Source organism: Acidovorax sp. (assembly GCF_034519795.1).
Classification (GTDB): domain Bacteria; phylum Pseudomonadota; class Gammaproteobacteria; order Burkholderiales; family Burkholderiaceae_C; genus Acidovorax.
This window is the reverse complement of the sequence record NZ_JAXHOB010000030.1, coordinates 167,836-223,083: the sequence shown is the minus strand read 5'-3', so window position 1 is coordinate 223,083 and position 55,248 is coordinate 167,836. Positions and strand designations below refer to the sequence as shown.

Here is a 55,248-nt window from a genome sequence, read left to right as displayed (position 1 = left end):
CGGGCGGCGTCAGCGCGCTGATGCTGGCCGTGCAGACCCTGGTGGATGCGGGCGACGAGGTGGTGGTGGTCACGCCCGTGTGGCCCAACCTGGTGGCGCAGCCGGTGATTTTGGGCGCGCGTGTGCGCACCTTGCCACTCACGGCGGTGGACGGGCAGTGGACGCTCGACATCGAGGCCCTGTGCCGCGCCGTGACCGCAGACACCCGTCTGCTCATCGTCAACGCCCCCAACAACCCCACGGGCTGGACGCTCACGCGCGCCGAGCAGCAGCGCATACTGGACCATTGCCGCAGCACGGGCACCTGGATCCTGGCCGACGAGGTCTACGAGCGCCTGTACTACGAACCCACCGAGAACCGCTGTGCACCGAGCTTTCTGGACATTGCCAGCGCCGACGACCGCCTGGTGGTGGCGCACAGCTTTTCCAAGAGTTTTCTCATGACCGGCTGGCGCCTGGGCTGGCTGGTGCTGCCGCCCGCGCTGGTGGATGGCATCGCCAAGGTCATCGAGTTCAACACCTCGTGCGCCAGCGTGTTCACCCAACGCGCGGCCCTGGCGGCGCTGGAGCACAGCGAGGAGATCACGCCGCGCGTGGTGGCGCACCTGAAGGCCTGCCGCGACACGCTGGTGCCCTTGTTGGCCGACGTGCCCGGCGTTAAGGTGACGGCGGCGCGTGGCGGCATGTACGCCTTCTTCCAGATCGAAGGCTTCAACGATTCGCTCACGCTGGCCAAGCGCCTGGTGACCGAGGCCGGCCTGGGCCTGGCACCGGGCAATGCCTTTGGCGCCGAGGCGCAGGGCTGGCTGCGCTGGTGCTTTGCCTCCAAGGACCCGGCGCGCCTGGTCGAAGGCGTGCGGCGCCTGCGGGCCTGGCTGGAGGCCAACGCGCCGCGCTGAACCCTTTATTGCGCGTCGGCCTGTGCAGAGGGGTGCGCCTGCTGGAACGCCGGCAGCGCAGCGCAGCGCTCGTCGATGGCCACCAGCGTGGGGTAGGGCGACAGGTCCACCTCGAAGCGCCGCGCGTTGAAGATCTGCGGCACCAGGCAGCAGTCGGCCAGGGTGGGCGTGTTACCAAAGCAGAAGCCGCCGGTGTTGCCGGTGGCGGTGATCTCGGCCTCCAGCGCTTCGAAGCCCTGGGCGATCCAGTGCTTGATCCAGTCGCTCTTGGCCGCGTCGGCCACGCCCAGGGTGCCCGTCAGGTACTTGAGCACGCGCAGGTTGTTGATAGGGTGGATCTCGCAGGCGATCACCAGCGCCAGTTGCCGCACGTAGGCGCGGTCGGCCAGGGCGCTGGGCAGCAGCGGCGTGCCGGGGTACTTTTCTTCCAGGTACTCAAGAATGGCCAGTGACTGGCTCACGCGCATGCCATCCTCGCCGAACACGGGCACCAGGCCCTGCGGGTTGATGGCCTTGTATTCGGGTTTGAGGTGCTCGCCGCCATCGCGCACCAGGTGCACGGGGATCTGGGTGGCCGTGAGGCCCTTGAGATTGAGCGCGATGCGCACCCGGTAGGCGGCCGAGCTGCGGAAGTAGGTGTAGAGAATGCGGTCCATGGGGGAATGATAGTAGGCGCCAGCTCAGCCCAGTGCGAGATACACACGGCCACCCTCGATGCGCACCGGGTAGCTGCGCACCGCATTGGTCACGGGCTGGCAGGTGGGCGCGCCGCTGCGCACGTCGAACCGGCCCTGGTGCAGCGGGCACTCGATCTCGTGGCCTTCCAGAAACCCGTCGCACAGCCGGGCGTGGCCGTGGGTGCACAGGTTGTCGGTGGCGTAGACGGTGCCATCCACGCCGTAGAGCGCGATGTCGCGGCCTGCCACGGCCAGGCCGATCACGTCGTCCTGCGGCACATCGTCGAACGCGGCCGCATCGGTCCATTGCGGGGTGGTGGTGTCGTTCATGGCTTGGACTTTCTAGATCGGGTAGATGATCGAGTTGGGGATCATTTCGCTGTCGTAGACGACGAGCTTCTTCGCGAACTTGAGGCCATCGGGCGTGCGCACCACCTCGTCGATGTAGCGGCCCGCGTTGAACACCGTGGACATCTGCGACAGCTTGGTGCGCAGCACGGCGTAGTTGGCCTCGCAGTGGATGCGCTCGCCGTCGAGCTGGCGCACCACCGGCGCACCGATGATGTGGCGCTGGTAGTAGGGGTCGTGGAACAGGGTCTCCTTGATGCCGTAGACCCTGTCCCGCAGCATGCCCTTGCTCTCGAACGACAGCGTGGCCAGCGGAAACCCGCGCTCGTGGTTCTCGCGCGGCTGCAGGCGGTAGCTGCAGTCGTCGGTGAAGAAGCCGGGCCACAGGTCCCAGTCGCCTGAATCCACGGCGCTGGCGTAGTCGGCGTAAAGCTGGGTCAGGGCGTAGTAGGTGGCGAAGTCCATCTCAGCCACCTGCCTTGTCCTGGGGTGCGTCGTCGTCCTCCATGACCTCACGCCAGTATTGGTACATGCCGCGGATCAAGGTCTCGGTCACCATGTGGTCGGTGTTGCCCACCTCGCGCCCGCCCAGTTCGGCCAGCGCGCGGTGAAAAGGCTTTTGCGCAAAGCCCTGCTGCGAGAACTCGATCACCTCGCCATCGTCGGCCGAGACAAAGCCCGCCGGCCCGAACAGATTGGCCTGGCGCAGCCGGCGCTGCGTCATCTCCTCGGTATCGTCCGCGAAGCCGAAATGCGTCCACACGAAGTCGAAGGCGCCATGGCCTGCGGGCTGGATGTGGCGCGTGGAGACGCTGTTGACCTGCTGCTGCAGGATCACGCTCGGGAACAAGGTCATCATCACCGCGGTGGGCCCGCCCCACCAGGGCTCGGGCACGATGTCCAGAAAGCGCGGGTCTTCGAGCTGCATGCTTTCCTTGAAGCTCGACACCTGCGTGACTTGGCCGGCCTTGCCCGCCTGGCCGCGCGTGGACACCATGGCCGCATGGCGGTGGCGGGAGTCCATGGTGAGTTCGCTCTTGTTGTCCGCGCGCCAGAGCCCGAAGGTCACGAACCAGGTGTGCAGCAGCCCGGGGTGGTAGGGGTCCTTGATGTTCTCCTGCATCAGCTTCCAGTTGCCCGGGATGCGCTGGCGGTTGTAGCCCAGCAGGGTGAGTTGGCGGCCATCGAACAGCCGGTCGAAGTAGGCCAGGATCTCGGGGCCGAGAAAGTCCTCGAACGATTCCACACCATGGTCGAACGAGGCGAACACCACGCCGCCGCGCGTGGCGACCTTCAGCTTGTTGAGCCCGTGCTCTGCGGGATTGAAATCGGCCGGCATGCCGCCGTGGACCTTGCCGTCCTGCTTGACACCGCGGCGAAAAGGCACGCCCTGCAGCTCGCCCTTCAAGCTGTAGTTCCACTGGTGGTAGGGGCAGACCAGCTCCTTGCGGTTGCCCGAGCGCTCGCGGCAGAACTGCATGCCGCGGTGCGCGCAGACGTTCTCGATCACGTTGATGCCGCCCTCGGCATCGCGCACCATGACCACCGAGCGCTCGCCGATCACCGTGCGCTTGAAGTCGCCGGCGTTCGGGATCTCGGCTTCGAGGCCCACATAGCACCAGTGCTTCTGGTAGAAGAAGCGTTCGAGCTCCTTGCGGTGCAGCGCGTCGTCGGTGTAGACCTTGAAGGGCACGCGGCTCGTACCGGTGCCCTCCCAGTGCACCCCGGTGGGAAAGATGGTGGTGGGTTCGCTCATGCCGGTCTCCTCGTTCTTTTGCTGGTCCTGTGGATGGGAGCTCAGGACACCGTGACCAGAATCTCACCCAGGCCGGCGATGGTCCCGTGCATCACGTCGCCGGTCACCACGGCGTTCACGCCCTCGGGCGTGCCGGTCATGACCAGGTCTCCGGGCTCCAGCGTCTCGTACTGCGAGAGGGTGGTCAGGCACTCGGCGACCGACCAGATGAGCAGGGCGATGTCCGAATGCTGGCGCGGCTGCCCGTTGACGGTGAGCGAGATCGCGCCTGCGGCGGGGTGGCCGATGTCCTGGGCGCGGTGGATGGCGCCGAAGGGCGCCGAGCGGGCGAACGACTTGCCGAATTCCCAGGGCCGGCCCTTGTCGCGCGCCTCCAGCTGCAGGTCGCGCCGCGTCATGTCCAGGCCCACGGCATAGCCGTAGACATGCTCCAGCGCTTTGTCCACCGGAATGTTGGCGCCGCCCGTGCCGATGGCCAGCACCAGTTCGATCTCGTGGTGGAAATTGGCCGTGCGCGGCGGGTAGGGAATGGCCTGGGGGTGCGCGGCGTCCACGGCGGCGTTGGCGGGCTTCATGAAGAAGAACGGGGCCTCGCGGTCCGGGTCCTTGCCCATCTCGCGCGCATGGGCCGCGTAGTTGCGCCCCACGCAGAAGATGCGGTGGACGGGAAAGCGTTCTTCGCGGCCCGCGACGGTGAGGGTGGGCATGGCAGGGGCAGCAACGGCGTAGGGCATGGTGGGTCCTGAAAGGATGTGGCGATCAGAGGCGTTCTTCGCGCCACAGGCCCAGGGCCTTCTGCACAGGGCGGTCGGAGTAGGAAAAGAGAATGCTGTCGGCACGGGCGCGCAAGCGCAGCGTGTGCCAGGATGGCACGACGAACACATCGCGCTCCTCGAAGCCATGGGTCTGTCCGTTGATCTCGGCCTCGCCACCGCCTTCCAGGCAGACATGCACCGTGCCATCGGTGCAGCGGTAGGGGCGGGTTGAGAAGCCGGCGGGAAGGCGCTGGGCGAAAGTACCCATGGTGGGCATGGGCGAGCCGCCGGTGGCAGGGTTCACGAAGCGCTGCTTGAAGCCCAGGTGGGCATCGGGCATGCCGTGGGATATGGCGAGCAGCGCCGCACGCGTCTGCGCAAAGGGATAAATGAACAGGCGGGTCGGGTCGCCCGCGCGCTGCTCCTCGTCCATGGGCTGCATGTTGTTGCCGTAGCGTGCCAGCGCATCGCCTTCGGGGCGCTCCACGCCTTGCGAGCGCTCCCCGGCTTTTTCGGCAAAGCCTGCATCGAGAAATCGCACCAGCGGGATGTCCAACCCATCGAGCCAGACCACGGGCTCGCTGCCCAGGTTGCCATGCTCATGCCAGGTCCAGGCGGGCGTGATGATGAAGTCGCCACGGCGCATGGTCACCCGCTCGCCATTGACGGCGGTGTAGGCGCCTTCGCCGTCCAGCACCAGGCGCAGGGCCGACTGGGTGTGGCGGTGCGCGGGGGCCACTTCGCCGGGCAGTATCAGCTGCAGACCCGCATACAGCGACTGCGTGATGCACGACTGCCCGCGCAGGCCGGGGTTTTCCAGGATGAGAACGCGCCGCTCGGCTTCGGCTGCGCTGATCAGCGTGCCCGCTTCCATCACCTGGGCGCGCACGTCTGCGTACGACCACCGGTGGGGAACGGCGGGGGAGCGGGGCTCGGGCGGCACCAGGGCACCGAGCACTTCCCACAGCGGCGTCATGCTGTCGGCGCCGATGCGGTCGTAGTACGCCTTGCGCGCGGCCAGGGTCTCGGCGGAGTGGGTGGCGAGGTGGTTCATTTCGGGGCTCTCGGTGTGCAGTCAGGTGCCGCTGGCGTAGAAGGCGTCCGCATGGACTTGGCCGGGCAACACGCCCAAGCCGCGCACCAGCAGCGAGGTGGCTTCCACCATGGGTGGTGCGCCGCACAGGTAGGCGCGAAAGCCGGCCAGGTCCTGCCAGTCCTGGGCGATGGCGTGCGTGACGAGCCCGGCGCGGCAGCCCGGCGCCCGCCCGCAGGCCAGCACCGTGTGCACCGTGAGCGCGGGGTGCCGGCGCTGCAGATCCGCCAGCCATGCCTGCCCGTAGAGGTCGCGCTCGGAGCGCACGCCGAAGTACAGGTGCACCGGGTTGTGCATGCCGGCCGCGAGCGCGCCACGCAAGATGGACAGGATGGGCGCCAGGCCCGTGCCACCCGCCACGCAGAGCATGGGGCCGGTGTGCTGGCGCCGCAGGTAGGCCGAGCCCAGGGGGCCGCTCACGCGCACCGCGTCGCCCACCTTCATGTCCCGGGCAATGTAGGCGGTGACGCGCCCCTCGGGCACCAGCCGCACGTGGAACTCCAGTTCGCCATCCCCGGCCAGACCCGCCATCGAGTAGGGGCGCACATGCGCGTGTGTGAACTGCAGCTGCGCATACTGGCCCGGCGAGAAGTCAAGCGGCTTGGCAGGCTGCAGGCGCAGGCGCTTGATGTCGTGGGCCGCATCCTCGATGGCGACGACCGTGGCCTTGATCGTTCGCGCGGTGTGCACGACCACCTCGTCGGGCTCGGCAATCTCCACCGTGCAGGGCTCGGTCACGAAGGTCTGGCAGGCCAGTACGTAGCCGTCTTCCGCGCCCAGCGGCCGCTGCGCTTCACGGCCCGATTCGAGCACCCCGCCCGCCACCACCTTGCAGCGGCAGGTGCCGCAGCGCCCGGCCATGCAGCTGTACGACACGGGCACGTCGTTGGCGCGCAGGGCATCGAGCAGGTTCACGCCGGCAGCGACGTGCAGGGTGCGCCGCAGCGGGCGGACGTGGATTTCCATCGTGCGTTGTCTCTTCTTCGTTCGGGATCGCGGTGCTCCCGGTGGGAGCCATGGCCGCGATGATCCGGGCCACCCAAAAATCAGTCAACGCGATGGTGTGAATGTTGAATATCATTGAAGTCAATATTCATCGGGGCAGGCCATGGAGCTCAAGGACATCGATCTCAATTTGCTGGTGGTCTTCAACCAGTTGCTGGCCGAGCGCAAGGTCTCCAAGGTGGCCGAGAACCTGGGCCTGGGCCAGCCGGCCGTGAGCAATGCTCTGGCGCGCCTGCGCCGGCAGTTCGACGACCCCCTGTTCCTGCGCACGGCCAATGGCATGCAGCCCACGCCGTTTGCCGAGCAACTGGCCGAGTCGGTGGGCTATGCGCTGGGCATGATCCATGGCGCGGTCAACGCGCGCAACGCCTTCGATCCCGCCAGCAGCCAACGCAGCTTCACGGTGGGCATGACCGACATCGGGGAGATCTACTTCCTGCCCCGGCTCATGCAGCGCATCGGCGAGCTGGCGCCGGGCGTGGCGATCAGCACGGTGCGCAACACTGCGGTCAACCTCAAGGACGCGATGGAGGCTGGCCAGGTGGACCTGGCCATCGGGCTCTTGCCGCAGCTCAAGGCCGGGTTCTTCCAGCGCAGGCTGTTCGAGCAGGACTATGTCTGCCTGATGCGCCGGGGCCATCGGCTGGACCAGCGCAGGCTGCGCCTGGCGGAATTCTTTGCGGCGGAGCATGTGGCCATCGTCTCGGCGGGAACGGGCCACGGCCAGGTCGATGAGATCCTGGACAAGCATTCGCCCCAGAGGCGCGTGAAGCTCAAGGTGCCGCACTTCGTGGCCATCGGCCACATCCTGCAGTCCACGGACCTCATCGCCACCGTGCCGGAGCGGCTGGCCGAGCGCATGGCCGATCCGTTCGGCCTCACGCACCTGCCCCACCCAGTCAGGCTGCCGCGCATCGCCATCAATCTCTTTTGGCACGCCAAGTACCACAAGGACCCGGCCAACCAGTGGCTGCGCACGCTGGTGTTCGACCTGCACTCGGACTATGCAGGGCAGGCAAGGCCGGCGGTTTGACGGGTCATGGACCCATGGTGTGGTGTCGCCCAGGCTGGTGCGCGGCAGCAGCCCGGCCGTCAAGGCAGCAGGCGGCCCGGCCGCACCTGCGCGCGCGGAGATGGCGCAGGGTTCAGGTGGGAGAGGGAGGCGGCAGCCAGCCGCCGGGGCTCAGAGGCTGAGAGTTCTTTGACCGTGCCCGAAAGGCGCGTCACAACGCTCTGGGTCCAGGCGCAAAGCGCAGCCATGGCTCGAGCTATGGCGAGCTTTGCAACGACGAGCCAGGGTGTTTTGGCGTGCAAGGCGGGCATGGACGAAAAAACTCTCAGCCTCTCAGGGCTGGTCGGGGTTGAAGTGCTTGCGCAGCCCCTGCCAGCAGCGGTAGTAGTCGTCCTGCAGCTGCGCCGACTGCAGCGCCTGCGCGGTGGGGCGCTGCACGCAGCGCGTCTCGAACATGAAGGCCATGGTGTCCTTGATGGCGTGCGGTGCCGACAGGTCGGCGTGGCTGGCCTTCTCGAAGGTCTCCGCGTCGGGGCCGTGGCCGGTCATGCTGTTGTGCAGGCTGGCGCCTCCGGGCACGAAGCCTTCGGCCTTGGCGTCGTAGACGCCATGCACCAGGCCCATGAACTCGCTGGCGATGTTGCGGTGGAACCAGGGCGGACGGAAGGTGTCCTGCATCACCAGGGTGCGCGGCGGGAACACCACGAAGTCGATGTTGCTCACGCCCGGCGTGTCAGAGGCGCTGTGCAGCACCAGGAAGATCGACGGGTCCGGGTGGTCGTAGCTGATCGAGCCGATGGCGTTGAAGCGCCTGAGGTCGTACTTGTAGGGCGCGTAGTTGCCATGCCAGGCCACCACGTCGATGGGCGAGTGCTCCATCTGCGCCGACCACAGGTGGCCCATGAACTTGGCCACCAGCTCGTGCGGCGCGTCGATGTCCTCGTAGGCTGCATGCGGCGTGAGGAAGTCGCGCGGGTTGGCCAGGCCGTTGGAGCCGATGGGTCCCAGGTCCGGCAGGCGGAAGTTGGCGCCGTAGTTCTCGCAGATGTAGCCGCGCGCTTCGCCGTCCGGCAGTTCCACGCGAAAGCGCACGCCGCGCGGTATCACCACGATCTCCTGCGGCTCGGCGTCGATCACGCCCAGCTCCGTCACGAAGCGCTGGCGGCCTAGCTGCGGCACGATGAGCATCTCGCCGTCGGCGTTGTAGAACACCCGCCGCTCCATCGACCGGTTGGCCGCGTACAGGTGCATGGCCGCACCGTTCTGGGCGTGTGGGTCGCCATTGCCGGCCATGGTGACGATGCCCTGCACGAAGTCGGTGGGCTCGGTGGGCATGGGCTGCGGGCTCCAGCGCAGCTGGTTGGGGGGCGTGGGCACGGCGTCGAAGGCGCTCACGATGCGCCCATCCTCGATGCGCTCGAACGGCGTGTGCATGGCCGATGGGCGGATGCGGTACAGCCAGGAGCGGCGGTTGTCCGCGCGCAGCGCCGTGAAGGCGGTGCCGCTCAGTTGCTCGGCATACAGGCCGTAGGGGCAGCGCTGTGGCGAGTTGCGGCCCACGGGCAGCGCGCCCGCAAGCGCCTCGGTGGCGAATTCATTTCCAAAGCCGGACTGGTAGGGGGTGCTCATGGTGTGTGGCGTACAAGGTGGGGCAGGGTGGGGCTGCGCCGTCCCCGATGGAGGCGCCTTCCCGGCCATTGTGGAGCGGGTTGCGCGCAGGTTTCCTGCGTGCCCGGCATACCGGTCCCGGCAGCCGGGTCAATGCCCGGCCGTGCACGCGGGCGAACAGGCGCACCAGGCCCGGCAGCGTGTCGATGTGGATGTTGCCTATGGGCTTGGATGGGGCGTGCGCGTCTGCCCAGGCATCGGGCGCCACACCATCCACCATTTCTGCACGACGGATGAGCGCCGCCGAACAGTGGGCGAAGCCCGTCAGCCCTTTGCCATGCGTTCCAGCATCAGGTCCAGGTTCTGCACGGCCGCGCCCGAGGCGCCCTTGCCCAGGTTGTCGAACACGGCGGCGAGCAGCACCTGCCCGTGCTGTGCGTTGGCAAACACGGACAGGCGCAGCTGGTTGCTGCCGTTCAGCGCCTCGGGGTCCAGGTGCTCGGTGGATTCGGCCTCGGCCAGCCCCGCCACCTCCACATGGCGCTGGCCGGCATAGTGCTGCGCCAGGGCCTGGTGGATCTTCTCGGCGCTGGTGCCTGCGGGCAGGCTGCGCAGCTGCAGGGGGATGGTCAGCACGATGCCCTGGCGGAAGGCGCCATAGGCCGGCAGGAAAATGGGCCGCGCCGACAGGCCCGCATACCGTTCGATTTCTGGCGTGTGCTTGTGCGCCAGGCGCAGGCCGTAGACCTGGAAGGCGGGCGCCTTGGCGCCCGGTGCCTCGTGCTCCTGCACGCGCGAGCGCCCACCGCCGGAGTAGCCCGACACGGCGTGTATCGCCAAGGGGTGGTCCGCCGGTACCAGGCCGGCCTGAACCAGCGGGCGCAGCAGGGCGATGGCGCCCGTGGGGTAGCAGCCCGGGTTGGTCACGCGCCGGGCATCGGCAATGCGCTCGGCTTGGCCGCCATCCATCTCGGGAAAACCATAGACCCAGCCGGCATCGGTGCGGTGGGCGGAGCTCGCGTCGATCACGCGCACGGCCGGGTTGGTGATGGAGGCCGCAGCCTCGCGCGCTGGTCCGTCGGGCAGGCACAGCACGGCGATGTCGCAGGCATTGATGGCCTCGGCGCGCCGTGCAGGGTGCTTGCGGTCCTGCTCGGGCAGGGTCAGCAGGGTGAGGTCGGTGCGGCCATGCAGTCGCTCGTGGATCTGCAGGCCGGTCGTGCCCTGGTCGCCATCGATGAAGACAAGCGGTGTGTTGCGGCTCATGCGGGTTGCTCCTGGTGGTGTGCCAAATGGGGGATGCGCAATCTTCGGCGGCTGCATAGAATTTGAAAAGTTGAATTTCACAACCACCAGCATCAGGATTTCTGAACGACATGCGTGAACTGAACCTGGACCGATTGCGCACCCTCGTCACCATCGCCGACCTGGGATCGTTTGCCGAAGCCGCGCGCGTGCTGCACCTGGCGGCCCCCACGGTGAGCCTGCACATGGCCGACCTGGAGGCGCAGGTGGGCGCGCCGCTGCTGCTGCGCAAGCGCGGTGAAGTGCGTGCCACCGGCGTGGGCGAGGCCCTGGTCGAGCGTGCTCGGCGCCTGCTGGCCGATGCCGATGAAACCCTGGCCATGGTGCAGCGCCAGGTGCAGGGCCTGGCCGGCCGCGTGCGGCTGGGAGCCTCCACCGGAGCCATCGCCCACCTGCTGCCGCAGGCGCTGGAAGTGCTGGGCCAGCAGCACCCGGACATCGACGTGCAGGTGGCGGTGCTCACCTCGCACGACACCATGGCCCGGCTGGCCGGCGGCACGCTCGATGTGGGCCTGGTGGCGCTGCCCCAGTCGACCACGGTGCAGGGGGTGCTGGTGGAGCCCTGGCGGCGTGACCCGGTCATGGCCTTCGTGCCGGCGAAATGGCCGGCGCCCACGCGCGCCACGCCACACTGGCTGGCGGGCCAGCCGCTGATCCTCAACGACGAGGGCACCAGCCTGTCGCGCCTGACCGGCGAGTGGTTTGCGCTGGCCGGCGAGCAGCCCACGGCGCGCATAGAGCTCAACTACAACGATGCCATCAAGAGCCTGGTGGCTGCCGGCTATGGCGCCACGCTGCTGCCGCACGAGGCTGCGGTGGCTACGCCGCCCGACCCGCGCATCCGCATGCTGGCCCTGCGCCCGGCGCTGTGGCGGCCCCTGGGCCTGGCCTGCCGCGCCGGCGCGCTCGAGAAGGCCACGCAGCATGTGCTGGACGTGCTCCGGCAGCAGCGCCAAGTGTGATCGAAAGAGGCGGGGAAGTGAAATGAAAAAAGCCCAGGCGGTGCATCTGCATCGCCTGGGCTTCCGATCCGAAACCTGGAAAGACTGCTCCAGGAAGGGCCGATCAGGCCGTCGCGTCCTTGAGCTTCTTGAGCGCGCGGGTCTTGATCTTCACAGCCGCGGGCTTGGCCGGGAACCAGCGCTCGGCGCCGGTGAAGGGGTCCTTGCCAAAGCGCTTCTTCTTGGCGGGCACTTGCTGCAGGCCGATCTTCAGCACGCCAGGCAGCGTGAACTCGCCGGAACCCTTCTTGTGCACGGAGCCCAGGATGGCGGCTTCGAGCGCTGCCAGCACGGCCTTGGTGGCCTTGGGTTCCACGCCCGATTGCTCGGCCAGGTGGGCCACCAGGGTCGTCTTGTTGAAGGCGGTCTTGATCGGCTTGAGCGCTGCAGGCGTTGCTGCGGCGGCGGGTGCGGCCTTCTTCGCTGCAGGGGCTGCGGCCTTCTTGGCAGCAGGCGCTGCCTTCTTGGCGACAGGTGCTGCGACCTTCTTGGCCACGGGTGCTGCAGCCTTCTTCGCTGCGGGGGCTGCCTTTGCGACAGCGGTGGTTTTCTTTGCAGTTGCCATGATGATGATTCTTTGTTTTCGATAGTTGCAATGGGCCCCCCCGCTGGAGCAAGGAGGTGCGCGATTTTAGAAGCACTGCGCGCACGAATGCTATAGGACAAGACCGCAGAACCTCAGCGGCCTTTGCGTGGCGTGATTTTTACAACGCTTGCGCGGGCGTTTTGCGCGCCATCACGCCACCAGGAACTCCGAGGGAGGGCGCCCCAGGCGCTTCCTGAACATGGTGGAAAAAGCGCCGGGGCTCTCGTAGCCGAGGTCCAGCGCCACAGTGGTCACGGCGTCACCGCGCGACAGGCGCGACAGCGCGGCGAGCAGGCAGGCCTGCTGGCGCCACGCGCCGAACGACATGCCGGTCTGCAGCCGAAAGAAGCGGGTGAAGTTGCGCTCGCTCTTGTGCAACTGCCGTGCCCAGTCGGCGGGAGATGCATGCACATGCGGCTGGTGCAGAAAGCCGGCGCACAGTGCTGCCAGCGCCGCATCGTGCGGCATGGGCGCGAAGAAGGGCAGGGTCGGCGCACGCTGCAGCTCGTGCAGAACCAGTTGCACCAGGGCCCCATCGCGCCCGCGCTGCGCGTAGTCGGCCGGCAGCCCGGCCGATTCCAGCAGCAGCTGGCGCAGCAGCGGCGAGACCTGCAGCACCTCGCATTGCTGCGCATGCCGCGGAGCGGCGCGCGGCTCGATGTAGAGGCTGCACGTGCTCACGCCCACCATGCGCACGCGGTGCGGCTTGCCGGCCGGTATCCACACGCCGCTGCTGGTCGGCACGACCCAGGCGCCATCGTCCGTGCCGACTTCCATGATGCCTGTGGCGCCGTACAGGAACTGCGCGCGCCGGTGGCTGTGCGTGTCGAGCAGGGTGCCAGCGGGGTAGTCGGTGGCGATGGCCAGGACCGGGCGGTCCACGGCGTCGACGGTGTGCAGGGGCGTGTTGCGCATGCTCCGGGTGCTTTGGCTGAAATGCAAACATTATTGGCCTGCCGACGAAAGCCGGCCAGGCCACTGCGGCCTAAGCTCGCCTCCTGTCTTGCAGCAATGGGATGTGCGCATGGAGTTCTACCTTGTCCTTGCCGTGTTCGGCACACTGGCCGGCGTCACCACCGTGCTCTTCGGCTTCGGTGGTGGGTTCGTCGTCGTGCCCGTGCTGTACCGCACGCTGGTGCACCTGCACGGGGCGGACAGCGCCGCCGGCCAGTCGGCCATGCAGGTGGCGGTGGCCACCTCCACCTGCGTGATGATCGTCGGCGCGGGCCTGGCCACGCGGCGCCACCACCGGGCGGGCAATGTGGATTGGGCGCAGGTGCGGCCGCTGCTGGCCTGCATCGCCGTGGGCTCGGTGGCAGGGGCCGCCGCTGCCACCCTGATCCGCAGCGACTGGGTGCGCTGGGCCTTCGTGGCCTACCTGGCGCTCACCATCCTCGACGGGCTGCTGCGCCCGGGCTTCATCCGGCCGCGCGTGGCAGATGGTGCAGGAGCTTCCAAGCCGCAGCCTTCCGGTCCGCTCACGGCCTTGCTCGGGCTGGCCATCGGTGCGGTGGCCGCCTTCCTGGGGGTGGGCGGCAGCGTGATGACGGTGCCGCTCATGCGCCGGCGTGGCGCGCCCATGGTGCAGGCCACGGCCGCGGCCAACCCGCTGTCGCTGCCGGTGGCACTGGCCGGCACCGCGACCTATGTGCTGCTGGCCTGGGGGCAGGCGGCGCCGCTCGGTGCGTGGCACGCGGGCTTTGTGGACCTGCGGGCCTTCGCGGTGCTGGTCGCCGGCTCGTGGCTGGGCATCCGGCTCGGTGGGCGCTTCGTGGGACGCCTGCCCGACGGGCTGCACGCCAAGGTCTATCTGGCACTGCTCGCGCTGGTGCTGCTGGCCATGCTCATGCGCTGACGATCACGTCCGCACGCGGCGGTGTCGCGTGCAGGGCGTGCACCTCGTCTTCGCGCTGGGCCAGCACCGCACCCTGGTTGATGTAGCCCTTGTCGGTGATCTCGCCGACGTCGGCATCGGGCGGCGTGCGCAGCACCAATGCCCGCGTGGGGCATTGCGACGAGCCCGCGCCCGCATCGCGCCGGGCCTGCATCACGGCGCGCAGCGCCTGCGTGAGCCTTGGGCCATCGGCCGCGCCGGCGGCCGACGGAAAGACCAGCATGCCCACTTCGTCGCGGTCGTGCCCGGTGAGCACGATGTCCTGCACCAGCGGCGCGAGCTGCGAGACCAGCTCCACCCGCAGCGTGCCCACCGAGACCCAGCTGCCGGTGGAGAGCTTGAAGTCCTCGGCCACGCGCCCGTTGAAGACCACGCCGCGCTCGGGCCGTTCGGCGTCGGCCAGGGTGCCCGCATCGCCGATGCGGTAGAAACCGTCTTCGTCGAAGGCTGCCGCCGTCTCGTGCGGCGCGTTGCGGTAGCCCGGGAACACCGACACGCCCTTGACCCGCATCTCCAGCTTGCCGCCGTTGGGCACCAGCTTGAGCGTGAGCCCGGGCAGCGGTGCACCGATGCAGCCCGCGCCCTGCAGGCGCCAGTGCGCCGTGGTGATGGCCGGGGACGTCTCGGTCGCACCCCAGGAGGTGGTGAGCCACAGCGGCTGCGCGGGCCGGGCGCGCGCGGCCACGGCTTCGAGCCGTTGCCAGGTGGAGGGGGCGAGCGCCGCTGCCGCATAGAAGGCCAGGCGCAGGCGCGAGAGCACCTCGGCGGCCAGGGCCGGGTCGGCCTCCAGCGCGGGCAGCAGCATGTCGAAGCCGCGCGGCACGTTGAAGAGCAAGGTGGGCCGCACCTCGCGCAGGTTGCGCACGGTCTTCTCGATCAGGCCGGGCGCGGGCCGGCCCTCGTCGATGTAGAGCGCGCCGCCGTGGCATAGCACCATGTTCAGGTTGTGGTTGCCGCCGAAGGTGTGGCTCCAGGGCAGCCAGTCCACCAGCACCGGCTTTTCGTGGCCGAGAAAGCGCCAGGTCTGCGCCACCATCTGCTGGTTGGCGCAGAGCATGCGGTGCGTATTGATCACCACCTTGGGCCGGCCGGTGGAGCCCGAGGTCAGCAGGTACTTGGCGTGGTCGTCGGGCGCGATGGCCTCGAAGGCCTGCGCCACGGCCGGTGTTTCCCGGGCTGCGAGCAACTGCGCAAAAGCCAGGGCGCCGGGGCATTCCTGCGCATGGCGGCTGAAGACCCGCACCGCGTTGCCGGCGTAGCCCGCCAGGGCCGGCGCATAGGCGTGGGCATCCGAGGCATAGACCAGGCACGGCTGCAGCGCCGCCAGCATGCTGTGCAGCCGCCCCGGGTCGCGCGAGCGCGCGTAGGCGCTCGACAGCGAGCACGCCGTGCGGCCGATGTGCATGGCGGCCAGCATCAGCACGGCATGGTCCACGGCGTTGTCCGAGAGGATGGCGATGGGCCGCCCCGCAGGCAGGGCCATGTCCAGCAGCGACTGGGCCACCGCACCCACGGCCTGGCGCAGCTGGGCATAGGTCAGGCGGCGCCAGTCCTCGCCGCTGTCGTCGCGCTCGGCCAGCGCCAGGGCATCGGGCGTCTCGCGTGCCCAGTGCTCCAGCCACTCGCCCACGCAGCGGGCATAGGGCCCCAGCGGCTCGGGCGATTGCAGGGTGAAGGCGCCGTCGGCCAGGTGCGTGAGCACGGTGCGGGGTGGTGCCAGTTCGGCGGGGTCATCGACGAAATCGGGGTGCATCGTGTTGTCTCTGGTGTGGTTCTTGTGTTCAGTCCAGGTGGCCGGAGGATTGCTTGGCCCGCAGCAGGTCCAGCAGCAGGGCATCGCGCGTGCGCGCCAGGTCCTCGGTGCTGCGCTCGCCCAGCTCCGCGGCCACGCCCTGTACCACCTGCTGCTTCAAGGCCTCGGTCATCGCGGGCGCACCCAGGTCCTGCCACCAGCTTTCGATGGGTCCGCCCAGGTGGGCCAGGACATAGGCCACGCCGCCTGCGCCGCCCGACAGGTGCAGGTTCATGAACGGCCCCATCAGCGCCCAGCGCAGGCCGGGTCCCTGGGCGATGGCGGTGTCGATGTCGGCGACCGTGGCCACGCCCTCGTTCACCAGGTGGAAGGCCTCGCGCCACAGCGCGGCCTGCAACCGGTTGGCGATGTGGCCCTTGATCTCACGGCGCACGTGGATGGGGCGCTTGCCGATGGCGGTGTAGAAGGCCATCGCGCGCTCGATGGCCTCGGGCACGGTCTTTTCCCCACCGCCCACCTCCACCAGCGGGATCATGTGCGGCGGGTTGAACGGGTGGCCCAGCACCACGAGCCCGGGCCGCGCGCACAACGCCTGCATGGCCGTGACCGACAGGCCTGAGGAGCTCGACGCCAGGATGGCATGCGCTGGCGCGGCGGCGTCGATCTGGCGGAACAGCTCGGCCTTGAAGTCGGCGCGCTCGGGCCCGCTCTCCTGCACGAAGTCGGCTGTGGCCACCGCATCCTCCAGCCGGGCGTGGAAGGCCAGGCGTGCCAGGCTGGTGCCCGGCGCCAGCCCCTGGCGCTCCAGCGTGGGCCAGTGCGCGGCCACGGCCTCGCGCAGGCGCTCTTCGGCACCGGGCGAGGGGTCGGTGGCGTCCACGTCCAGCCCGCGCGCCAGAAAGTAGGCGGCCCAGCTGGCGCCGATGACGCCGGTGGCCACCACGGCGACGCGCTTCACGGTCGAATCCATGCGCGGGGCTCCTTTCAGGATTCAGCCGTGAAGCCGATCTTTTTCACCAGCGGGCCCCAGCGCTCGAACTCGGCCTGCTGGGAGGCCGCCATTTCTGCTGCGGTGGAGCCCTGTGCAATCAGCCCGACCACGGCCAGGCTGTCGACGACGGCCTTCTCCTTGATCGCCGCGTTGATCGCGGCATTGGCGGCGGCCACCACGGCGGCCGGCGTCCTGGCCGGCGCGTAGAAACCGAACCATTCCTCGGTGGTCAGTTCGGGAAAGCCCTGTTCGGCAAAGGTCGCGACTTCGGGCGAGAACGGCGAGCGTGCCTTGCCCGAGGTGGCGATCAGCCGCAGCTTGCCTGCCTTGTGGTTGGGGATGAAGTCACCGCTCGGCGTCACCATCGAGGCGATCTGCCCGCCCACCACGTCCGTGACGCCGGGGATGGAGCCGCGGTAGGGCACGTGCTTCAAGTCCACGCCGTTGTTCAGGCCCAGCAGTGCGCCGATGAAGTGCGGCGTGGAGCCTGCGGCGGGCGAGCCGTAGTTGGCCTGGCCGGGGTTGGCCTTGGCCCAGGCGAGGAAGTCCTTCACGTTCTTCACCGAGGCCGGCACCAGCGGCCCCACGGCCAGGCCATGGTGCATGATGGCGGCGATGGACACCGGCACGAAGTCCTTGACCGGGTCGTAGCTGAGCTTGCTGTAGATGTGCGGGTAGATCGAGGTGCACGAGAACGGCGACAGCGTGAGCACGCTGCCGTCGGCAGCGGCACCCTTGAGCGACTCCAGCGCGATGCGCCCGCCGGCGCCGGGCTTGTTTTCCACCACGGCCGAGTTGCGCGTGTAGGCCGACCCCGCGAGCTTCTCGCCCACGCGGCGGGCCACGCTGTCGCCCGAACTGCCGGCCGGAAAGCCGTAGAAGATCTTGACCTGCTCGATGGTCTGCGCCAGCGCCGCCAGGGGCGACAGTGTGCCCAGCGCGGCTGCGGCGCCCATGTGGCCCAGGAACTGGCGGCGGGTGTTCGTCGTCGTCATCATGTTGCTCATCTCTGTCTCCTCGATGGGGTGGGAAAGTCGGGTTATGGTGGAGCGGGAATCGTTGCGGTCAAGCTGGGGCAAACGCGGGGCGCGGGCCGCCCACGCGCGGCAGGCCCATCAGCGCGCGCGCTTCGGCCGGCGTGGCGGGCTCCATGTCCAGCTCGCGGATGATGCGCACGATGCGTTCGGTGAGCTGCAGGTTGGTGGCCAACTCGCCGTGGCGAAAGTACAGGTTGTCCTCCAGCCCCACGCGCGCATGCCCGCCCAGCAGCAGGGCAGCGATGTTGGCTTCGAGCTGCGAGGGACCGATGCCGCTCACGCAGAACAAACTGTTCCTGGGCAGCGTGTCCACCATCATCTGCAGAAAGCGCGGCGAGTAGGGCATGGCGTTCTGGAAGGCGCGGTGCACGTTCATCACCAGGTTGATGAAGTGCGGACCTTCGTCGTGCCCCTCCTCGATCAGCGTCGTGGTGTCCTGCAGGATGTGCGTGGGGCTGAACACCTCCCACTCGGGCTTGATGCCGCGCGCCTTCATGCCGGCGGCCAGTTCACGGCCCCGGCTCAGTGGCGTGTCCATCAGGATTTCGCGGCCATCGAAGCTCAGGTTCAGCGTGGTCGCGTCCAGCGTGCACATCTCGGCACCCGCGTCCATGCCCTTGATGCGCTCCTCCCACGCAATCTCCCAGCGGCCGCCGGGCAGGGGCTTGACCATGTCGCCATGCACGCCGCCACCCGTGGAGTTGTTGAGCACGATGTCGCAGCCCTTGGCGCGGATGCGGCTGTTGATGTCGCGGTACACCTCGGGGTTGCAGGTGGCGCCGTCGTCGGGTCGGCGCGCGTGGATGGCGACCACGCTGGCGCCGGCGTTCCAGCAGCGCTCCACGTCGTCGGCGATCTCGGCCGGCTGGGTGGGCAGGTGGGGGTTCTGCGACTTGTGGGCCATGCCGCCCGTGGGGGCAATGGTGACTATGACTTTGCGCTTGCTCATCGGGGTCCTGGTGGAGAATTGCGGGGTGCTCCGCATTGTTTTTCTGGGCACCTTTCCACTCAGTCATCGCGATGACATTTGAGGGCAGGGTATACGCGGGGCCAGCGTCTTCTTCCGGGAGAACCCCACTTTGTCACCCCCTGCGACACGGCCTTCCACCACCAGCCTGCTGGCCGCGTCGGCCTGGTTCCCGCTGCTCGATGCGCCCGCGCAGCAGCGCGTGCTCGACGACGTGCGCGAGGTGGAGGTGCCCGCAGGCGGCGCACTGTGCCGCCGCGGCGATGTGCCCCTGCACTGGTACGGCGCCATCGAGGGGCTGCTCAAGTGGTCCGTTACCTCGCCCGATGGCCGCGCCGTGACGCTGGGCGGCCTGTCGGCCGGCAGCTGGTTCGGCGAGGGCACGCTGCTGCGCGCCCTGCCGCGCACGGCCGACATCATCGCCCTGCGGCCCAGCCGGGTGGCGGTGTTGCCGGTGGAGACCTTTGCGTGGCTGCACGCCACAGAGCGCAGCTTCGACCACTTCCTGCTGCGCCAGATCAACGAGCGCATGCACTGGTTCCTGGGCACCTTCACGGCCCACCACTTGCTCGACACCGACAGCCAGGTGGCCCGCGCGCTGGCAGGCCTGTTCCACCCGTTCCTCTACCCCGGCATGGACCGGCACCTGCAGATCTCGCAGGAGGAGATCGCCAACCTCACGGGCGTCTCGCGCCAGCGCTGCAATGCAGCGCTCAAGCGCCTGCAGGAGTCGGGCATTTTGCAGATCGAGTACGGCGGCATCACCGTGCTCGACCTGCCGGGACTCAGGCGCTACGTGGAATAGCTGCTCGTCTGCGCGATGAAGTCCGTGGCTGCGGCGATCACGGCGTCGGGTCGGTCGCGGTGCGGCGAGTGTCCGCAGGCGGGCAATTCGAGCAGCTCTGTGCCCGGCACCCGGCGCGCGATGCCGCGGATCTGCGTGAGCGTCCCGTACTCGTCATCCACGCCCTGGATGGCCAGGACCGGTGCCCGAATCGCGCCGATCTCCGCTTCGATGTTCCACCGCCGAAAGGGCGGGTGCAGCCAGATGCGGTTCCAGCCCCAGAAGGCCGAGTCGGCATCGTCGTGGTAGCGGCTGAGCCTGGCAGGCAGGTCGGTGCTGCGGTAGGCATCCCGGGCGATCTCGATGTTGGCGATGGTCACATCCTCGACGAAGATGTGCGGCGCCATCAGCACCAGGCCGCGCACGGCTGCGGGAAAGCGCGCCGCGTAGAGCAGCGCGATCGAGCCACCGTCGCTGTGGCCAAGCAGCCAGGGCGCCTCGGTCAGTCCCAAGGCCTCGAAGAAGGCAGGCAGCACCTCGTGCGCCTGGCGGTGCATGAAGTCCACGTCCCAGGTCTCGTCGGCTTCGCGCGGGGTCGAGCGGCCGTAGGCCGGGCGCGAGAACACCAGGCCGCGCACGCCCGCCGCGTTGCACAGGCGCTCGGGAAAGTCCTTCCACATCGCCACCGAGCCCAGGCCTTCGTGCAGGAACACGATCAGCGGTGCGCCGCTGCGCTCGGGCGCGATCCACTGGTGCTCGATTTGCACCGTGCGACCACGCCAGGTGATGGTGGCAAAGGCTGTGGTGGCTTGCGTCACGCGCGGGCCTCCTTCTCGCGCAGGCGAAATCGCTGGATCTTGCCAGTGGCGGTCTTGGGCAACTCGTCGATGAACTCGATGAAGCGCGGGTACTTGTAGGCCGCCAGGCGCTCCTTCACGAAGGCCTGCAGCGCCTGGGCGTCGGCCTGCTGGCCCGGCTTGAGCACCACGTAGGCCTTGGTCTTGGTCAGGCCTTCGCCGTCCTGCACGCCGATCACGGCCGATTCGAGCACGGCGGGGTGCTGCATCAGCGTGGCCTCCACCTCGAAGGGCGAGACATAGATGCCGCTGACCTTGAGCATGTCGTCGCTGCGGCCGGCATAGGTGTAGTAGCCGTCGGTGTCGCGCGTGTACTTGTCGCCGCTCTTGGTCCAGCCGCCCTGGAAGGTCTCGCGCGACTTCTCGCGGTTGGCCCAGTACATCAGCGCCGCGCTCGGGCCGCAGATATAGAGGTCGCCCACCTCGCCATCGGGCACCGGGCGGCCGTCCTCGCCGCGCAGCTCCACCTCGTAGCCCTCCACCGGTTTGCCGGTGGTGCCGTAGCGCACGTCGCCGGGCCGGTTGGAGATGAAGATGTGCAGCATCTCGGTGGAGCCGATGCCGTCGATGATCTCGCAGCCGAAGTGCGCCTTGAAGCGCTGGGCTATCTCGCCCGGCAGGGCCTCGCCGGCCGACGAACACATGCGCAGCGCCACGGCCTCGCGCGCCGGCAGCGCGGGCGAGGCCAGCATGCCCGCGAAGCCCGTGGGCGCGCCGAAGAACACCGTGGGCCGGTGCTGCGTCCAGCGGCGGAAGGTGGCGTCGGGCGTGGGCCGCTCGGCCATCAGCACCACGGTGGCACCTACCGAGAGCGGGAAGGTCAGCGCGTTGCCCAGGCCGTAGGCGAAATACATCTTGGCGGCCGAGAAGCACACGTCGTCCTCGGTCAGGCCGAGCACCGGCTTGCCATAGAGCTCGGCCGTCCACCACAGGTTGGCATGGGTGTGCACCGTGCCCTTGGGCTTTCCGGTGGAGCCCGAGGAGTAGAGCCAGAAGCCCGGGTCGTCCGCTGCGGTGTTCACCGGGGCTGCGAGCGGCGTTGCCTGCGCCAGGGTGTCCTCGAAATCCAGGGCACCTTCTGGCAGCGGCCCGGTGGGCTGGGAGACGAGCAGCGTGCGCACCTCGTGCGGCGCGCGGCCCATGGCGTCCTGCAGCACCGCCAGCAGTGCGCCCGAGACGATGGCCGCCTGCGCGCGGCTGTGGTCCAGCATGTAGGCGTAGTCGTCGGCCGTGAGCAGCGTGTTCACCGCCACCGGCACCACGCCGGCGTACAGGCAACCGAGAAAGGCCACGGGCCAGTCGCTGCTGTCGAGCATGAGCAACAGCACGCGCTCCTCGCGCCGCACGCCGGCGCTGGCAAGGGCCGACGCCAGGCGCCGCGCGCGGTCTTCGAGCGCACCGTAGGCCAGGCTGCCCCGGTCGTCGATGTAGGCCGTGCGCTGTGCACGGCCCCGGTTGAGGCCGAACAGGTGCTCGGCAAAATTGAATCGTGGGGGCAGGCCCATGGTGTTGTCTCCTTTGGCCCTCTCGGGTCGGGTGCGCCTTTTTTCTTGTCGCGTCGGTTGTGGTGTCAGAGTCCCAGCGCTGCCAGCACGCCGGGGCTGGCCTGCACCGCTGTGCGCTGGTGGTAGAAGTCGAGCGCGCGCAGGCCGCCCAGTTCGGCGCCACCGCCCGCCCGGCCTGGCCCGCCATGCTGCGACATCGGCATCACGTTGCCGTGGCCGCTGTGCGCCTGTGCCACGTCGGGCGTGACCACGTGCACGCGGCCATGGCTGGCGGCCACGGCCAGGGCCGTTTGCGCCAGCGCGGCCTCGTCGCTGCCATAGAGCGAAGTGACCAGCGAACCCTGGCCCCGGTGCGCCAGCGCGATGGCGTGCGCGCTGTCGCGGTAGGGCAGCAGCGTGGCCACGGGGCCGAAGACCTCCACGTCGTGCACCCGTTGTGCGGCGTCGGCATCGCGCGCACCCAACAGCACCGGGCCGATGCAGGCGGCCACGGCCGGGTCGGCATCCACCAGAGGCCGGTCGCGCCCGTCGTGCAGCACGGTCGTCTGCGCCTGCAGCGCCGCCAGGCCTTCGCGCACCGCCGCCAACTGCGCGCGGCTCACCAGCGAGCCCATGCGCACGCCCTCGTTGCGCGGGTTGCCCACGCTGATGCCGGCGAGCCTGGCGCCTATGGCTTCGGCCGCGGCCTCGTACACCTCGGCCGGCACCAGGATGCGGCGGATGGCGGTGCACTTCTGGCCCGACTTCACCGTCATCTCGCGCACCACCTCGCGCACGAGCAGGTTGAAGGCCTCACTGCCCGGGGCCTCGCCCGGCAGCAGCATGGCGCTGTTGAGGCTGTCGGCCTCGATGTTGGCGCGCACCGAGCGCTGCGCCACGGCCGGGTGGGAGCGGATCACGCCCGCCGTCTCGGCCGAGCCGGTGAACGACACCACGTCGAAGGGCTGCAGCTGGTCCATCAGCCCGGCCGAACTGCCGGCGATGACCGACAGCGCGCCCGCGGGCAGCACCCCTGCATCCACCACATCCTTGACCATGCGCTGGGTGAGCCAGGCCGTGGCCGTGGCCGGCTTGACGATGACCGGCACGCCCGAGAGCAGGGCCGGTGCGGCCTTTTCCCACAGGCCCCAGGACGGGAAGTTGAAGGCATTGATGAACAGCGCCACGCCCTGTGTGGGCACCGACAGGTGCTGCGACTGGAAGACCGGGTCCTTGCCCAGCCGGGCCGCATCGCCGTCGCGCAGCGCGCGGGCATCGCCCAGGGCGTCGCCCCATTTGGCGTACTGGCCCAGCGTGAAGATGGCGCCGTCGATGTCCACGCCCGAGTCGTTCTTCACCGTGCCGGCATTGGCCGTGGCGATCTCGTAGTAGGCATCGCGGTGGGCGAGCAGCACCTTGACGATGGCGGCCAGCAGCGCCGCGCGCTCGCGGTAGGTCAGCGCGCGCAGGGCAGCGCCCCCTTGCTGGCGCGCAAAGGTGAATGCCTCGGCCAGGTCGAGCCCGGTGGCGTCCACGCGCACCAGTTCGTTGCCGAGCACGGGGTCGAACAGCGGCGTGCCGTTGCCGGTGCCTGCTTGCCAACGGCCGGCAGCGTAGTTGGAGAGAAGTTCAGTCATGGATATATGGAAGAAGAGGGGGCGAGCGGATTTCAGGTGCGCGTGAACTGGATCTGGCCTTCGGGCAGCAGGTAGAGCACCAGGGCGCGGCCCTGGGCCACGGTAGGGCGGTGGGCGGTGCCGGGGCCGTAGACGCACCAGCCTGCGGGCCGGCCATCGAAGGTGGCGCTGCTGCCCTCGATGGGCATGATCAGGTCGATCTCGCCGTTGGGGTGCGTGTGGTGCGGGCCCGCCAGGTCCTGCATGTCGACCACGTCCACCGAAAAGCGGTGCAGCGCGTCCTCGGCCTTGAACACGCGGCCGTACCGGATGCCACCGCCCTCGCGCTCGCACAGCCAGCCCTCGGCCACGCCGGTGAGGCAGGCGTCGCGCAGTTGCGCATAGGTGGGGCTGGCGGCACCGTGCGTGGCGTTGAGCCACTGGTCCAGCGCCGCATCGAGCGGGCGGCCTTCGAGCTGCGCGGTCAGGTCGGCCAGCAGGGCATGGAAGGCATTCTTGCTGGAGGGGGCGGTGGCGGGCGTCATCATGGTGGCGGGCTTTCATGGGAAAGGCGGGCTGGGGCAGGACGTCTGTGCGCCGCTTGCCATGGAAAATGATTGCCTTGCAGGATCCTGCGACGTGCAGTATCTTGCGTGCACCTGGACGATAAACCTCGGGATGATCTCAGTCAAGCACTATAGTGCATATTTATCGGGCTGCCGGACCGCAGACAATCGGTGGTGTGAACAAGGACGCGCATGAATGAGCAAGACGACGCAGTGCTGGCCACTGCGCCCATCGACGGCAACGGCGCTGCGGCGCCGGGCGGCGAAGCCCGCAACCCGCTGCTGACGGCGCTGGGCGAGCGCGTGCGCAACCTGCGCGCGCAGCGCGGGCTCACGCGCAAGGCCGTGGCCATTGCGGCCGACGTGTCCGAGCGCCACCTGGCCAACCTCGAATACGGCACGGGCAATGCCTCCATCCTGGTGCTGCAGCAGGTGGCGGGGGCGCTGCACTGCTCGCTGGCCGAGCTGGTGGGCGATGTCACGACCAGCTCGCCCGAGTGGCTGCTGATCCGCGAGCTGCTCGAAAACCGCAGCGAGGCCGACCTGCGCCGTGTGCGCCTGGCGCTGGGTGAGCTGCTGGGCACGGCCTCGGTCGACCCCGCCCGGCACAGCCGCATCGCCCTGGTGGGTCTGCGCGGCGCGGGCAAGTCCACGCTGGGCCAGATGCTGGCAGACGACCTGGAGCTGCCCTTCGTGGAGCTGAGCCGCGAGATCGAGAAGCTCGCCGGCTGCAGCGTGCGCGAGATCCACGACCTCTATGGCACCAATGCCTACCGCCGCTACGAGCGCCGCGCGCTGGAGGAAACCATCCAGATCTACAGCGAGGTGGTGATTGCCACCCCGGGCGGCATCGTCTCCGACCCCGCCACCTTCAACGAGCTGCTGGCGCACTGCACCACGGTGTGGCTGCAGGCCGCACCCGAAGAGCACATGGGCCGGGTTGCGGCCCAGGGGGACACCCGCCCCATGGCCGCCAGCAAGGAAGCCATGGACGACCTGCGGCGCATCCTGAGCGGCCGTGCCGCCTTCTATTCCAAGGCCGACCTGTCGGTGGACACCAGTGGCAAGAGCCTGGCCCAGGCCTTCCAGGGCCTGCGCTCCGCCGCCAGGCAGTCGATAAGCGCCGCCTGAGCCTCCGACCCCGCCGCTCGCGGGGTGCGGTCGCCCCCTCTTTCGCAACGAAAAAAGCAGCCTAGGCATTGACGCGTCCGTAAACATGCAGCATGATGCATGTCATTGAAATCAAAAGCTGCATTATTTTTCTTGTTCTGAGGTTTGCAGCCGATACTACCGGCCCCACAGGAGACATCCATGACTGCCACCACCACCAGCGCCCCGGCGCGCGTCGACTACCGCACCGAACCGGGCCAGTACCGCCACTGGTCGCTCAGCGTCGACGGGGCCATCGCCCGCCTGTCGCTCAACATCGCCGAAGACGGTGGCATCCGCCCCGGCTACAAGCTCAAGCTCAACAGCTATGACCTGGGCGTGGACATCGAGCTCAACGATGCGCTCAACCGCGTGCGCTTCGAGCACCCCGGGGTGCGCACGGTAGTGGTCACCAGCGGCAAGGACCGCATCTTCTGCTCGGGCGCCAACATCTTCATGCTGGGTGTCTCCAGCCACGCCTGGAAGGTGAACTTCTGCAAGTTCACCAACGAGACGCGCAATGGCATCGAGGACTCGTCGAAGCACTCGGGCCTCAAATTCCTGGCCGCCGTCAACGGCGCCTGCGCCGGCGGCGGCTACGAACTGGCCCTGGCCTGCGACGAGATCCTGCTGGTGGACGACCGCTCGTCGGCCGTCTCGCTGCCCGAGGTGCCGCTGCTGGGCGTGCTGCCCGGCACCGGTGGCCTGACGCGTGTGACCGACAAGCGCCATGTGCGCCACGACCTGGCCGACATCTTCTGCACCAGCGTCGAAGGCGTGCGCGGCCAGCGTGCGGTGGAATGGCGCCTGGTGGATGCGGTGGCCAAGCCGGCCCAGTTCGCTGCGGCGGTGCAGGCACGTGCCACCGAACTGGCGGCCGGCAGCGACCGCCCGGCCGGCGCCAAGGGCGTCGCCCTGACCCGGCTGGAGCGCGAGGATGGTGCCGACAGCCTGGGCTACTCGCATGTGCAGGTGCAGATCGACCGCGCCAGGCGCACCGCCACGCTCACCGTGAAGGCACCCACCGGCGCGCAGCCCGCCGACATCGCCTCCATCGAAGCGGCCGGCACCGCATGGTGGCCGCTGGCCCTGGCGCGCGAACTCGACGACGCCATCCTCAACCTGCGCACCAACGAACTCGACATCGGTACCTGGCTGCTCAAGACCGAGGGCGACGCCCGGGCCGTGCTCGCCTCCGACGCGGTGATGCTGGCGCACCAGGACCACTGGCTGGTGCGCGAGACCATCGGCGCGCTGCGCCGCGCGCTGGCACGCCTCGATGTGTCCTCGCGCACCCTGTTCGCGGTGGTGCAGGAGGACTCCTGCTTTGCCGGCACGCTGGCCGAGTTGGCCTTCGCGGCCGACCGCAGCTACATGCTGGCCCTGCCCGACGATGCCGACCGCGCACCCCGGCTCACGCTCAACGAATTCAACTTCGGCTTCTTCCCCATGGTCAACGACCAGAGCCGCCTGCAGCGCCGCTTCTATGAAGAGGCCGCGCCGCTCGACGCAGCGCGTGCTGCGGCCGGCAAGCCGCTCGACGCCGACGAAGCCCTGGCCCTGGGCCTGGTCACCGCCGCTCCCGACGACATCGACTGGGACGACGAGCTGCGCATGGCCATCGAGGAGCGCGCCGCCATGTCGCCCGACGCCCTGACCGGGCTGGAGGCCAACCTGCGCTTTGCCAGCAAGGAGAACATGGCCACGCGCATCTTCGGCCGGCTCACCGCCTGGCAGAACTGGATCTTCAACCGCCCCAACGCCGTGGGCGACAAGGGTGCGCTCAAGGTCTACGGCACCGGCGAAAAAGCCGGCTTCGACCTGAACCGTGTTTGACCCCTCTGCTGAACCACCCAAGGAACAACCATGAGCAGCATCAACTACAGCGAGAAGATCCCCAACAACGTCAATCTCGGCGAGGACCGCACGCTGCAGCGTGCGCTCGAAGGCTGGCAGCCCAACTTCATCAACTGGTGGGACGACGTGGGCCCCGATGGCTCGACCAACCACGAGGTCTACCTGCGCACGGCGGTGAGCGTGGACCCGCAGGGCTGGGCCCAGTTCGGCCACGTGAAGATGCGCGACTACCGCTGGGGCATCTTCCTGAACCCGGGCGATGCCAACCGCGAGATCCACTTCGGCGACCACAAGGGCGAGAAGGCCTGGCAGGACGTGCCCGGCGAGCACCGCGCCAACCTGCGCCGCATCATCGTCACGCAGGGCGACACCGAGCCGGCCTCGGTCGAGCAGCAGCGCCACCTGGGCCTCACGGCGCCCAGCATGTACGACCTGCGCAACCTGTTCCAGATCAATGTGGAAGAGGGCCGCCACCTCTGGGCCATGGTCTACCTGCTGCACAAGCACTTCGGCCGCGATGGCCGCGAAGAGGCCGAGGCCCTGCTGCAGCGCACCTCGGGCGATGAAAACAACCCGCGCATCCTGGGGGCCTTCAACGAGGCCACACCGGACTGGCTGGCGTTCTTCATGTTCACCTATTTCACGGACCGCGACGGCAAGTTCCAGCTCTCGGCCCTGGCGGAGAGCGCGTTCGACCCGCTGGCGCGCACCACCAAGTTCATGCTGACCGAAGAGGCGCACCACATGTTCGTGGGCGAGAGCGGCGTCTCGCGCGTGCTGGCCCGCACCGCCCAGGTCATGAACGAGCTCAAGACCGACGATCCGCAGAAGGTGCGTGCCGCCGGCGCCATCGACCTCGGTACCGTGCAGCGCTACCTGAACTTCCACTACAGCGTGACCATCGACCTGTTCGGTGCCGACCAGTCCAGCAACGCTGCCATCTTCTACAGCTCGGGCCTCAAGGGCCGCTACGAGGAAGGCAAGCGCACCGATGACCACGTGCTCAAGGGCCAGACCTACAAGGTGCTGGAGGTCAAGGACGGCCAGCTCGTCGAGAAGGACGTGCCGATGCTCAACGCCCTGAACGAGGTGCTGCGCGACGACTTCATCAAGGACTCGGTCGCCGGCGTCGGCCGCTGGAACAAGGTGCTGGAAAAGGCCGGCATCCCCACCCGCCTGGTGGTGCCGCACAAGGCCTTCAACCGCCAGATCGGCGCGCTCGCGGGCATCAAGATGTCGCCCGAGGGCCGCGTGGTGAACGAGATGGAATGGGCCGCCAAGAAGGACGAGTGGCTGCCCAGCCCCGAGGACTTCGCCTTCGTCGCTTCGCTCATGGGCCGCGTGGTCGAGCCCGGCCAGTTCGCCGGCTGGATCGCGCCGCCGGTGATGGGTATCAACCGCCAGCCGGTCGATTTCGAGTACGTGCGTTTCGGCTGATGGACAAAGAACCGCCCTCGGCGTATGAACGAAGGCAGGGATGAGGGCAGGCCCCACGAAGACCGCACGCCCCATCCCAACCCCCTGGTGGGGGGTGACACAGGAGAACGATATGGACATGGCCGTTGAAGCCGGGGTCATCAAGCAGCACCTGATCGACCCGGAAATCTGCATCCGCTGCAACACCTGCGAGGCGACCTGCCCCGTCAACGCGATCACGCACGACGACAACAACTACGTGGTGCGCGCCGATGTCTGCAATGGCTGCATGGCCTGCATATCACCGTGCCCCACGGGTTCCATCGACAACTGGCGCACCATGCCCTTGGTGCGTGCCTATTCGATCGAGGAGCAGTTGACCTGGGAGTCGCTGCCCGCCGAGCTCACGCCCGAGGAGCTGGCGAGCGCCGGGGGCGGTGCCGAAGCTGCGGATGCACCGGCCTCACCAGTGGTCGCAGTAGCCAGCGCCGAACCCGGCGTGCAGCCCCAGCCGCCCCTGCACCGGGGCGCCACGGTGCCGCCGTGGTCGGCCGCGCACGCCTACACCAACCTCTACCCGCCCAAGGCGCCGACCACGGCCACCGTGGTCGGCAACTTCAACTGCACCGAGGCGGGCTTCGAGAGCGAGACGCACCATGTGGTGCTCGACTTCGGCAGCCTGCCCTTCCCGGTGCTGGAGGGGCAGTCCATCGGCATCGTGCCGCCTGGCACCGATGCCCTGGGCAAGCGCCACCATGCGCGCCAGTATTCGGTCGCCAGCGCGCGCAACGGCGAGCGGCCGGGCTACAACAACCTGGCGTTGACCGTGAAGCGTGTCACCTCCGACCACGACGGCACCCCCGTGCGCGGCGTGGCCTCGAACTACGTCTGCGACCTCAAGGTGGGCGACACGGTGGAGGTGGTGGGCCCGTTCGGCCACTCCTTCCTGATGCCCAACCACCCGAAGTCGCATGTGGTGATGATCTGCACCGGCACCGGCAGCGCCCCCATGCGCGCCATGACCGAGTGGCGCCGCCGCCTGCGCAAGAGCGGCAAGTTCGAGGGCGGCAAGCTCATGCTGTTCTTCGGCGCGCGCACGCAGCAGGAGCTGCCGTACTTCGGCCCGCTGCAAAGCCTGCCCAAGGACTTCATCGACATCAACCTGGCGTTTTCGCGCACCCCGGGCCAGCCCCGGCGCTATGTGCAGGACCGGATGCGCGAGCGCGCGGCCGACCTGGCAGAACTGCTCAAGGACGGCAACAGCCACTTCTACGTCTGTGGCTTGAAGAGCATGGAAGAGGGCGTGCTGCTGGCCCTGCGCGATGTGGCGGCTGACGCGGGCCTGGACTGGGAGGCCCTGGCAGCCACCCTGGCGCGCGAAGGGCGCCTGCACCTGGAGACGTACTAGCCACCCGTCAGGCTGGCCAGGCCTTCCTGCCGCACCAGTTCCTCGTACCACTGCTGGTAGCCCGCGCTGCTCGGGTGCAGGCCGTCGGCGGCGTTGAGTTCGTCGGCGCGCTGCACGAAGGGGTCCTGCGCGCGCGGCTTGAGCAGGCGGATGTAGCGCACACCGCTGTCCAGCGCCACCGTCTGCGCGGTAGCATGCAGGCGCCTGGAGCGGCTCTCCATGAACCACGAAACCGGTGGCACGAACAGGGGCGCGTGGCCCACATTGCCGCAGGGCATCAGCACCACCTGCTTGCCGCGCGCCTTGGCCGTGCGGATCACCTGCTCCATGTGGGCATGCAGCTCCTGCTCCGACGTCAGGCGGATCACATCGTTGCCACCGGCCAGCACCAGCACCAGGTCGTAGCCCGAGCCGGCACGCTCCAGTTGCGCTTGTACGTCCTCGAACTTGGCACCGTTGGCCGCCAGGTTGTCGATCTGCCAGCGCGGATGGGCGGTGCCGATGCGCCCCGCCAGGCTGTCCTCGGGGCGGGCGGCACCGGTCCCCACGGCCGTGCTGTCGCCGACCACGAGGATGCGCCGCTCGGGCTGGGCTGGCTGGGCGGTGTAGGGGCGCGATGCCTTGGCCAGGTCCGAGGCGGCCACGAGGCGCCAGGGCGCGCAGCCCGTGAGCAGCAGGGCGCCCGCCGCCACGGCGGCAAGCGTCCACCAGCGGGGCCGCAGGCCGTGACAGGGGGGCTGGTGCGCAGTGCTCGGCGAAGGGATGGGCATGGAGAGGCTTTGCAGAAGACACAGGTCGATACGGCAGAGTACGTGCCGAAACCGGGCCTGGATGTCGGCGGCCTGAAAGCTTGCGCGTAGGACGCGGGGCCACGCCTGGCGGCTTGCCCGCTTGTGGGCGGGAGCCGGTGGCTACTTCTTGAACACCACGGCCTCCAGCCCCATGCGCTGGATGGTCTGTGCCGCCGTGTCGGCCTCGGCCTTGGAGTCGAAGGGGCCCACGCGCACGCGGATGCGGGTGCCCTTGGCGCTTTCCAGCGGCTGGCGGAAGGCCGGCAGGCCTTCGTTGAGCAGGCGCGACTGGGTCTTGCGCGCATTGGCCTCTTCGGCGAACAGGCCTACGTTGATATAGAAGCCCGGTGCACTGCCCACCATGGGCGGCTCCGCGCCACTGGCCAATGAAGCGGGCGACGATGCCGCCGTGGCCACAGGTCTTTCTTTGGTTGCCGGCACCGGCCGGGATGGCTTGCTGGCAGCCGTTGCCACAGGGGCCGTGGCCTTGGGGGGCGCTGGCGTCGCAACAGGCGTGGCCACCTTCGAGGCCGCCGGTGCCGGCTTTGCGGAGGCCAGCGGAGCCTTGGCAGGGCTGCCGGCCGGACTGGCTGCCGACACCGGTGCCGGTGTCTTCGCCGGGGCCGGCTTGGGGGGGGCGGCCGCAATGGGCGGGGCGGAAGGGGGCGTTGCGACGGCGGGGGCTGGCACCACCGCCGCCGGGGTGGGAGGGACTTCTGCCGAAGTGGGCGCTGCAGCGCGGGGGGCAGATACCGTATCCGATGCCACCCCCGAGGCTGCAGTCGATGCCGCACGCGCTACCGACACGGCTGCCAGCCCAGACGTGGGGTTGGGCGCCGGGACTGCAGGGGGCGGGGTATTCGTGGCCGCCGTGCCGCCCTGTTCCGGCGCGGCACCGGGAGGGAAAAGCAGGTAGGCCAGCAAGGCCGTGGCCACCACGACCACGTGCCCGATGATCACTGCGCTCAGCCGCTGGCGCGAGCTGGCCTGCCGCTCCAGCAGCGCGGCGGCCTCCGGTACCGTGCGCGACACAGAAAGGGCCCGCGCGATGCGCTTGCGGACCTCGGTGTGCAGCACGGCGTTGGCGAACAGGCCCGGCAGCGCGCAACTGAACAGCGCGATGGCGGCCAGGATGCCCCATTCCACTGGTTGGGGCCAGTGCAGGAACTGCCGGCCCAGGCCGAACACCAAGAGCGCCAGGCCCTCGGCCGCGGCCACGTAGACCAAGGCGACGCCCCAGAGCTGGCGAAACACCAGCCAGCTCAGCGTGAACAGCGCGGCCGGCCAGTTCCAGGTGGTGGTCGTGCGCCCTGCATCGTCGAAGCGCGCAAAGATCGGCAGGTAGTGCTCGGCATTCACCGGGCCCAGAGCCACCCGGTACAGCGCGGTCATGGCGTTGTCCGACGGAGAGTCCAGCGACATGGGTGCGATGGCGTTGGCAGGGTCCAGTGTCAGGGGCATGCCCGATTCTGGCATGGGCCATGGCCCCTGTAAAAGAGGGAAGTGGCCCATGATCCGGGCCGCTGATTTGGGCTTTGATAGTTGAAAGCGCGCGGTCAAGGCCAGGACCACCGCGCAAGGGCCGCCCCGCCGCGCTGGTGGTGTCCCCCTTCCCGAATGGTGCAGCCATTCGAGAGAAGGGGGAAGGCGCGAAGCGACTCAGGGGGTTGTCGCTATTTCTATCAGGCGCCGCCGCGCACCATGGACATGACCTTGGCCGCGTCGAGCGTGGCGGCCTTTTCGCGGATCTGCGGCAGGTACTGGGCCTGCAGGTCCTTGGCCGGGCCGAGCATGCTCTGGAAGCTCTCGCGCAGCACGGCCGTGCTCATCACGCGGCCGCCTGCGTAGTAGCGTTTGGCCACCTGGCCCAGGGCGTAGGTGGTGGCGAACGAAAAGGCCATGCCCGTGGCCGCCTGGCCGATGCCGCCGATGGTGCGGCCCGCCACCTTGCCCAGCAGGCCGCCGAGCAGCTTGCGGCCGAACTGCTCGATGTACTGCGAGGCCATGCCCACGCCGGCCGCGGCGATGAAGTCCTTGATGTGGCCCTGGTCCAGCTCCACGCCATGGGCCTTGCCGACGGCGTAGACCATCTTGACCTGCATGGGGATGATGGCCATCGACGCCCAGGACTGGGGCAGCAGCTCCAGCGCGCCGCACAGCAGCGCGTAGTTCAGGATGCTCTTGTCCAGCTCGGCGTCGGAGACCTGTGCCGCAGCGCCGCGCACGGGCAGGGCCGCTGCGGCAGCCGTGCCCACAGCCACGGGCGCCAGGCCGCGCGCGATGGGGGCCGCGCGCTCGGCCACTTCCACGAGGGCATCGGCCTGCTGCTCGAAGGCTGCGGTGTCGCCGTCACCCAGCTGCAGCCAGTCCTTGAGCTGCGCCAGGAAGGCGCGCTCGGCCTCGGTCTGGCGCCCGTCCACATCGCAGACGCAGACCGCCATTTCGTAGGCCAGTTGGCGCAGCCCCGGCTCGGCCAGCGCGGTGGCAGCGGCCTGGGCGCTGGTGCGTTGCAGCAGCACGTCCTGGACCAGGCGCGGCAGGTCGATGGCCGGTGCGTCGTGTGCCAGCGACTGGGCGATGCGCCGGATCTCCTCGCGCTCGCTGTCGCCCTTGTGGCCGTCGGCGAAGGCGGCGAACAGGGCGATGGTGAGAATGGCTTGTTGCTGGTCGAGTTGCATGGTGGCGTGGCTCCTGAGGAAGCCATGGGTGGCGGGACAGGTGTGCAGTGTGGCAAACAAGTGCTTTTCCATCGCGCCGGTGGGGGCTTGCGGGATGGTCAATGGCCGTACCGCTGCAAGGGCGCGCCAATCGTCCTAGGATGTTGGCCATCCCATTTGACGTCCTGGTGACCGCATGACCACAGCCCTCAAGATCGACTTCGTCTCCGACGTTTCCTGCCCCTGGTGCATCATCGGCCTCCGGTCGCTGGAGCAGGCGGCCGAGCGCCTCAAGGGCGAGGTCGCGCTGGACCTGCATTTCCAGCCCTTCGAGCTCAATCCCCAGATGGCGCCCGAGGGCCAGGACATCGCCGAGCACCTGCACGAGAAGTACGGCGCCACGCCCGAGCAGAGCCAGAAGAACCGCGACGCCATCGCCGCGCGCGGCGCGGCCCTGGGCTTCACCTTCAACATGGCGCAGCGCAGCCGCATCTACAACACCTTCGACGCCCACCGCCTGCTGCACTGGGCCGAGGAAGAGGGCGACAAGCAGCCCGCATTGAAAAACGCGCTGTTCAAGGCCTACTTCACCGATGGCCAGAGCCCGGGCGACCACGAGGTGCTGGCCCGCGTGGCCGCCGGGGTGGGCCTGGACGAGGCCGAGGCCCGTGCCATCCTGGCGTCGGACCGGTATGCCGACGAGGTGCGCGAGCGCGAGCAGTTCTACCTGCAGCAGGGCATCCACTCGGTGCCGGCCATCATCATCAACGACCGCCACCTGATCTCGGGCGGTCAGCCGCCCGAAGTCTTCGAGCAAGCGCTGCGGCAGATCGCATCTGGCAAGGCATAAAAAAGGGCGCCGCGGCGCCCTTTGTCATTTCAGCGGGATGGGCATCGCCCGGTCCACCGGCACGGCCGTCACGCTGTTCTGCGGCGAGCCGTCGACCAGCTTTTCGGAATAGGTCAGGTAGACCAGCGTGTTGCGCGCCGGGTCCACCATGCGCACCACGCGCAGGCGCTTGAACAGGATGGACAGGCGCTCGCTGAACACCTCTTCCTGCTTGCGCAGCGGCGCCGGAAAACTCACCGGCCCGGTCTGGCGGCAGGCGATCGAGGCTTCCGAGCGGTCCTCCGCCAGACCCAGCGATCCCTTGATGCCGCCCGTGCGGGCGCGCGAGACATAGCAGGTCACGCCCGCCACGGCCGGGTCGTCGTAGGCCTCGACGATGATGTCGTGGTCGCGGCCGAGCAGCTTGAAGGCCGTGTCCACCGTGCCGATCTTGTCGGGGGCCGCCACGGCGGCGCCTGCCAGCAGCGTGAGGGCGGCCAGAGCCGCCATGCGCAGGGAGGTCGCGCGCATCATGCGGTGGCCCCGGCGTCGGCGCAGCGCTTGGCCAGGTGGGCCAGGGCTTCTTCGACCTGGTCGACCAGCACCAGGCACAGGTCGCCGGGCTGCAGGCGGGAAAGGGCCGTGTCGATGGCGATGAACTCGCCGCGGATCTCTTCCACATGCGTGGTGCGTGCCGCGCCGACCAGACCTTCGCGCAACAGCGCCATCACCTCGCCGTCGCCCCGGCCGCGCTGGGCTGCGTCCTGGTACAGGATCACGTCGTCGAAGGCGGCGCCCAGGATCACGGTCTGCTCGCGGATGTCCTCGTCGCGCCGGTCGCCGGCACCGCTGATGACCACGCTGCGGCGCTTGCCGGGCAGGGCGTCCACCGCAGCCACCAGGGCGCGCATGGCGTCGGGGTTGTGGCCGTAGTCGGCGATCACCGTGGCGCCGTTGTGGTCCATGATGTTGAAGCGGCCCGGTGCGTTGTCGCTGTCGTTGACGAAGCCCGACAGGCCGCGGCGGATGGTCTGCCACGGCAGGCCCGCGCCCCAGGCGGCGGCCACCGAGGCCATGACGTTCTCCACCTGGAAACCGATGCGGCCGTTGCGCGTGATGGGCACGTCGCGCAGGTGGATGGTTTCGCGCCACGATCCTTCGGAGGCGACGATGGAATCGCCGTCCACGTACACCGTGCGGTTGCCCTGGGCGCGGTGCGTGGCCATCACGGGGTGGTGGCGGTCGGCCGCGAAGAAGATGATCTTGCCCGGGCAGGCCGGCGCCATGGCCGCCACGATGGGGTCGGCCGCGTTGAGCACGCCATAGCCGTCGGTGGCCACGTTCTGCACGATCACGCGCTTGAGCACGGCCAGGTCTTCTACCGTGGTGATGTAGTTCAGGCCCAGGTGGTCGCCCGCGCCGATGTTGGTGACCACGGCCACCTGGCAGCGGTCGAAGCCCAGGCCCTCGCGCAGGATGCCGCCGCGCGCGGTTTCGAACACCGCCGCATCCACCTCGGGGTGCAGCAGCACGTTGCGCGCGCTCTTGGGGCCGCTGCAGTCGCCGCTGTCGATCTGGCGGCCGTTGACGTAGACGCCATCGGTGTTGGTCATGCCCACGCGCAGGCCCTGGGCCGTGAACAGGTGGGCGATCAGGCGCGCCGTGGTGGTCTTGCCGTTGGTACCCGTGACGGCCACCGTCGGGATGCGGCCATCGTCGCCATGGGCGTACAGGCGGTCCACCATGGCCTGGCCCACGTTGCGCGGCTTGCCGTACGAGGGCGTCAGGTGCATGCGCAGGCCGGGCGCGGCATTCACTTCCACGAAGCCGCCGCCTTGCTCTTCCAGCGGGCGCAGCACGGTCTCGGCGACCATGTCCACGCCGCAGATGTGCAGGCCGACCATCTGCGCGGCGGCAATCGCCCGGGCCGCCACCTCGGGGTGCACGTCGTCGGTCACGTCGGTGGCCGTGCCGCCGGTGGACAGGTTGGCGTTGTTGCGCAGGATCACGCGCTGGCCCTTGGGTGGCACGGACTCGGGCGTCAGGTCCTGGGCCGCCAGGCGCGCCACGGCGATCTCGTCCAGGCGAATCTTGGTCAGCGAGGTGGCATGGCCTTCGCCGCGGCGGGGGTCCAGGTTGACCTGCTCGACCAGCTCACGCACCGTGTGCTGGCCGTCGCCCAGCACCTGGGGCGGCTCGCGGCGCGCGGCGGCCACGAGCTGGTCGCCCACCACCAGCAGGCGAAAATCGTGGCCCGGCAGGAAGCGCTCGACCATCACCGTGCCGTACTCGGCGGCATTGCGGTAGGCCGCATCGAGCTGGGCGCGGTCGGTGATGTTCACCGTGACGCCCTTGCCCTGGTTGCCGTCCTGCGGCTTGACGACGACGGGCAGGCCGACCTTCTGGGCCACTTCCCAGGCCTCGTCCAGGCTTTCCACGGGCTTGCCCAGGGGTACGGGCACGCCGGCGGCATGCAGCAGGCGCTTGGTCAGGTCCTTGTCCTGGCCGATGGATTCGGCCACGGCGCTGGTGGAGTCGATCTCGGCAGCCTGGATGCGGCGCTGCTTGGAACCCCAGCCGAACTGCACCAGGCTGCCGCGCGTGAGGCGCCGGTAGGGAATGCCGCGTGCCACGGCCGCGTCCACGATGGAGCCGGTGCTCGGGCCCAGGCGCTCGTCCTCGTCGAGTTCGCGCAGGGCGGCCACGGTCTTGTCGGCGTCGAACGTGCCCTGGCCGAGTGCGGCCTGGATCAGTTGCTGTGCGTCCTCGAAGGCCTGGCGGCCCACGGCCTCCTCGCTGTACTCCACCACCACCTGGTACACGCCGGCATCGGTGGTGGCCGTGGTGCGCGCAAAGGTCACGGGGCAGCCGGCCTGGGCCTGCAGGGCCAGGGCCGCGATCTGCAGCACGTGGGCCAGCGAGATGTCGCTGTCGCCGCCTTCGAGGTGCAGCGCACCGATGGCGGGGAACAGGGCGCGCAGTCGCGCTTCGAAGCCGTCCATCTGGCGGATGGCGCGCTCGCTCTCGGCGCAGGCCACCACGGCCTCGATGGCCATGTGGCGGCTCCAGAGGTTGGGGCCACGCAAGGCCCGGGTGCGGGATACATCCATGGAAATTCTCTTTCTCAGTGTCCGTCGGGGCGGGCGGGCCCCGGTGTCATCGCTGCAATTCGGTCAGTCGGTCTGTTCGGTCGGCTCAGGTGCGCAGACCCGGTGGGGGCGGCAGGTCCGGCTCGAAGGTCTTGATGCCCGCGCCGATCAGGTCGGGCGCGATGTCCAGGGCCCAGGCGGCGCCCACGGCGGCCAGCAGGGCCTCGGTGTCGGGCACCACGGCGCTGCGGCCGAAGGTCAGCTCGGCCAGCGTGCCCAGCACATGCTCGGCGCTGCCGGTGGCCAGCACCACGCGGCCGTTCTTCACCACCACGGCGCGGCCGTTGTCCTTGGCGCGGTGCTCGGTGATCGCGGGCAGCGCGTGGTCCTGCGCATACAGCACCACGTCGCCGTCGCACAGGCGGGCCAGGTCCACCACCTGTTCTTCGGCGGCGTTGAGCACGGCGGCGCCGTCGGCGAGCACCACGTCCACCTGGGTGCGCATCACCTTGGTCATCTGGTCCTGCTCGTGCACGTCGAATTCGGCCAGGGCGGCCACGCCGTCCATGTCGGTGACCACGCCCACCTTGCAGCGGTCGTAGGCCAGGCCGTCGCGCAGGATGGTGCGGGCGTCGTTCTCGATCACGGCGGCCTGCACCATCTGGTTCATGAGCAGGCGGTGGGCGGCTTCCCAGTGGGCGCTGTCGGTGGTGTCCACATGGCGGCGGTCCAGGAACAGGCCGTCGCGGCAGGCCACACCCGTGTGGCGGCCGCCCAGGTGCAGCAGCCAGGCCACGAGGCGAGCGATGGTGGCGGTGTTGCGCGTGCCGGCGACTCCCACCACGGGGATGCGGCCGGCCGTGCCTTCGGCATGGTCCTCGGCCGGGAACAGGTGCTCCACGATGGCCTGGCCCACGGGGCGGGGTGCGCCCACGGCGGGTTTCAGGTGCATCAGCAGGCCGGGGCCGGCGTTGACTTCGACGATGGCGCCGCCCTGCGTGTGCAGGGGCTTGGAGATGTCGAGCGCCACCATGTCGATGCCCGCGATATCGAGGCCCACCACCTTGGCGGCGAGCTGGGCGATGTAGGCGACCTCGGGGTGCACGTCGTCCGTGCAGTCCACGGCCACGTTGCCGTTGCGTTGCACCACGATGGTCCGGCCCGCAGCAGGCACGGAGTCGGCCTCCAGCTCCTGGCGCTTGAGCTCCAGCTGCACCTTGGTGTCGGTGGCCAGGTCGATGATCTCGAGCGGGTATTCCTCTTCGTAGCCGCGGCGCGGGTCGGAGTTGAGCTGGGTGTCGATCAGCTCCTTGACCGTGGATCGGCCATTGCCGGTGATGCTGACCACTTCGCCGCGCGCGGCGGCCACCACCTTGCCGCCCACCACCAGCAGGCGGTGCTCGTCGCCGGGGATGAAGCTCTCGACCATCACGTCGCTGCCTTCGGGGTAGGCCACGTGGTAGGCCGCCTCGATGTCTTCCTTCTTGCGCAGGTCCAGCGTCACGCCGCGGCCGTGGTTGCCGTCCGAAGGCTTGACCACCACGGGCAGGCCGATGTCCTGCGCCGCTTCCCAGGCCTCCTCGGGGCTGTTGACCACCTGGCCCTCGGGGATGGGCACGCCGCAGGCCTTGAGCAGGCCCTTGGTCAGGTCCTTGTCGCTGGCGATGCCTTCGGCGATGGCGCTGGTGAACTCGGTCTCGGCCGTCCAGATGCGGCGCTGGCTGGCGCCGTAGCCCAATTGCACCAGGTTGCCATCGTTCAGGCGGATGTGGGGGATGCTGCGGTCGGTGGCTGCGGTGACGATGCAGGCCGTGCTGGGGCCCAGGTACTGGTCGTCCACCTCGGTGCGCACGCGCGCCACGGCGGCGGCCACGTCGAAGGGTTCATCGTTGATGGCCGACATCAGCAGGCGGTGGCCTTGGGCCAGCGCCACGCGGGCCACCTGCTCATCACGCGCCCGGAACACCATGCGGTACACGCCACGCTGCGAGGTGCTGCGCGTCTGGCCGAAGCCCGTGGGCATGCCGGCCAGGTTGAGCAGCTCGATCACGATGTGCTCCAGCACATGGCCGCACCAGGTGCCTTCCTCCAGGCGCTGCAGGAAGCCGCCGCGCTCGCCCACGCCGCAGTGGTGCTCGATGAGGGCCGGCAGCCAGGTCGTCAGGCGCTCGTTCAGGCCGGGCAGGGTGTGAGAGGGATGGTCTTCCAGCACACCCAGGTCCAGCCAGACTTCCAGCACGGGCCGGTAGGTCCAGATGTTGGGTCCACGCAGGTAATTGATGCGAAGCAGTTGGATATCGTTGAATTTCGCCATGGGTTGCAGCGGGTAGGGGGGTTCCGGCCTTTCGGGGCTGTGCGGGGGAGGACAACGAGAATATGGGGAAACATTGTGCTCCACCCGGATGGCAGCAGCCGCTGTCAGCCAAGGGGCAGTCGCAGACGTTACAGGTGGATGCCTTGGCGTCCTTGCGTGCAGTATCGGGGAGAATTCGCGCTGTGGCGCAATCGGTGACCGCTGGCTGCCAGGGGCGCAAATACCAATCCAACATGCAACATCACCATTCTGTGGACGCCTCCGGTGTCTTTTCCGGCCCCCAGGGGGCCGATCTGCGGGCCATGCTCGCTTCCCAAGAGAACGTGCTGGCCACGTTGCAGGTTGACCTGAGTGGCGAACTGCGCTTTGCCACGGGCTGGGTGGTGGTGACTTCCGAGCGTCTGCTGGCTTGCGAGCCCGGGGCCAACGCCTGGCGCGCGTGGCCGCGGGCCCCGGGCCTGGCGTTGCGCATGCAGGACCACGGGGGCATCGGCTCCCTGGAGCTGCACGACGCCGATGCGCGCCTGGCGCTGTGGCGCTTCACCCTGGGCCAGCATGCCCAGGCGCTGCGCTTGGTGCAGCGCTTCGAGCAGGCTGCCGGTGCCGCGCACACGGACGAGGCCACCTGCCCGCAGTGCCACGCCCCGCTGCCACCCGATACCGAGGAGTGCCCCGCCTGCGCACGCGCCCAGCCGCCCCAGACCTCCACCTGGGTGCTGCTGCGCCTGTGGCGCTTCGCCCGGCCCTACCGCAAGCAACTGGCCGCCGGTTTTGCGCTCACCCTGGCCTCCACGGCAGCCACGCTGGTGCCGCCCTACCTGACCATCCCGCTGATGGACGACATCCTGATCCCGTTCCAGAACGGGCAGCAGATCGAGCCCAGCCTGGTCCTGCTCTACCTCAGCGGGCTGCTGGCGTCGGCCCTGGCGGCCTGGGGCCTGTCCTGGGCGCGCACCTACATCCTGGCGCTGGTGTCCGAGCGCATCGGCGCCGACCTGCGCACTACCACCTACGAGCACCTGCTGCGCCTGTCGCTCGACTACTTCGGCGGCAAGCGCACCGGCGACCTGATGGCGCGCATCGGCTCGGAGACCGACCGCATCAACGTCTTCCTGTCGTTGCACGCCCTGGATTTCGTGACCGACGTGCTCATGATCATGATGACGGCGGCCATCCTGTTCTCCATCAACCCCTGGCTGGCCCTGGTCACCCTGGTGCCGTTGCCCTTCATCGCCTGGATGATCCACACCGTGCGCGATCGCCTGCGCACCGGCTTCGAGAAGATCGACCGCGTCTGGTCCGAGGTGACCAATGTGCTGGCCGACACCATCCCCGGCATCCGCGTGGTCAAGGCCTTCGCCCAGGAAAAGCGCGAGGCCCAGCGCTTTCGCGACGCCAACCAGCACAACCTGGAGGTCAACGACAAGCTCAACAAGACCTGGTCGCTGTTCACCCCCACGGTCTCGCTGCTCACCGAAATCGGCCTGCTCGTGGTCTGGGGCTTCGGCATCTGGCTGGTCTCGCGCAACCAGATCACGGTGGGGGTGCTCACCGCCTTCATCGCCTACATCGGGCGCTTCTACAGCCGGCTCGACTCCATGAGCCGCATCGTCTCGGTCACGCAGAAGGCCGCCGCCGGCGCCAAGCGCATCTTCGACATCCTGGACCACGTGAGCAACGTGCCCGACCCGGCCCAGCCGGTCAAGGTGGACAAGGTGCAGGGCGCCATCGCCATGCGCAACGTGGGCTTTCGCTACGGCAGCCGCGCCGTCATCAAGGGGCTGGACCTGGATATCCGCCCCGGCGAGATGATCGGTCTGGTGGGCCATAGCGGCTCCGGCAAGAGCACCCTGGTGAACCTGATCAGCCGCTTCTATGACGTGAGCGACGGCTCCATCCAGGTCGATGGCGTGGACATCCGCCGCTTCGCCGTGGCCGACTACCGGCGCCACATCGGCCTGGTGCTGCAGGAGCCCTTCCTGTTCTTCGGCACCATTGCCGAGAACATCGCCTACGGCAAGCCCGAGGCCACGCGCGAGGAGATCGTGGCCGCGGCCCGAGCGGCCCATGCGCACGAATTCATCCTGCGCCTGCCCCATGGTTACGACTCGCTGGTGGGCGAGCGCGGCCAGGGCCTGTCGGGCGGCGAGCGCCAGCGCATCAGCATCGCGCGTGCGCTCTTGATCGACCCGCGCATCCTGATTCTGGACGAGGCCACCTCGGCCGTGGACACCGAGACCGAGAAGGAAATCCAGAAGGCCCTGGACAACCTGGTGCAGGGTCGCACCACGATCGCCATCGCCCACCGCCTGTCCACCCTGCGCAAGGCCGACCGCCTGGTGGTGATGGACCGCGGCGAGGTGGTGGAAGTGGGGCCGCACGACGAGCTCATGGAAAAGCAGGGCGCCTACTGGCGCCTGTATGAAGCCCAGGCCCGCCGAGCCGAAGAGGATGCCCAGGCCGCCGGAGTGATCATCGACAGCAGCCTGCTGCACCCGGCCCACCCTGCGGGCAGCGCCTGAGCGCCGCCCTTCGACGGACAACGACACCGCCATGACCGATCTGACGACCCCTTCCCCGACCCACCCGCTGCAGCTGCACCGCAATGCCCATGGGCGCCTGGTGCTCACCCAGCCCGGCGGCAGCGTGCACGAAGGCGTGGTGCCCGTGCGTGCCTTTCCCATCGCCGCCCCGGCCGAAGGCCTGTCCCTGGTGGGCAGCGACGGCCACGAGCTGGTGTGGCTGGACCGGTTCGACCAGTTGCCCCCGGCCGGGCGTGCCCTGGTCGAAGAGGAACTGGCGGTGCGGGAGTTCGTGCCCACTATCGAAAGAATAGTCGCCGTATCCAGTTTTTCGACCCCCAGCACCTGGGATGTGGAAACCGACCGCGGCCCCGCGCGCCTGGTGCTCAAGGCCGAGGAAGACATCCGCCGGCTCGGCGGGCGCACACGGTTGCTCATTGCTGCGGGTGAGGGCGTGCAGTTCAAGGTGCCCGACACGACACTGCTGGACCGCCAGTCGCGCCGCTTTCTCGAGCGCTTTCTCTGAAGCCCGTTGCGCCAGCCCGCCACCTGCTTTTTGCAGGCGGCGGGCTTTTTTTTCGCCTGAAGAACGGTTAAAAACTAGGGGTAAACCCTTATTTTTGGGCTTAAAGGCAAAAAAAGACCTCAATTTCCCCTTTTGTTTGCCGTTATGAATGTACGAAGAGTCCGGAAGTGCCTCTGTCCATTCCATCCATAACCTGGGGCCTGCCATGCAAATGCCACCTGTCGATCGATCGCCGACCTGGCGTCCTGCGGGCGCCGATTTGTATTCCACCGGCGCCTCGGGGGCGCCGCCGATACGCCCTGTCAACGCACCGCTGCCCGTCGAGTCCATGGACCGGCTGGGGGAGGGGGCCATCGTGCGCGAGCCGGACAAGCCCTCGGCCCCCGACACGCCGAACCGTGACTGGACCGAGGTGAAGAAGAAGGACACGGTGGAAGAGCCGCCCGAGCCGCCGCCGGAGCCCATCTACAAGCAGTTGCTCGAATTCATCCAGTCGATGTGGCGCGCCAGCGGCAGCGCCGTGGAGATGGCGCAGGACATCAACAAGGTGACACTGCAGGAGCGCCTGGCGCAGCAGGTCAAGAACGAACCGCTGACCTACTCGGACCCCAAGGTCAAGCGCACGGCAGGGTTGTGAACCGGTTGGCAGGCTGAGGCGCAGCGACGGCGCCAGGGGCAGCTGGGTATTTTGCTACCGAAAAGGTAGCGACTGGGTCAAGGAGCGCTGGCTGCAGGAGCGGGAGCGGCAGGCGCCTGTTGTTTGGCGCGATCCCGTTCGGCGCGGTACTTGGCCGCAAAAGCGCGCACCTCTTCGTACGAAACAAAACCATCGCGGTCGGTATCGGCCTCGTCAAACGCATTGGACAGGCGCGGGAACAGCTTTACTTCGGTCCGGCTGAGCTTGTCGTCGCCATTGAAATCCAGCATCTTGAACTCGCGGATGGCCTTGGCTTCGCCCTTGGACAGGCCTTCGGTGTGGGCCGGTGGCGGCGCCACCGGTGCCTGGGCCAGGGCCATGCTGCTGCCCAGCAGGGCGGCTGCGCCCCATGCCAATAGGTTCATCTTCATGCGTTCTGTTCTCTGTTCCGGTTGCGGGACCATGCTCGCACAGATGCGGTGGCACGGCGTTCATTGCAACCGGTCAGAGGCCTTCTTTCGCGGCAAGTTGCACACCATTGCACAACTTTGCATGCCGCTGGGGGCAGGCCCTTCAGTCCGCCAGCAGCGTGACGGGGTTGGACACCCCGCTGTTCACATGGCCCGCGGGCACATGCAGCGAGGCCGAGGTGACATGGCCGGTCTGGTCGTCGAAGAAGAAGTCGGGCTCGAACTCGCGCAGAAACTCCCCCTTCTGCAGGCCGCCGAGGAACATCGCCTCATCGACGGCGATGTCCCAGTCCATCAGCGTTCGGATGGCGCGCTCGTGGGCGGGCGCGCTGCGCGCCGTGACCAGCGCGGTGCGGATGCGCATGCCCGTGCCGCCCGCGTGCTGCAGCCGGTGCAGGGCCGCCAGCAGAGGCTTGAAGGGGCCGTCGGGCAGCGGCTGCGCCGCCTTGTCGCTCTCGTGCCGCTGAAAGGCGGCCAGGCCCTCGGCCTGGTAGACGCGCTCGGCCTCGTCCGAGAACAGCACGGCGTCGCCGTCGAAGGCGATGCGCACCTCGTTCGGGTTGGAGTCGCCGGCGCGCACCGACTCGGTCAGCACGCGTGCCGCCGGGTAGCCCAGGTGCAGCGCCTGGCGCACGTCGGCCTCGTTGGCCGAGAGGAACAGGTGCGCCCCCAGCGGGCGCAGGTAGCGAAACGGGTCGCGCCCCTGGGTGAACACGCCGCGCTGCACCATGGGCAGCCCGTGGGCCAGGCAGGAGCGGAACACGCGCATGCCGCTCACCGGGTCGTTGCGCGAGAGCAGCACCACCTCCACCCGCTGGTGCTCGGTGGTATTGAAGGCCAGCAGCTTGCGCACCAGCGAAAAGGCCACCCCGGGCGCCGCCGGAATGTCGATGCGCTGGCGCTGCATCTCCACGTAGGCGCGGTCATCCGTGTCGTCGAAGACGCGGTTCTCTTCCTCGAAATTGAACAGCGCCCGCGAGGAGATCGCGACCACCAGTTTGTCGTCCAGGGTTACAGCCATGGCGTGTCTACTTGACGAACTGGTTGAGCTGGATGATGGGCAGCATCACGGCCAGCACGATGGCCATCACCACCAGGCCCATGGCCACGATCAGCAGCGGCTCCAGGATGGTCGCCAGCTGCATCGCGCGGCGCTGCACCTCCACCGACAACTGTGTGGCGGCACGCTGCAGCATCACCGGCAGCTGGCCCGTCTGCTCGCCCAGGCGCGCAAACATCGACAGCAGGCCCGGAAAGCGCTTCTTCTGCGCCAGGGCCGATGCCAGGGGCGCACCTTCGCGCACCAGCACCAGGGCATCGAGTGCGTCGGCGCGCAGGGCGCGGTTGTTCAGAGTTTCGGCTGCGGCCTGCAGGGCGCGCAGGATGGGCACGCCAGCGCTGGCCAGCATGGCCAGCGTGCTGGCAAAGCGCGCCGCGTTGTAGCCGCGCGCCAGCTTGCCCACCAGGGGCAGGTTGAGCCAGGCGGCGTCGAAGCGCTCGCGCACGCTCTCGGACTTCAGCGACCAGCGCAGGCCCAGGGCCCCGACGATCAGTACACCGAACATCGCCAGTCCATAGTTGCGCACCAGGGCGCTGATGCCCAGCATCACCGTGGTGATGAAAGGCAGGGCGCGCTTGGAACCCGCGAACACGCTGGCCACCTGGGGCACCACATAGCCCAGCAGGAACATCACGATGGCAATCGCCACCAGGGTCACGATGGCCGGGTAGAGCGCGGCACCCACCAGCTTGGCCTTGAGCGCCTGGCGGTCTTCGAGATCGTCGGCCAGGCGTTCGAGCACCAGGCCCAGGTTGCCGCTGTGCTCGCCGGCACCGATCACGGCGCAATAGATGTCGGAAAACTCGCGCGGGTGCTGGCCCAGCGCACGGGCGAAAGTGGCACCGGCATTCACCTCAGCGCGCAGGGCGGCCACCAAGTGGCGCTGGCGGTCGTCGTCGGCCTCGTCCGAGAGGGCGCTTAGGGCGCGCTCCAGCGGCAGGCCCGAACTCACCAGCCCGGCGATCTGCCGGGTCCAGATGGCCAGGCCGGTGGCGTTGAACACAGGGCGCGTGAACAGGCTGCGGTTCCAGCCCTGGGCAGCACCGTCCCGGGCGTGCCCGGTCTGGACCTGTTCCACTGCAATTGGCACCAGGGCCTGCGCACGCAACTGGGTGCGGGCGGACTTGGCGGTGTCGGCCTCCATCAGGCCTTTGCGGGTCTGGCCCTGGGCGTCCAGGGCTTCAAAGGAAAAAGCGGGCATGCAGCAGGTGGTGGGTGGGCGGTTGCGAAGTGCACAAATGCACCGTCATCAGCCCGATGGTAGCGGCAACCGGCACTCGCTACCGTGACGCACCACCCCCGAGGGTTACAAGTCGCCTACCCAGGCCGGTTCTCAGGCCGCCACGGCGCTCCCCAGGGCCGCATGGGCCTGCGCCGCGATCTCCAGCGAACGCAGCCGCAATGCGGGGTCGTAGACGTCGCTCACCAGCATCAGCTCGTTGGCCCCGGTCTCGCGCACCAGGTCGGCCAAGCCGGCCTGCACCGTCTCGGGCCCGCCGATCACCGCTGCCGCCAGGAAGTCGCCGATGGCGGCGCGCTCTTGTGGCTGCAGGCGCGCCGCGAAGTTCTCCACGGGCGGCAGCAGCAGGCGCCGGTCGCCGGTGAGGATGCCCAGCACGCGCTGGTAGGTGCTGCTGGCCAGGAACTCGGCCTCCTCGTCGGTCGGCGCGGCAATCAGCGGCACGCCGATGGCCAGGTAGGGCTTGGGCCAGGCGGCCGAAGGGCGGTACAGGTTGCGGTACAGGTCGATGGCCTGGTGCAGCAGGCGCGGCGCGAAGTGCGAGGCAAATGCGTAGGGCAGGCCGCGCTCGGCAGCCAACTGCGCCGAAAACAGGCTCGAACCCAGCAGCCAGATCGGCACGTTGGTGCCGGCACCGGGGGTGGCCACCAAGCGCTGGCCGGGTTCGGCCGGAGAAAGCAGGCGGTGCAGCTCGGCCACATCCTGCGGAAAATCGTCGGCCGTCTCCACGCGGCTGCGGCGCAGGGCGCGCATGGTCGCCGGGTCGGTGCCGGGGGCCCGGCCCAGGCCCAGGTCGATGCGGCCGGGGTAGAGTTCGGCCAGGGTGCCGAAGGCCTCGGCCACCACCAGCGGCGCGTGGTTGGGCAGCATCACCCCGCCCGAGCCCACGCGGATGCACGAGGTACCACCTGCGATATGCCCGACCAGCACGGCCGTGGCCGAGCTGGCGATACCGGCCATGTTGTGGTGCTCGGCCAGCCAGTAGCGGGCGAAACCGAGTTTTTCGGCATGTTGCGCGGTGCGCAGGGCGATCTGCAGGGCCTCGGCCACGGTGCCGCCGTCGCGGACGGCCACCAGGTCCAGCATGGACAGGGCGGTGCGGGGGGAAACAGGTTCAGTCATCCCTGCATTGTGGGCCGACCCGGCCAGCGGCGCTCGCGCTGGTGCCGAGAGCCGAGGATGGCAGCAGGGCTGCAGTGCACACACCGACAGGGGTATGCCATTTTTTGGTAGCCAAAAGGCAAAACGTTACACAGAATGTTTCAAATGGCGTGGCGTCCCTGGCCCAGAGGAGGTCCGCCGGCACACTAGGACGGGATCGCACATGGGTTTTTTCAGCCGACTGTTCAAGATGCGGGAGCAGGACCCTGCCAGTCCAGACACGACCTGGGCCATGGAAGACAACGGCAGCGAACTCGTGCTGGACGCCGAGTACGCCACCATGCTCATGACCGAGATCGATATCGACGCGGCCATTGCCAGCCATGAGGGCTGGCGCCTGCAGTTGCAGGACATGGTCAACGGCCGCTCCAACGAGGTCATGCGCCCCGAACGCATCTGCCAGGACGACCGCTGCGACCTGGGCCGCTGGCTCAACGGCACCGGCCGGGTGCGGCTGGGCCACTACCCCGCGTTCAGCATGCTGGTCGCGCGGCACAAGTACTTCCACCAGCAGGCCGCTGCCGTGGTCATGCTGTTCCAGGCGGGCGAGCAGCAGCAGGCGGTGCAACTGCTCAACAGCAGCTGCCGCCATGCGTCCAATCAAGTATTGCTATTGCTCAAGGAGCTCAAGCGCGGTGTGGGTAAATAGGCACCCCCTGAAGTGAGCCAACAGCTCAAGCAGGACTAATGATGACTTGGTAGCCGATGTTCTGGAGACTGCGGACGAGACGGTTGGCAGTCTTGGTGGAGTCGGCGTGGTCAAAGAAGCCCCCCGGTTCCTTCCACTCGTTAGCGTTGCGTAGCATGTGCCATGCGGCAGTCATTTTGGGTATCGTGGGGCCGAACATCTTCGCGCGATAGAAGGTCACGGCTACATCCTGCAGGTCGCCCAGCGAGGCCAATGCCAAGAAACGAGCGCCGGGCACAATGGCCCGGCGCTTGGTTGTCGAGGTCTGTCACAGCCGATTCCGCAAGCTGCTGGTGCGCCACGAGAAGCTTGAACGCGCTCAATCGCCTTGCGGCCGCCATCATTGTCTTTTGCAAAGGTGTCTGTGACTGCCAATATATATAGTTTACGGACAAACTCTGAGATTGGGACAACCTATCGGGCCAGCGCCTGCAGCAGGCGCGCGTGCACACCGCCAAAACCGCCGTTGCTCATGCACACGATGTGGTCCCCGGGCTGCGCTGCGGCGCTGACCTGGGCCACCAGCGTGTCGATGTCGGGCGCGGTCTGCGCGCGCTGGCCGGGGCCCGCGCCCAGGGGGGACAGGGCCTCGGCGGCGTCCCAGTCGAGTCCCGCCGTGTGGCAGAAGGCCAGGTCGGCGGATTCCAGCGCCCAGGGCAGTTGGCTCTTCATGGCACCGAGCTTCATGGTGTTGCTGCGCGGCTCGAACACCGCCAGGATGCGCGCGCTCGGGCCCAGGCTGCGGCGCAGGCCATCGAGCGTGGTGCGCAGCGCGGTTGGGTGGTGGGCGAAGTCGTCGTACACCGTGATGCCGTTCACCGTGCCGCGCAACTCCATGCGGCGCTTGACGTTCTGAAAGCTGCCCAGTGCCCGTGCCGCCTGCTCGGGCGCGACGCCTACGTGGTGCGCTGCGGCAATGGCCGCCAAGGCATTGAGCTGGTTGTGCACGCCCGTGAGGGCCCACTCCACCCGCGCCACCGTGTGGCCCTGCTGCACCACATCGAACGCCTGGGGCTCGCCCGCGGCAGAAAAATCAGCCACGGCCGTGCCGAAGCTGCTCACGCTGCTCCAGCAGCCGGCATGCAGCACGCGCGCCAGGCTTTCTTCCAGCCCGTTGACCACCACGCGGCCCGAGGGCGGCACGGTGCGCACCAGGTGGTGGAACTGGCGCTCGATGGCGGCCAGGTCGTCGAAGATGTCGGCGTGGTCGAACTCCAGGTTGTTCAGCACCGCCGTGCGCGGCCGGTAGTGCACGAACTTGCTGCGCTTGTCGAAGAAGGCTGTGTCGTATTCGTCGGCCTCGATCACGAACAGGGGGGGGCTGCCCAGCGGGCCCTCGCCTGCATGGGGGCGCGCTGCGGCGCCCAGGCGCGCCGACACGCCGAAGTTCAGCGGCACGCCGCCGATCAAAAAACCGGGCTGCTGGCCTGCGCTCGCGAGAATCCAGGCCAGCATCGAGGTGGTGGTGGTCTTGCCGTGCGTGCCGGCCACGGCCAGCACATGGCGGCCCTGCAGCACATGCTCGGCCAGCCACTGGGGGCCGCTGGTGTAGGGCAGGCCGGCGTCCAGAATGGCTTCCATCAGCGGGAACTTGGGGCTGCCATCGGCCAGCCGCACCCGGCTGACCACATTGCCGACCACGAACATGTCGGGCTTGAGATCGATCTGCTCCGGGCCGAAGCCCTCGATCAGGTCGATCCCGAGGGCGCGCAACTGGTCGCTCATGGGCGGGTAGACGCCCGCGTCGCAGCCTGTGACCCGGTGCCCCGCTTCGCGGGCCAGGGCCGCGAGGCCACCCATGAAGGTGCCGCAGATGCCCAGTATGTGTATATGCATGGGCGACGATTCTACTTTTCAAACCAGGTGGCCCATTCCGCAGGGGCGGCCTGCCCGGGGAGCTATGAAATTGATAGTCCTGTGCGCGCCATGGCCCTGTGGGCGGCGGTGCTGTGGGGGCATCCGCCAGACCCCGAAGGCGCGTTCGCGCCACAATGGAGCCTCCACTGCCTGGTTTGCGCCATGAACACACCTCTGAGTGCCGAAATCGCCAATACCACCGCCCGCATCGTCGTCGAGGAAGGGATGGAGTGGGGCCCTGCCAAGCGCCGCGCGCTGCGCGAGATGGGCCTGCCCGCCCGCACGGCGCTGCCCGGCAACGACCAGGTGGAGGAGGCCGTGCGCGAGTACATCGCCCTGTTCTGCGCCGACACCCAGCCGCGCGAGCTGAGCGCACTGCGCCAGCTGGCCCTGGTCTGGATGGAGCGCATGGCGGCCTTTCGCCCCCACCTGGGCGGGGCCGTGTGGCACGGCACGGCCACGCGCCTGTCCGACATTTACCTGCAGTTGTTCTGCGATGATTCCAAATCCGCTGAAATTGCGCTCATCGACCACCATGTGGACTACGAGCCGCGCACGGTGTCCGGTTTCCATGGCGAGTCGGTCGAGGCGCTTAGTCTAGGCAGCAAATCGCCTGAACTGGGCGAGATGATCGGAGTCCACCTGCTGATCTATGACCTTGACGACCTGCGCGGTGCGCTGCGGCCCGATGCCAAGGGGCGTTCGCCCCGCGGTGACATCACGGCCGTGCGCCGCCTGCTCCAAGACACGGAAACCCCTGCTCCATGACGACCCCCGCTCCCGAGACTTCGCCCGCCACCCTTTCTGACACCCCCACCGATCCTGCCCGCCGCCGCTGGCTGTATGCGGGCGTGGCCGGCGCGGCCGCCGTGGGCGGGGCAGGCGTGGCGTGGTGGAAGTTCCAGCCCCATGCCATCGAAAGCGGGGCCGAAAAAGTCCTGTGGGCCCTGGAATTCGAGACGCCGGACGGCGCTACCCTGCCGCTGCAGCGCTTTTTGGGCAAACCGCTGCTCATCAACTTCTGGGCGACCTGGTGTGCGCCCTGTGTCGAAGAGCTGCCCATGCTCAACGCCTTTTACCGCGAACATGCGCCCAAAGGCTGGCAGGTGGTGGCTCTGGCCATCGATCAGCCGTCTTCGGTGCGCAAGTTCCTGACCAAGCTGCCGCTCGAATTCCCCGTCGGGCTGGCCGGCTTGCAGGGCACGGACCTGGGGCGCTCGCTCGGAAACCTCACCGGGGGCTTGCCTTTCACGGTGGTGCTGGGCGCAGAGGGCCGGGTGCTGCACCGTAAAATGGGCCAGGTCACCGCGCAGGATCTGCAGCAGTGGGCGGCCCTGCGCTAGGCAGGGTGGGCCTTCTGCGCCCTTTATTCCCGGCCTGAAGGGCCTTTTGACGCTCTGGCGTTCATCAAAATTGTGACCCAAAGACGGGTATAGGCCGAATTTGGAGTAAATTCGCGCCCTGTTCAGTTTTTAGCCGTTGGAGCTTTCATGGATCTGCGAAAACTCAAAACCCTCATCGATCTCGTGTCCGAGTCGAATGTGTCCGAACTCGAAATCACGGAAGCCGAGGGCAAGGTCCGTATCGTCAAGAGCGGCAGCGCCGTGGTCCAGCAGTATGTACCAGCGCCCATGCAGCAGGCTCCCGCCCCTGCACAGGCTGCAGCCGCCCCCGTGGCCGAGCTGCCTGCGCCCGCCCCGGTCGCGCCCGCAGGCCATGTGGTCAAGTCGCCCATGGTCGGCACCTTCTACCGTTCGTCCAGCCCCGGCGCCAAGGCCTTTGTCGAGATCGGCAGCCAGGTCAAGGAAGGCGAGACCATCTGCATCATCGAGGCCATGAAGATCCTCAACGAGATCGAGGCCGACAAGTCGGGCACGGTCACCCGCATCCTGGGCGAGAACGGCCAGGCCGTGGAATACGGACAACCGCTGTTCGTGATCGAGTAAGGCTTGCATGTTCAAGAAGATCCTTGTTGCCAATCGGGGTGAGATCGCCTTGCGGATCCAGCGCGCCTGCCATGAACTGGGCGTGAAGGCCGTGATGGTCTACTCCGAGGCCGACCGCGACGCCAAGTACGTCAAGCTGGCCGAAGAGGCGGTGTGCATCGGCCCCGCGCCCTCGCCGCTGTCCTACCTCAACATGCCGGCCATCATCTCGGCCGCCGAAGTGACCGACGCCGAGGCCATCCATCCCGGCTATGGCTTCCTGTCCGAGAACGCCGACTTCGCCGAGCGCGTGGAAAAGAGCGGCTTCCAGTTCATCGGCCCCACGCCCGAGTCGATCCGCATCATGGGCGACAAGGTCTCGGCCAAACAGGCCATGATCCGTGCCGGCGTACCCTGCGTGCCGGGTTCCGAAGGCGAGCTGCCCGAAGACCCGGTGCAGATCCGCCGCATCGCCAAGGCCGTGGGCTATCCCGTGATCATCAAGGCCGCTGGCGGCGGCGGTGGCCGCGGCATGCGCGTGGTGCACACCGAGGCCGCACTGGTCAATGCCGTGCAGATGACCAAGGCCGAGGCCGGCGCTGCGTTCGGCAATCCTGCGGTGTACATGGAGAAGTTCCTCCAGAACCCGCGCCACATCGAGATCCAGATCCTCGCCGACAAGCACCGCAATGCGGTCTACCTGGGCGAGCGCGACTGCTCCATGCAGCGGCGCCACCAGAAGGTGATCGAGGAAGCGCCGGCGCCGGGCATCCCGCGCAAGCTGATCGAGAAGATCGGCGAGCGCTGCGTGGCCGCCTGCAAGAAGATCGGCTACCGCGGTGCGGGCACCTTCGAGTTCCTCTACGAAAACGGCGAGTTCTACTTCATCGAGATGAACACCCGCGTGCAGGTGGAGCATCCGGTGACCGAGTGGATCACGGGCGTGGACATCGTGCGCACGCAGATCATGGTCGCCGCGGGCGAGAAGCTGCCCTTCACCCAGCGCCAGATCGAGATCAGGGGCCATGCCATCGAGTGCCGCATCAATGCCGAGGATGCCTACAAGTTCACCCCCTCGCCAGGGCGCATCACCACCTGGCATCCGCCCGGCGGGCCCGGTGTGCGCGTGGACTCGCATGCCTACACCAACTACTTCGTGCCGCCGAACTACGACTCGATGATCGGCAAGATCATCGTGCACGCCGATACGCGCGAACAGGCGCTGGCGCGCATGCGCACCGCGCTGTCGGAGACGGTGATCGAAGGCATCAACACCAACGTGCCGCTGCACCGCGAGCTGATGGTGGACGCCAAGTTCATGGCCGGCGGCACCAACATCCACTACCTGGAAGAGTGGCTCTCGCAGCACAAACGCTGAGCGGGCTGTCCGTTGGTGGATCCACATGCTGGCCCCTGGCAACGGGGGCCGGCATTTCATTTTTTCTGAGAGGCCTGCGCCCATGTTCGAGCTGATGCTGATGTGCCCTGAAGACCGGATCGAGCCGGTCAGTGACGCGCTGGACGCGCTGGATGCGCTGAGCGTCTCGGTCGAGGACGCCGACGCGCAGACCGACGCCGAGCAGGCCCTGTTCGGCGAGCCCGGCATGCCGCCGCCCAAGGACGGCTGGCAGCGCAGCCGCGTCGTGGCCCTGTTCCCCACGCGCGAGGCCGCCAGCGAGGCGCAGCAACTGCTGTCCGTGCAGGATTTCTTCGAGGGTTGCCAGGTGCTGGGTGTGGCCGAGGTGGCCGACCAGGACTGGGTGCGGCTCACGCAGTCGCAGTTCACCCCCGTGGACATCACGCCCGACTTCTGGATCGTGCCCACCTGGCACGAGCTGCCGGCGCAGGCCGTGCGCAGCATCCGCCTGGACCCGGGCCTGGCCTTCGGTACGGGCACCCACCCCACCACCCGCATGTGCCTGCGCTGGATCGCCCGCCAGGGTGCTGCCGGCGAGGGTGCTGCCGCCTTCGGCCGCGTGCTCGACTACGGCTGCGGCTCGGGCATTCTGGCCATCGGCACGGCCAAGTTCGGTGCCACCGACATCGATGCGGTGGACATCGACACGGCGGCCGTCGAATCGACCGTGCTGAACGCGGCGGCCAACGGCGTGCAGCTGCGTGCCGGCCTGCCCGACAAGGCCAGCGGCCCGTACCAGACCGTTCTGGCCAATATCCTGGCCACGCCGCTGCGCGTGCTCGCGCCCCTGCTGTGCAACCACGTGGCGCCCGGCGGCCACCTGGTGCTGGCGGGCATCCTGGCGCGCCAGGCCGAGGAGCTCAAGGAAGCCTACGCACCCTGGGTGAAGCTCGAGGTGGCGGACACCGAGGACGGCTGGATCCTCATGACGGCATCGCGCTGATGCCAGGCGCGGGACTGCATACGTCCCACCCTACAATCCATCGCAGATGAGCCAGATCACACGCTGCCCGGCCTGCGCGACCCAATTCAAGGTGGTCGCCGACCAGTTGCGCATTTCCGAAGGCTGGGTGCGTTGCGGGCAGTGCAAGGAAGTGTTCGATGCGGCGGCGCACCTGGTGGCCGCGCCGCCTCCGCCGATGCTGCCCGATGTGTCGCTCACCGATACGCGGCCGCCACCCACCGTCGTGGCACGGCCGCCCGAGGCGCGTGGCGCCTGGGGGGTCTTCGACCCGCCTCAGAACAAGCCCGCGGGCCGCGTGCTCCAGCCACCGGCGCCCGTACCAGGCCCTGCGACGGCAGCGCCCCTGGCGGCACCGCCGGCTGCGGCGGCGGGCGCCTCCGGCGGCACGGCTGGCGAGGTTTTCGATATCCCTGCGCCCACCGTTCCGGCGTTCCTGTCGGCGACGCGCGCAGCTTCCACGGCGCTCGGTGCCGATGATCTGAGCCTGGAGCCCTTGCAGCCCTTTGGCTGGCGAGCGCCCGCGCCGCCGCTGGCGACACCCCGCCCGACACCCGCAGCGCCGCCGGCAGCAGCCGTCCCTCCGCCCGCGGCATTCGTGCCCCCGCAGCCACGCGAGGAGAGCCAGGTGATGCCCGGGCTGGCCGCGTCGCTGCTGGCCGACCTGGCCCCGGTGGCCGGCCCCGCGCTGCCCAAGGGCGTGCTGGACCCGGCCGCCGAGGGTATGGCGCTGCCTGCCGGCTACGAGCTGCCCACGGCGGATTTTTCCGACTCCCTGCCCAGGGCCGAGGGCGAAGGCCGCGGCGGCCGCGATGCCCGCGACGACGATGGCCCGGACACGGAAATCATGTCCCTGTCGGAGGACCTGGGCGAGCAGGATCCCTATCCGCCCCTGGACCTGTCCAGCGCAGCGGCCCGGCGTGGGTCCGTGCTGCTGGACGAGGACGACGACCATGATGACGGCGTGCCGCTGTTCGGCCCGGCGGCCGTGGTGCCTGCGCCCGCGCCGGTGGTCGCCCCCGTACCCGAGCCCGCACCCTGGCGCAGGCCGGGGGCTGCGCCATCTCCAGCGCCCACCAGCGGGTTTTCCGATTCCATCACGCCGTTTCCCGATGCGGACTTCGAGCTCATGCCCGATCCGGTCTTTCCGGCATCGGCACCCCCGCGGGCGAATGCCTCCAGCGGTGGACGTGGGTCTGCGGCGGCGACAGCGCTGGATGCCGACGAGGACGAGCTGCCGGCCGGCCATGCTTCCGATGCGCAAGAGGTGAGCTTCGTGC

The 55,248-nt window shown here is 68.6% G+C and carries 51 protein-coding genes and 1 pseudogene (2 of these 52 cut by a window edge); 21 read left to right on the top strand and 31 right to left on the bottom strand.

Going from position 1 to position 55,248, the window contains the following annotated elements:
• A protein-coding gene (locus U5N23_RS29870; RefSeq protein WP_322596315.1) for a pyridoxal phosphate-dependent aminotransferase crosses the window boundary here: on the top strand, positions 1-899 show its 3' portion. Its footprint begins 268 nt before the window's first position; only the last 899 of its 1,167 coding nucleotides appear in the window; the start codon falls outside the window, past its left edge; the stop codon is at positions 897-899.
• 5 nt (positions 900-904) lie between these two features.
• Here U5N23_RS29870 and maiA read toward each other — a convergent pair whose 3' ends face one another.
• The 7 genes from maiA to U5N23_RS29835 are packed head-to-tail and all read right to left on the bottom strand — an operon-like array spanning position 905 to position 6,494.
• Complete coding sequence (gene maiA, locus U5N23_RS29865) at positions 905-1,555, bottom strand: maleylacetoacetate isomerase (protein WP_322596314.1); 651 nt, start codon at positions 1,553-1,555, stop codon at positions 905-907.
• 24 nt (positions 1,556-1,579) lie between these two features.
• Positions 1,580-1,906 (bottom strand): non-heme iron oxygenase ferredoxin subunit, encoded by a 327-nt coding sequence (locus tag U5N23_RS29860; RefSeq protein WP_322596313.1) that lies wholly within the window; start codon positions 1,904-1,906, stop codon positions 1,580-1,582.
• Positions 1,907-1,918: 12 nt separating this feature from the next.
• Positions 1,919-2,389 (bottom strand): aromatic-ring-hydroxylating dioxygenase subunit beta, encoded by a 471-nt coding sequence (locus U5N23_RS29855; protein WP_322596312.1) that lies wholly within the window; start codon positions 2,387-2,389, stop codon positions 1,919-1,921.
• Position 2,390: 1 nt separating this feature from the next.
• Complete coding sequence (locus U5N23_RS29850) at positions 2,391-3,680, bottom strand: aromatic ring-hydroxylating dioxygenase subunit alpha (RefSeq protein ID WP_322596311.1); 1,290 nt, start codon at positions 3,678-3,680, stop codon at positions 2,391-2,393.
• A 41-nt stretch (positions 3,681-3,721) separates the two neighbouring features.
• Complete coding sequence (locus U5N23_RS29845; protein ID WP_322596310.1) at positions 3,722-4,414, bottom strand: fumarylacetoacetate hydrolase family protein; 693 nt, start codon at positions 4,412-4,414, stop codon at positions 3,722-3,724.
• Between the two features lie 25 nt (positions 4,415-4,439).
• Complete coding sequence (gene gtdA / locus U5N23_RS29840) at positions 4,440-5,489, bottom strand: gentisate 1,2-dioxygenase (RefSeq protein ID WP_322596309.1); 1,050 nt, start codon at positions 5,487-5,489, stop codon at positions 4,440-4,442.
• A 21-nt stretch (positions 5,490-5,510) separates the two neighbouring features.
• Positions 5,511-6,494, bottom strand: a complete 984-nt coding sequence (locus U5N23_RS29835; protein ID WP_322596308.1) for a 2Fe-2S iron-sulfur cluster-binding protein — start codon at positions 6,492-6,494, stop codon at positions 5,511-5,513.
• A 142-nt stretch (positions 6,495-6,636) separates the two neighbouring features.
• Here U5N23_RS29835 and U5N23_RS29830 point away from each other — a divergent pair, with 142 nt between their 5' ends.
• Complete coding sequence (locus U5N23_RS29830; RefSeq protein ID WP_322596307.1) at positions 6,637-7,566, top strand: LysR family transcriptional regulator; 930 nt, start codon at positions 6,637-6,639, stop codon at positions 7,564-7,566.
• Between the two features lie 312 nt (positions 7,567-7,878).
• Here U5N23_RS29830 and hmgA read toward each other — a convergent pair whose 3' ends face one another.
• The gene (gene hmgA / locus U5N23_RS29825) at positions 7,879-9,174 is read right to left on the bottom strand and encodes a homogentisate 1,2-dioxygenase (protein ID WP_322596306.1); all 1,296 of its coding nucleotides are present in this window, start codon (positions 9,172-9,174) and stop codon (positions 7,879-7,881) included.
• Positions 9,175-9,477: 303 nt separating this feature from the next.
• The gene (argC, locus tag U5N23_RS29820) at positions 9,478-10,419 is read right to left on the bottom strand and encodes an N-acetyl-gamma-glutamyl-phosphate reductase (protein WP_322596305.1); all 942 of its coding nucleotides are present in this window, start codon (positions 10,417-10,419) and stop codon (positions 9,478-9,480) included.
• Between the two features lie 110 nt (positions 10,420-10,529).
• Between argC and U5N23_RS29815 the strand changes: the two genes are divergently transcribed.
• Positions 10,530-11,420, top strand: a complete 891-nt coding sequence (locus U5N23_RS29815) for a LysR family transcriptional regulator (protein ID WP_322596304.1) — start codon at positions 10,530-10,532, stop codon at positions 11,418-11,420.
• 103 nt (positions 11,421-11,523) lie between these two features.
• Here U5N23_RS29815 and U5N23_RS29810 read toward each other — a convergent pair whose 3' ends face one another.
• Positions 11,524-12,024, bottom strand: coding sequence for an HU family DNA-binding protein (locus tag U5N23_RS29810; protein WP_057269070.1), 501 nt, complete (start codon positions 12,022-12,024; stop codon positions 11,524-11,526).
• Positions 12,025-12,195: 171 nt separating this feature from the next.
• A complete protein-coding gene (locus tag U5N23_RS29805; RefSeq protein ID WP_322596303.1) occupies positions 12,196-12,960 on the bottom strand; it encodes a helix-turn-helix transcriptional regulator in 765 nt (254 codons plus the stop codon).
• 109 nt (positions 12,961-13,069) lie between these two features.
• On the opposite strand from U5N23_RS29805, the gene U5N23_RS29800 reads away from it, so the two are divergent.
• Complete coding sequence (locus U5N23_RS29800) at positions 13,070-13,900, top strand: sulfite exporter TauE/SafE family protein (protein WP_322596302.1); 831 nt, start codon at positions 13,070-13,072, stop codon at positions 13,898-13,900.
• Here U5N23_RS29800 and U5N23_RS29795 read toward each other — a convergent pair.
• From U5N23_RS29795 to U5N23_RS29780, 4 genes are read right to left on the bottom strand one after another with little or no spacing between them, the layout of a single operon-like run.
• Complete coding sequence (locus U5N23_RS29795) at positions 13,890-15,692, bottom strand: feruloyl-CoA synthase (protein WP_322596301.1); 1,803 nt, start codon at positions 15,690-15,692, stop codon at positions 13,890-13,892. The genes U5N23_RS29800 and U5N23_RS29795 overlap by 11 nt on opposite strands.
• A gap of 28 nt (positions 15,693-15,720) precedes the next feature.
• The gene (locus U5N23_RS29790; RefSeq protein WP_322596300.1) at positions 15,721-16,662 is read right to left on the bottom strand and encodes a 3-hydroxyacyl-CoA dehydrogenase NAD-binding domain-containing protein; all 942 of its coding nucleotides are present in this window, start codon (positions 16,660-16,662) and stop codon (positions 15,721-15,723) included.
• 14 nt (positions 16,663-16,676) lie between these two features.
• Positions 16,677-17,690 (bottom strand): Bug family tripartite tricarboxylate transporter substrate binding protein, encoded by a 1,014-nt coding sequence (locus tag U5N23_RS29785; protein ID WP_322596299.1) that lies wholly within the window; start codon positions 17,688-17,690, stop codon positions 16,677-16,679.
• A 58-nt stretch (positions 17,691-17,748) separates the two neighbouring features.
• Positions 17,749-18,669, bottom strand: a complete 921-nt coding sequence (locus U5N23_RS29780; RefSeq protein ID WP_322596298.1) for a 3-keto-5-aminohexanoate cleavage protein — start codon at positions 18,667-18,669, stop codon at positions 17,749-17,751.
• A gap of 130 nt (positions 18,670-18,799) precedes the next feature.
• Here U5N23_RS29780 and U5N23_RS29775 point away from each other — a divergent pair, with 130 nt between their 5' ends.
• Positions 18,800-19,492 (top strand): Crp/Fnr family transcriptional regulator, encoded by a 693-nt coding sequence (locus U5N23_RS29775; RefSeq protein ID WP_322596297.1) that lies wholly within the window; start codon positions 18,800-18,802, stop codon positions 19,490-19,492.
• Here U5N23_RS29775 and U5N23_RS29770 read toward each other — a convergent pair.
• The 4 genes from U5N23_RS29770 to U5N23_RS29755 all read right to left on the bottom strand — a co-directional run bounded on the left by U5N23_RS29770 (position 19,480) and on the right by U5N23_RS29755 (position 23,973).
• Entirely contained in the window at positions 19,480-20,289 is an 810-nt protein-coding gene (locus U5N23_RS29770; protein ID WP_322596296.1) for an alpha/beta hydrolase, read from the bottom strand. The genes U5N23_RS29775 and U5N23_RS29770 overlap by 13 nt on opposite strands.
• Complete coding sequence (locus U5N23_RS29765) at positions 20,286-21,833, bottom strand: benzoate-CoA ligase family protein (protein WP_322596295.1); 1,548 nt, start codon at positions 21,831-21,833, stop codon at positions 20,286-20,288. Before U5N23_RS29765 ends, U5N23_RS29770 begins: the two co-directional genes overlap by 4 nt.
• A gap of 65 nt (positions 21,834-21,898) precedes the next feature.
• Entirely contained in the window at positions 21,899-23,449 is a 1,551-nt protein-coding gene (locus U5N23_RS29760; RefSeq protein ID WP_322596294.1) for a 3,4-dehydroadipyl-CoA semialdehyde dehydrogenase, read from the bottom strand.
• A gap of 32 nt (positions 23,450-23,481) precedes the next feature.
• A complete protein-coding gene (locus U5N23_RS29755; protein WP_322596377.1) occupies positions 23,482-23,973 on the bottom strand; it encodes a DUF4863 family protein in 492 nt (163 codons plus the stop codon).
• A 213-nt stretch (positions 23,974-24,186) separates the two neighbouring features.
• Between U5N23_RS29755 and U5N23_RS29750 the strand changes: the two genes are divergently transcribed.
• The 4 genes from U5N23_RS29750 (at position 24,187) to boxA (ending at position 29,824) form a co-directional block, all read left to right on the top strand.
• Positions 24,187-25,125 (top strand): helix-turn-helix transcriptional regulator, encoded by a 939-nt coding sequence (locus tag U5N23_RS29750; RefSeq protein WP_322596293.1) that lies wholly within the window; start codon positions 24,187-24,189, stop codon positions 25,123-25,125.
• A gap of 180 nt (positions 25,126-25,305) precedes the next feature.
• Positions 25,306-26,979 (top strand): 2,3-epoxybenzoyl-CoA dihydrolase, encoded by a 1,674-nt coding sequence (gene boxC, locus U5N23_RS29745; protein ID WP_322596292.1) that lies wholly within the window; start codon positions 25,306-25,308, stop codon positions 26,977-26,979.
• Positions 26,980-27,009: 30 nt separating this feature from the next.
• A complete protein-coding gene (gene boxB / locus U5N23_RS29740) occupies positions 27,010-28,437 on the top strand; it encodes a benzoyl-CoA 2,3-epoxidase subunit BoxB (protein ID WP_322596291.1) in 1,428 nt (475 codons plus the stop codon).
• A gap of 112 nt (positions 28,438-28,549) precedes the next feature.
• Positions 28,550-29,824, top strand: a complete 1,275-nt coding sequence (gene boxA, locus U5N23_RS29735; protein ID WP_322596290.1) for a benzoyl-CoA 2,3-epoxidase subunit BoxA — start codon at positions 28,550-28,552, stop codon at positions 29,822-29,824.
• Here boxA and U5N23_RS29730 read toward each other — a convergent pair.
• From U5N23_RS29730 to U5N23_RS29720, 3 genes are all read right to left on the bottom strand, one after another.
• The gene (locus U5N23_RS29730; protein WP_322596289.1) at positions 29,821-30,594 is read right to left on the bottom strand and encodes an SGNH/GDSL hydrolase family protein; all 774 of its coding nucleotides are present in this window, start codon (positions 30,592-30,594) and stop codon (positions 29,821-29,823) included. The genes boxA and U5N23_RS29730 overlap by 4 nt on opposite strands.
• A 141-nt stretch (positions 30,595-30,735) precedes the next feature.
• On the bottom strand, positions 30,736-32,076 hold the full coding sequence (locus U5N23_RS29725) for an SPOR domain-containing protein (RefSeq protein WP_322596288.1): 1,341 nt from the start codon (positions 32,074-32,076) through the stop codon (positions 30,736-30,738).
• 221 nt (positions 32,077-32,297) lie between these two features.
• A complete protein-coding gene (locus U5N23_RS29720) occupies positions 32,298-33,293 on the bottom strand; it encodes a YcjF family protein (RefSeq protein ID WP_322596287.1) in 996 nt (331 codons plus the stop codon).
• Positions 33,294-33,468: 175 nt separating this feature from the next.
• On the opposite strand from U5N23_RS29720, the gene U5N23_RS29715 reads away from it, so the two are divergent.
• Entirely contained in the window at positions 33,469-34,122 is a 654-nt protein-coding gene (locus U5N23_RS29715; protein ID WP_322596286.1) for a DsbA family oxidoreductase, read from the top strand.
• Between the two features lie 24 nt (positions 34,123-34,146).
• Here U5N23_RS29715 and U5N23_RS29710 read toward each other — a convergent pair whose 3' ends face one another.
• The 3 genes from U5N23_RS29710 to cphA (U5N23_RS29700) all read right to left on the bottom strand — a co-directional run bounded on the left by U5N23_RS29710 (position 34,147) and on the right by cphA (U5N23_RS29700) (position 39,504).
• Positions 34,147-34,632 (bottom strand): CreA family protein, encoded by a 486-nt coding sequence (locus U5N23_RS29710; protein ID WP_322596376.1) that lies wholly within the window; start codon positions 34,630-34,632, stop codon positions 34,147-34,149.
• On the bottom strand, positions 34,632-37,211 hold the full coding sequence (gene cphA, locus U5N23_RS29705) for a cyanophycin synthetase (protein ID WP_322596285.1): 2,580 nt from the start codon (positions 37,209-37,211) through the stop codon (positions 34,632-34,634). Before cphA (U5N23_RS29705) ends, U5N23_RS29710 begins: the two co-directional genes overlap by 1 nt.
• 85 nt (positions 37,212-37,296) lie before the next feature.
• Positions 37,297-39,504 (bottom strand): cyanophycin synthetase, encoded by a 2,208-nt coding sequence (cphA, locus tag U5N23_RS29700; RefSeq protein WP_322596284.1) that lies wholly within the window; start codon positions 39,502-39,504, stop codon positions 37,297-37,299.
• Between the two features lie 233 nt (positions 39,505-39,737).
• Between cphA (U5N23_RS29700) and U5N23_RS29695 the strand changes: the two genes are divergently transcribed.
• The 3 genes from U5N23_RS29695 to U5N23_RS29685 all read left to right on the top strand — a co-directional run bounded on the left by U5N23_RS29695 (position 39,738) and on the right by U5N23_RS29685 (position 43,189).
• Positions 39,738-42,026 carry an ABC transporter transmembrane domain-containing protein gene (locus tag U5N23_RS29695; protein WP_322596283.1) on the top strand — a complete coding sequence of 763 codons (2,289 nt, stop codon included), beginning with the start codon at positions 39,738-39,740 and terminating at the stop codon, positions 42,024-42,026.
• A gap of 31 nt (positions 42,027-42,057) precedes the next feature.
• Positions 42,058-42,552 (top strand): DUF1854 domain-containing protein, encoded by a 495-nt coding sequence (locus U5N23_RS29690; protein WP_322596282.1) that lies wholly within the window; start codon positions 42,058-42,060, stop codon positions 42,550-42,552.
• A gap of 205 nt (positions 42,553-42,757) precedes the next feature.
• Positions 42,758-43,189, top strand: coding sequence for a hypothetical protein (locus U5N23_RS29685; RefSeq protein WP_305742445.1), 432 nt, complete (start codon positions 42,758-42,760; stop codon positions 43,187-43,189).
• 77 nt (positions 43,190-43,266) lie between these two features.
• Here the strand turns inward: U5N23_RS29685 and U5N23_RS29680 are convergent, their stop codons facing one another.
• The 4 genes from U5N23_RS29680 to U5N23_RS29665 form a co-directional block, all read right to left on the bottom strand.
• Complete coding sequence (locus tag U5N23_RS29680; RefSeq protein ID WP_322596281.1) at positions 43,267-43,620, bottom strand: EF-hand domain-containing protein; 354 nt, start codon at positions 43,618-43,620, stop codon at positions 43,267-43,269.
• A gap of 142 nt (positions 43,621-43,762) precedes the next feature.
• Positions 43,763-44,680 (bottom strand): 5'-nucleotidase, encoded by a 918-nt coding sequence (locus U5N23_RS29675; RefSeq protein WP_322596280.1) that lies wholly within the window; start codon positions 44,678-44,680, stop codon positions 43,763-43,765.
• Between the two features lie 7 nt (positions 44,681-44,687).
• Complete coding sequence (gene gspF / locus U5N23_RS29670; protein WP_322596279.1) at positions 44,688-45,920, bottom strand: type II secretion system inner membrane protein GspF; 1,233 nt, start codon at positions 45,918-45,920, stop codon at positions 44,688-44,690.
• Positions 45,921-46,052: 132 nt separating this feature from the next.
• Positions 46,053-47,081, bottom strand: a complete 1,029-nt coding sequence (locus tag U5N23_RS29665; RefSeq protein ID WP_322596278.1) for an LLM class flavin-dependent oxidoreductase — start codon at positions 47,079-47,081, stop codon at positions 46,053-46,055.
• A 202-nt stretch (positions 47,082-47,283) separates the two neighbouring features.
• Between U5N23_RS29665 and U5N23_RS29660 the strand changes: the two genes are divergently transcribed.
• A complete protein-coding gene (locus U5N23_RS29660) occupies positions 47,284-47,769 on the top strand; it encodes a CZB domain-containing protein (RefSeq protein ID WP_322596277.1) in 486 nt (161 codons plus the stop codon).
• Between the two features lie 25 nt (positions 47,770-47,794).
• On the opposite strand, the gene U5N23_RS29655 is transcribed toward U5N23_RS29660, so the two are convergent.
• Positions 47,795-47,989: a hypothetical protein gene (locus U5N23_RS29655; protein WP_416208691.1), complete on the bottom strand. Its 195-nt coding sequence runs from the start codon at positions 47,987-47,989 to the stop codon at positions 47,795-47,797.
• Here U5N23_RS29655 and U5N23_RS29650 point away from each other — a divergent pair.
• Positions 47,948-48,192 (top strand): annotated as a pseudogene (locus tag U5N23_RS29650) (IS5/IS1182 family transposase); the annotation flags it as partial. The gene U5N23_RS29655 and the pseudogene U5N23_RS29650 sit on opposite strands and share 42 nt — an antisense overlap.
• A gap of 30 nt (positions 48,193-48,222) precedes the next feature.
• On the opposite strand, the gene mpl reads toward U5N23_RS29650, so the two are convergent.
• Positions 48,223-49,644 (bottom strand): UDP-N-acetylmuramate:L-alanyl-gamma-D-glutamyl-meso-diaminopimelate ligase, encoded by a 1,422-nt coding sequence (mpl, locus tag U5N23_RS29645; protein ID WP_322596276.1) that lies wholly within the window; start codon positions 49,642-49,644, stop codon positions 48,223-48,225.
• Between the two features lie 183 nt (positions 49,645-49,827).
• Here mpl and U5N23_RS29640 point away from each other — a divergent pair, with 183 nt between their 5' ends.
• From U5N23_RS29640 to U5N23_RS29615, 6 genes are all read left to right on the top strand, one after another.
• The gene (locus U5N23_RS29640) at positions 49,828-50,433 is read left to right on the top strand and encodes a hypothetical protein (RefSeq protein WP_322596275.1); all 606 of its coding nucleotides are present in this window, start codon (positions 49,828-49,830) and stop codon (positions 50,431-50,433) included.
• The gene (locus U5N23_RS29635; RefSeq protein ID WP_322596274.1) at positions 50,430-51,008 is read left to right on the top strand and encodes a TlpA disulfide reductase family protein; all 579 of its coding nucleotides are present in this window, start codon (positions 50,430-50,432) and stop codon (positions 51,006-51,008) included. Before U5N23_RS29640 ends, U5N23_RS29635 begins: the two co-directional genes overlap by 4 nt.
• Positions 51,009-51,155: 147 nt before the next feature.
• Positions 51,156-51,611: an acetyl-CoA carboxylase biotin carboxyl carrier protein gene (gene accB, locus U5N23_RS29630; RefSeq protein WP_322596273.1), complete on the top strand. Its 456-nt coding sequence runs from the start codon at positions 51,156-51,158 to the stop codon at positions 51,609-51,611.
• A gap of 7 nt (positions 51,612-51,618) precedes the next feature.
• Positions 51,619-52,968 carry an acetyl-CoA carboxylase biotin carboxylase subunit gene (gene accC / locus U5N23_RS29625; RefSeq protein ID WP_007861132.1) on the top strand — a complete coding sequence of 450 codons (1,350 nt, stop codon included), beginning with the start codon at positions 51,619-51,621 and terminating at the stop codon, positions 52,966-52,968.
• 82 nt (positions 52,969-53,050) lie between these two features.
• Positions 53,051-53,950, top strand: coding sequence for a 50S ribosomal protein L11 methyltransferase (prmA, locus tag U5N23_RS29620; protein ID WP_322596272.1), 900 nt, complete (start codon positions 53,051-53,053; stop codon positions 53,948-53,950).
• A gap of 46 nt (positions 53,951-53,996) precedes the next feature.
• On the top strand, positions 53,997-55,248 hold the 5' portion of the coding sequence (locus U5N23_RS29615; RefSeq protein ID WP_322596271.1) for a zinc-ribbon and DUF3426 domain-containing protein. The gene runs 497 nt beyond the window's last position; only the first 1,252 of its 1,749 coding nucleotides appear in the window; its start codon is at positions 53,997-53,999; its stop codon lies off the right edge, out of view.

What these genes read in the sequence shown, in the direction of transcription:
- maiA (WP_322596314.1), bottom strand. Translation starts at nt 1,555, where the DNA reads ATGGACCGCATTCTCTACACCTACTTCCGCAGCTCGGCCGCCTACCGG.
- U5N23_RS29860 (WP_322596313.1), bottom strand. Translation starts at nt 1,906, where the DNA reads ATGAACGACACCACCACCCCGCAATGGACCGATGCGGCCGCGTTCGAC.
- U5N23_RS29855 (WP_322596312.1), bottom strand. Translation starts at nt 2,389, where the DNA reads ATGGACTTCGCCACCTACTACGCCCTGACCCAGCTTTACGCCGACTAC.
- U5N23_RS29850 (WP_322596311.1), bottom strand. Translation starts at nt 3,680, where the DNA reads ATGAGCGAACCCACCACCATCTTTCCCACCGGGGTGCACTGGGAGGGC.
- U5N23_RS29845 (WP_322596310.1), bottom strand. Translation starts at nt 4,414, where the DNA reads ATGCCCTACGCCGTTGCTGCCCCTGCCATGCCCACCCTCACCGTCGCG.
- gtdA (WP_322596309.1), bottom strand. Translation starts at nt 5,489, where the DNA reads ATGAACCACCTCGCCACCCACTCCGCCGAGACCCTGGCCGCGCGCAAG.
- U5N23_RS29835 (WP_322596308.1), bottom strand. Translation starts at nt 6,494, where the DNA reads ATGGAAATCCACGTCCGCCCGCTGCGGCGCACCCTGCACGTCGCTGCC.
- U5N23_RS29830 (WP_322596307.1), top strand. Translation starts at nt 6,637, where the DNA reads ATGGAGCTCAAGGACATCGATCTCAATTTGCTGGTGGTCTTCAACCAG.
- hmgA (WP_322596306.1), bottom strand. Translation starts at nt 9,174, where the DNA reads ATGAGCACCCCCTACCAGTCCGGCTTTGGAAATGAATTCGCCACCGAG.
- argC (WP_322596305.1), bottom strand. Translation starts at nt 10,419, where the DNA reads ATGAGCCGCAACACACCGCTTGTCTTCATCGATGGCGACCAGGGCACG.
- U5N23_RS29815 (WP_322596304.1), top strand. Translation starts at nt 10,530, where the DNA reads ATGCGTGAACTGAACCTGGACCGATTGCGCACCCTCGTCACCATCGCC.
- U5N23_RS29810 (WP_057269070.1), bottom strand. Translation starts at nt 12,024, where the DNA reads ATGGCAACTGCAAAGAAAACCACCGCTGTCGCAAAGGCAGCCCCCGCA.
- U5N23_RS29805 (WP_322596303.1), bottom strand. Translation starts at nt 12,960, where the DNA reads ATGCGCAACACGCCCCTGCACACCGTCGACGCCGTGGACCGCCCGGTC.
- U5N23_RS29800 (WP_322596302.1), top strand. Translation starts at nt 13,070, where the DNA reads ATGGAGTTCTACCTTGTCCTTGCCGTGTTCGGCACACTGGCCGGCGTC.
- U5N23_RS29795 (WP_322596301.1), bottom strand. Translation starts at nt 15,692, where the DNA reads ATGCACCCCGATTTCGTCGATGACCCCGCCGAACTGGCACCACCCCGC.
- U5N23_RS29790 (WP_322596300.1), bottom strand. Translation starts at nt 16,662, where the DNA reads ATGGATTCGACCGTGAAGCGCGTCGCCGTGGTGGCCACCGGCGTCATC.
- U5N23_RS29785 (WP_322596299.1), bottom strand. Translation starts at nt 17,690, where the DNA reads ATGAGCAACATGATGACGACGACGAACACCCGCCGCCAGTTCCTGGGC.
- U5N23_RS29780 (WP_322596298.1), bottom strand. Translation starts at nt 18,669, where the DNA reads ATGAGCAAGCGCAAAGTCATAGTCACCATTGCCCCCACGGGCGGCATG.
- U5N23_RS29765 (WP_322596295.1), bottom strand. Translation starts at nt 21,833, where the DNA reads ATGGGCCTGCCCCCACGATTCAATTTTGCCGAGCACCTGTTCGGCCTC.
- U5N23_RS29760 (WP_322596294.1), bottom strand. Translation starts at nt 23,449, where the DNA reads ATGACTGAACTTCTCTCCAACTACGCTGCCGGCCGTTGGCAAGCAGGC.
- U5N23_RS29755 (WP_322596377.1), bottom strand. Translation starts at nt 23,973, where the DNA reads ATGACGCCCGCCACCGCCCCCTCCAGCAAGAATGCCTTCCATGCCCTG.
- U5N23_RS29750 (WP_322596293.1), top strand. Translation starts at nt 24,187, where the DNA reads ATGAATGAGCAAGACGACGCAGTGCTGGCCACTGCGCCCATCGACGGC.
- boxC (WP_322596292.1), top strand. Translation starts at nt 25,306, where the DNA reads ATGACTGCCACCACCACCAGCGCCCCGGCGCGCGTCGACTACCGCACC.
- boxB (WP_322596291.1), top strand. Translation starts at nt 27,010, where the DNA reads ATGAGCAGCATCAACTACAGCGAGAAGATCCCCAACAACGTCAATCTC.
- boxA (WP_322596290.1), top strand. Translation starts at nt 28,550, where the DNA reads ATGGACATGGCCGTTGAAGCCGGGGTCATCAAGCAGCACCTGATCGAC.
- U5N23_RS29730 (WP_322596289.1), bottom strand. Translation starts at nt 30,594, where the DNA reads ATGCCCATCCCTTCGCCGAGCACTGCGCACCAGCCCCCCTGTCACGGC.
- U5N23_RS29725 (WP_322596288.1), bottom strand. Translation starts at nt 32,076, where the DNA reads ATGCCCCTGACACTGGACCCTGCCAACGCCATCGCACCCATGTCGCTG.
- U5N23_RS29720 (WP_322596287.1), bottom strand. Translation starts at nt 33,293, where the DNA reads ATGCAACTCGACCAGCAACAAGCCATTCTCACCATCGCCCTGTTCGCC.
- U5N23_RS29715 (WP_322596286.1), top strand. Translation starts at nt 33,469, where the DNA reads ATGACCACAGCCCTCAAGATCGACTTCGTCTCCGACGTTTCCTGCCCC.
- U5N23_RS29710 (WP_322596376.1), bottom strand. Translation starts at nt 34,632, where the DNA reads ATGCGCGCGACCTCCCTGCGCATGGCGGCTCTGGCCGCCCTCACGCTG.
- cphA (WP_322596285.1), bottom strand. Translation starts at nt 37,211, where the DNA reads ATGGATGTATCCCGCACCCGGGCCTTGCGTGGCCCCAACCTCTGGAGC.
- cphA (WP_322596284.1), bottom strand. Translation starts at nt 39,504, where the DNA reads ATGGCGAAATTCAACGATATCCAACTGCTTCGCATCAATTACCTGCGT.
- U5N23_RS29695 (WP_322596283.1), top strand. Translation starts at nt 39,738, where the DNA reads ATGCAACATCACCATTCTGTGGACGCCTCCGGTGTCTTTTCCGGCCCC.
- U5N23_RS29690 (WP_322596282.1), top strand. Translation starts at nt 42,058, where the DNA reads ATGACCGATCTGACGACCCCTTCCCCGACCCACCCGCTGCAGCTGCAC.
- U5N23_RS29685 (WP_305742445.1), top strand. Translation starts at nt 42,758, where the DNA reads ATGCAAATGCCACCTGTCGATCGATCGCCGACCTGGCGTCCTGCGGGC.
- U5N23_RS29680 (WP_322596281.1), bottom strand. Translation starts at nt 43,620, where the DNA reads ATGAAGATGAACCTATTGGCATGGGGCGCAGCCGCCCTGCTGGGCAGC.
- U5N23_RS29675 (WP_322596280.1), bottom strand. Translation starts at nt 44,680, where the DNA reads ATGGCTGTAACCCTGGACGACAAACTGGTGGTCGCGATCTCCTCGCGG.
- gspF (WP_322596279.1), bottom strand. Translation starts at nt 45,920, where the DNA reads ATGCCCGCTTTTTCCTTTGAAGCCCTGGACGCCCAGGGCCAGACCCGC.
- U5N23_RS29665 (WP_322596278.1), bottom strand. Translation starts at nt 47,081, where the DNA reads ATGACTGAACCTGTTTCCCCCCGCACCGCCCTGTCCATGCTGGACCTG.
- U5N23_RS29660 (WP_322596277.1), top strand. Translation starts at nt 47,284, where the DNA reads ATGGGTTTTTTCAGCCGACTGTTCAAGATGCGGGAGCAGGACCCTGCC.
- mpl (WP_322596276.1), bottom strand. Translation starts at nt 49,644, where the DNA reads ATGCATATACACATACTGGGCATCTGCGGCACCTTCATGGGTGGCCTC.
- U5N23_RS29640 (WP_322596275.1), top strand. Translation starts at nt 49,828, where the DNA reads ATGAACACACCTCTGAGTGCCGAAATCGCCAATACCACCGCCCGCATC.
- U5N23_RS29635 (WP_322596274.1), top strand. Translation starts at nt 50,430, where the DNA reads ATGACGACCCCCGCTCCCGAGACTTCGCCCGCCACCCTTTCTGACACC.
- accB (WP_322596273.1), top strand. Translation starts at nt 51,156, where the DNA reads ATGGATCTGCGAAAACTCAAAACCCTCATCGATCTCGTGTCCGAGTCG.
- accC (WP_007861132.1), top strand. Translation starts at nt 51,619, where the DNA reads ATGTTCAAGAAGATCCTTGTTGCCAATCGGGGTGAGATCGCCTTGCGG.
- prmA (WP_322596272.1), top strand. Translation starts at nt 53,051, where the DNA reads ATGTTCGAGCTGATGCTGATGTGCCCTGAAGACCGGATCGAGCCGGTC.